This window comes from Streptomyces sp. NPDC050085, from assembly GCF_044460595.1.
Taxonomy (GTDB): domain Bacteria; phylum Actinomycetota; class Actinomycetes; order Streptomycetales; family Streptomycetaceae; genus Streptomyces.
In genome coordinates, this window is the sequence record NZ_JBITJZ010000025.1 from 1 (window position 1) to 57,671 (window position 57,671).

The window sequence follows — 57,671 nt, forward strand, 5'->3', positions numbered from 1 at the left end:
GACGGCCTTCGCGCTGTCGCGCCTCGCCGACCCCGACACCCTGCACCACACCCCCATCGGGGTCCTGCGCAGCGTCGAGCGGCCCATCTACGACAGCCTCATGTCCGACCAACTCGACACCGCCGTCGAGCGATACGGCAAGGGCGACCTCGCCGCGCTCCTCGCCGGCGGCGACACCTGGACCGTCGCAGGCTGACCCGTCCGAGCCCGGCGCGCACACCCTTGGCGCGCCGGGCTCGCACGCGCACTCCCACTCTCACAAGGAGGACCCACCATGCTCGCGAACCCCGTCGCCGAAGAGGAATGGGCTGTCCAGGCGGTACGCAAGGCCGTTCCGCGCCGCCTGTTGATGTGCCGCCCGCAGTACTTCGACGTCACGTACAGCATCAACCCGTGGATGGATCCGCAGAAGCCGACGGACACCGCGACCTCCCTGCGCCAGTGGGAGGAACTGCGCAAGCTGTACGAGTCGCTCGGGCACACCGTCGAAGTGATCGAGCCCCTCGAGGGGCTGCCGGACATGGTGTTCGCCGCCAACGGTGCCACCGTGGTCGACGGCAAGGTGTTCGGCGCGCGGTTCCGGCACCGTGAGCGTACGGCGGAAGGGCCCGCGTACCTCGACTGGTTCGAGGCCAACGGGTACCGCGACGTCCTGTGGCCGGAGCACATCAACGAGGGTGAGGGCGACTACCTGCGGGTGGGGCGGCGGCTCCTCGCGGGCACCGGATTCCGCACCGACCCGCGCTCGCACGCCGAGGCACAGGAGTTCTTCGGGCTGCCGGTGACCGGTCTGACGCTGATCAACCCGAACTTCTACCACCTGGACACCGCCCTCGCGGTGCTCTCGCCGACCGAGATCATGTACTACCCGGCCGCGTTCACGCCGGGCAGCCGCGCGGTGCTGCGGGAGCTGTTCCCGGACGCGATCCTGGCCTCGGACGAGGACGCGGCGGTGTTCGGCCTCAACGCGTTCTGCGACGGGCTCAACGTGCTGCTGCCGCAGGCGGCCACCGGGCTCATCGAGCAGCTGAAGGACCGCGGCTTCCATCCGATCGGCGTGGAGCTCGGCGAGCTGCTCAAGGCGGGCGGCAGCGTCAAGTGCTGCACCCTCGCCCTGTAGAGCGGCACGGGCGGCACGAGCGCCGTGGGCGGCACCTGCTGCCCACGACGAGGATCGGCCACCGTCGCCCCGTGATGTGAGCACGGGGTCGGCGGTGGCCGGCGGCCGGTCCGGACGGGGGTGTGCACGGCCCGGCGGTCAGGGCCCAGCGTGGCCCCGGCCGCTTGAGGAACATTTGAAAGAACCTCGAGCTGTGCCGCAAAGACTGTCCGTACCAGGTCGGGACTGCCTGGAGGCACGGACGGAGGCCGGGACATGACCGTAGAGCTGGTGAGCGCCGCCGAACGCTCCCTGCGCAGCCATGAGTTCGCCGCCCTGTACGCGCAGGTGCAGCAGTTCTACGCGCACCAGATGCGGATCCTGGACGCGCACGACACCGCGCTGTGGGCCGACACCTTCACCGAGGACGGCCTCCTCGAACTGCCCTCCCTGCCCGGGCCGTTGCCCGCGCGGGAGGCGCTCGCGCGCCATGTGCGGGCCGGCGCGGTACGGCAGCGGCAGGCAGGCGGCCGCCTCGACCACTGGGTCGGCCTGCTCGACGTGAAGCCCCGTACGGACGGTTCGCTGCTCACCCGCTGCTCGGCCCTGGCCTACTGCACGCCGGTCGGCGGCGGTGCCAAGGTCCTGTACGTGTACGTCATGGAGGACGTCCTGGTCCCCGACCGCGGCGCCTGGCGCACCGCGCACCGCCGGGTGACCCGCGACGACCTGGCTTGAGGATCACTGCAGACGAACTCGGAATTCCGTACGGCACACGGCACTTGGCCCGGGGCCCCTCCTACCGTGGGACGCGCTCAATTCCTCCCTGCGCGCGCCCGCCTGCCGTGACCCTGACGAGGGCGGGCGTGTCGCCAACTCCCCTCCTACGCGGCGGACTTCGCCGTACAGGGTGTCTCCTCGTCCGGCACGATCGCCGTGCCGACCCCGTCCTCGGTGAACATCTCGAGGAGCATCGAGTGCCGGACCCGCCCGTCGATCACGCGGGCCACGCCCACGCCGCCGCGCACGGCCTGCAGGCAGCCGGTCATCTTGGGGATCATGCCGTGGCTCAGCTCCGGCAGCAGCTTGTCCAACTCGGCTGCCGTGAGCCGCCGGATGACCTCGTCGCTGTGCGGCCAGCCCGCGTACAGGCCGGGCACGTCCGTCAGCATGACGAGCTCCTCGGCGCCCAGTGCGGTCGCGAGCGCTGCCGCCGCCGTGTCGGCGTTGATGTTGTAGACGTCGTGGTCCTCGGCGCTGCGGGCGACGGAGGACACCACCGGGATCCGGCCGGCGTCCAGCAGGGTCTTCAGGAGCGTGGTGTCCACCCGCGTGATCGTGCCGACCCGCCCGATGTCGACCGGTTCGCCGTCGAGCCACGGCGTCAGCCGGGTCGCGACGAGGGTGTCCGCGTCCTCGCCGGTCAGCCCGACGGCGAACGGCCCCTGACGGTTGATCAGGCCGACCAGCTCGCGCTGCACCTTCCCGGCCAGCACCATGCGTACGACGTCCATCGCGCGCGGCGAGGTGACGCGCAGCCCGGCCTTGAACTCCCTTTCCAGGCCGTGCCGTTCGAGCTCGCCGTCGATCTGCGGGCCGCCGCCGTGGACGACCACGGGCCGCAGCCCCGCGCGCCGCAGATGGGCGACGTCGGCGGCGAAGGCCGCGGTCAGCTCCTCGTCGACCATCGCGTGCCCGCCCAGCTTGATGACGACCGTGCGGCCCTCGTGGTGGGCGGGCCACGGCCGGGCCTCGCTGACGGGCGGCCGCTCCAGGGTCGGGGCCGAATGCGGACTGGGGGTCATCGGAAAACCTCGCAATCACCGGTGAAAATGCTCGAGTTCGGGTCGACCGCGCCTTGATGTCCGGTCGACGGGACAGGGCGCCGGACAGGTCGGCCGACGCCTGTTCTCCGATGGTGGTTCATCCCCGCTCGGAAGTGAATTGTGTACGGCTCGAACGGGGCTGGAACGGGAACTCCCGTGGCCGCACGAGGGTGTTCGGCATTGCCCCGGAGAACTCTTTGACGTCAGCATGAGAAGAGGGGAAGGATCGCAACAGGTTCACTCAAGACGGGTTCGCGGACGGCATTCGCTGTCCGGGCGACAGGACGGCTGTCTTGAGCCGTACCACGGAGAGGGTGTATTCCGGATGTTCGTCCCGAGCTTCTATCGCGAGCCGCACAGTTCCTGGAAAATGGATGTGATCCGGGGGAATCCACTGGCACTCGCCGTGTCCAACGGCGACCCTGACGGCGTTCCGTTCGCCACGCATCTGCCGGTGATCCTCGACCCGGCACAGGACGTCGCCGAACCGCCGGCCGACCTGTCGGGGCTCCGTCTGCTGGCGCACATGAACCGGGGCAACCCGCACTGGAAGGCCCTCGAGGACGGCGGCCCCGTCCTGCTGACCTTCACCGGCCCGCACTCCTATGTGTCACCGACCGTGTACCAGGTGACCCCGGCCGCCCCGACCTGGGACTTCACCGCCGTGCACATCAGGGGCGTGGTCGAGAAGTTCGACTCCATCGACGACACGCTGGACGTCGTGCAGGCCACGGTCCGGGCCTACGAGCGGGACTTCGGCACCGGCTGGGACATGACGGAGTCGCTCGGCTACTTCCACAAGATCGGCCCCGCGGTGGGTGCCTTCCGGGTGCGGGTGACCGGGTCCGACGGGATGTTCAAGCTCAGCCAGGAGCAGCCCGGCGAGGTCCGTGAGCGCGTACGGGAGTCGTTCGCCGCCAGCGTCTGCAGCCACGCGCGCGCGACGGCCGACCTGATCGGCAAGCTGCCGTGAGCGGCGCCCTCACGCGCTGATGGCGGCCGGCTGCCCGGGCCGGGGTTCGGGCAGGTCCGTGACGTTCTCCAGGGTGTGCGCGGCCGCCCGGTCCAGGCTCGCCGTCACCCACTGCTCGAAGTCGACGCCGAGCCGCTCGGCGGCCTGGTGCCACCACTGGAGCCGGCTGCCGGGCAGTTCGATGCGGCGGATCGGTTCGACGGACGCGCAGCTCTGGCCGGGGGTCTCGCGCGCGGCGCGGATGGCCCGGCGCAGCTGCTTGGTGGTCCACCCGAGCTGCTCCGCGCGGTCGAGCCACGACTCCTGCTGGTCCAGGGGCAGTGAGGCGAGCTCCGCGTGGTGCTGGAAGGTCAGCGCGGGGCGGCGCCGGTCGTACGTGAACCGGCGGGAGACCCAGGCGTAGTTGCGCAGCGTCTGGTACTGCAGGCCGACGGCCCTGATGCCGTGCTGATAGCGGTCCACGTAGTGACCCTTGCCGTAGACCAGCCAGTCGCCGAGCCACCAGCAGGACGAGTCGACGATGCCGGACAGCTGGCGCCCGGCCTGCTCCCACTCGTCGAAGGAAGTGCCGGGCGGCATCCGCAGGCCGACCTTCGTGGTCATCACCTGACCGGGCCGCGGCGGCTCCCCGGGAAGCCTGCGCTGCGGCACCACGGTCCGCTCCGGTCCGCTCTGTCCGTTTCCTGACCGTTCATAAATCGCCATCAGGCCTCCATGTACGCGTGCGGACAGGCGGGAGCGTGCCACGCCGACCTGGAGCGCTCATGAATTACGACTTGTGCCGTACTGCCTTGACTTTTGTGCGCGCGGGCGGACGAAATCCCTGCTGAGACCGAGAATTCATCCCTCTTGGAGCGTCTTCCGAGGGGAATTCGGGCAGTACCGCTCCAGTGGTTCCCGAGTGGTTCGCGACCCGTTCCGCATTCCTTCTTGAGTTCCGGTCCACCGCCTCCAGTGCCATGCATGCCGTGCTCCAGTTGACGTCCGCAACCTTTTCGGACCGAAACCCGCCACGGAGCGGGCCGCACTTCACTCGAGGGGGACCTCATGAAGCTCACGATCCGCGCCGCCGCCGGGCTGCTCGCCGCCGGCACGGTCATGGCGATGGCGGTGGCCGCACCCGCGGGCGCCGCCCCCGACAGGACGAGAGCCACCGACCAGAGCGCCCACGCCGGCGTCCAGGCCGTCCTGAACCGGGCGGTGAGCGAGGGCACGCTGCCCGGGGCCACCACGCAGATCGTCGACGGCAACGGCAGCTGGTTCGGCCGCGCCGGGGTGGCCGACCGGACCACGGGCGAGCGGCAGCGGCCGCAGAACCGGTTCCGGATAGGCGGCACCACCCAGAGCTTCGTGGCCACCGTGATGCTGCAGCTGGTCGCCGAGCGCAAGGTGGGCCTGAACGACTCGGTGGAGAAGTGGCTGCCGGGCCTCATCAAGGGCAACGGCTACGACGCGAGCAGGATCACCGTCCGCCAACTGCTCAACCAGACCAGCGGGATCTACAACTACGTCCTGTCCAGCACCGTCCTGGACGCCGTCATCGGCACCCCCTTCCTGGAGCACCGCTTCGACAGCATGACCCCCGAGCAGCTGGTCGGCCTCGCCGTCGCCTACCCGCCGGCCTTCGCGCCGGGCGCCGACTGGGGCTACTCCGACACCAACTACGTGATCGCCGGCCTGATCATCGAGAAGGCCACCGGGCAGAGCGTCGCCGACCAGATCGACGCCCGGATCGTCAAGCCGCTCCACCTGACCGGCACGTATCAGCCGGTCCTCGACGAGATGGGCATCGAGGGGCCGCACGGCCGCGCGTACTCCCGCCTCAACCTGGCCGGCGCGGGCCTGCCCTCGTACGACGTCACCGAGCTGAACCCGGGCTGGGTCTTCGCCACGGGCGACATGATCTCCACCACCGGTGACCTCGACACGTTCTTCAGCGCGCTGCTGCGCGGCCGTCTGCTGCCGCCCGCCCAGCAGAAGGAGATGTTCACCATGCGGCCGACCGCCAACTGGATCCCGGACATGAACTACGGCTCGGGCGTCACCTCGACCACCCTGTCCTGCGGCACCACCGTGTACGGCCAGTTCGGCGGCACCGAGGGCTCATGGACGTACACCTACGGAACCCGGGACGGCCGCCGGCTGCTGTCGACCAACGTCAACGGCGACTGGCTCGACGGTTCGGGGTGGTCGATGCAGTCGCCGATCGGTGCCTTCGACGCCGAACTCGAAGCGGAGTTCTGCGGGGCGTAGCTCTAATTCCGCTCGAATTCTGGTTAAGCCGCTGGGTGACCGGGGTTTGTCCACCCTTGTGATGATGGGCTTCCGGACCTAAGTTCGTGAACATTCACGGGGCGCGGCGAATGCCGGGTGTCCTGTCGACCGGATGACACCGTCCGGCACCCCGCACCGATCCATGAGAAATGCCCTGACGAATTCCAATCCCGACTGGCCTCGGGACGGCTAAGGACGGTGGCAGTTGAGCACGAACCCATTCGATGACCAGGACGGCCGCTTCTACGTCGTGGTCAACGACGAGGAGCAGCACTCTCTGTGGCCGGCGTTCGCCGACGTCCCCGCCGGCTGGCGGGTCGCCTTCGGCGAGGCGGCCAGGTCCGCGTGCCTGGAGTACGTCGAGCAGAACTGGACCGACATGCGGCCGAAGAGCCTGCAGGAGGCCATGGCCTCGGACTGACCGCCGGACCGGAGCGACCGGAGCGACCGGGGTGACCGGGGTGACGGGGGAGAGGATGGTTGTGGGGACATCGGTGAGAAGCGCCGGCGGCCACCGGCCGACGCCGGTGGCCACCAGGAGCGAGCCCACGCAGCGCGATGTGGTCCTCTCCCTGGTGGGCCGGCGGGCGACGGTGCAGAAGACGGCGATGATCTTCCCCAAGGACCTGCCTGAGCGGTCCTGGGAGCGGATCGGGTCCAATCTGCGCGAACTCACGAACTCCTCGGCGTGGTGGCTCGCCGACTGGCTGCTCTTCGGCGAGTCCGCCTACGGCTGGCGGCGCTACCGGGAGGCGATCGAGCGCACCGGTCTCGACTACCAGACCCTGCGCAACTACGCATGGGTGGCCCGCCGGTTCGAGCGGCACCGCAGGCGCGACAGCCTCAGCTTCGCCCACCACGCGGAAGTGACCCGCCTGTCCCCGCCGGAGCAGGACTACTGGCTGCGCAAGGCCGAGCAGCACAAGTGGTCGCGCAACGAACTGCGCAAGGCGGTCCGCAGCGGCCTGTCCGAGCAGAACGGCGCGGGCGACGACGCCCCGGGCGGCGCCGGCCGGCAGCAGGAGGTGGCCCGGCCCACCGAGCCGGCGCAGGCGGCCACGCTCACCCTCGAGCTGTCGGCCGACCAACTGGACTACTACTCGAAATCGGCCGCCGCGCACGGTCTGCCCGTCGAACAGTGGGTGACCCAGGTGCTCGACGCCACCGGTCCGCGCTCCGCCTAGGCCCAGGACCTGGCGGCGCACCGCGGACACGGCCACCTGCTCATATCGGAGTCAGTTGATGATCCTTCAGGGAAAGCGGGTCGCCCTGCCATCGGCGCCCGTCGTCCACAAGCAGTTCGAGACGCAGGTGCGCGCCGACCCCGACGCCGTCGCCGTCGTCTGCGCCGGAGCGCAGGTGACGTACGCACAACTGGACGCCAAGGCCAACCAGTTCGCACAGTTCCTCATCACGTGCGGGCACGGCCGCGGCGCGAAGGTCGGGGTCTGCCTCGACTACTCGATCGACATGCTCGTCGCGGTCCTCGGCACGCTGAAGGCGGGCGCGGCGTACGTGCCGTTCGACCCGGCCTATCCGCAGGCCAGGCTCGAACTGCTGCTGAGGCAGGTGCCGGGCCTCGCCCTGATCGTGGCCTCCCCGGCGACGGCCCCCCTGGTCGAGTCGGCGAGCGTCGAGGTCATCGACCTCCAGCAGCTCGCCCCCCACTTGTCGGGCTTCCCGGCCACCGCCCCCGCGACCGACGTCACCGGGGACGACATCTGCTACGCGGTCTTCACCTCCGGATCGACCGGCACCCCGAAGCTGACCGCGGTGCGCCACGAGGGCTGGTTCAACCTCATGAACTGGCTGCGGCTCGAGTACGGCCTGCACGCCGGGTCCAACAACCTGGTCGTCAGCGCCCTCGGCTTCGACCTGTCCCAACGGGCCCTGATGACACCGCTGTTCTGCGGCGCCACCCAGCACCTGCTGGCCAGCCGGAACTTCGACGCGATGCTGGCCTACCGGACGCTGACCGAGCACGACATCCGCGTCGTCCACTGCGCCTCCAGCACGCTGTACCTGCTGGTGGACTGGGAGACGGCCCGCGGCGGCGACGCCCTGACCCGGCTCGACTACATGCTCTTCGGCGGCGAGCCGCTGAAGTTCGAGCGGATCGAGCAGTGGTCGCGGCGCGAGGGCAACACGTGCACGCTGCTGCACCAGTACGGCGTCGCCGAGTGCACGGACGTCGCGACGTCCTACGACCTCGCCGCGCACCGGCCCGGCGAGCAGCAGGTCGCGCCCGTCGGCAGGCCGGCGTACAACACCGACATCCACCTCCTCGACCCCGACCTGCGCGACGTCGCACCGGGGGAGCAGGGGGAGATCTGCATCTCCGGGGCGGGCGTCGGCGCGGGCTACCTCAACTCGGGCCCCGAGAACGCCAAGTTCACGACGATCGAGGTCGACGGCGAGCCGCGCCGGGCGTACCGCACGGGCGACCGCGGCTATGTGACCGAGGCCGGCGAGCTCGTCATCCTCGGCCGGATCGACGCCCAGGTGAAGGTGCGCGGCATGCGCATCGATCCCACCGACATCGAGCGGGCGCTGGCCCGGCTCGACGTGGTCCGCGAGGCCGCCGTGGCGGTCACGTACGACGACGCGGGCGAGGCCGGTCTCACCGCGTTCCTCGTCCCGGCCGGTGCCGGGCTCGACGAGAACGACGTGCGCACGCACCTGCTCGCGGACCTGCCGCGGAACATGGTGCCGGCCCGGTTCATCACCGTCCCGCGGCTCCCGCTGAGCCCGCACGGAAAGGTGGACCGCGCGGCACTGGTCGAGGCGCACACGCACCGGATCGCCGACAGCGTCACTGCGGCGTAGACGACAAGGGAGACGAATGCCATGACCGCCGACGCGGTGCGCACCATCTGGTGCCGGGAACTCCAGCAGGACGACATCGGGGACGAGGACAACTTCTTCGCCCTCGGCGGCCAGTCAGTGATCATGGCCAGGATCCAGGGCGCCTACATCGAGGAGTTGGGCGCCGAGGTCCCGATGGACCAGATGTACCTCAACCCGACGGTGGCGTCGATTTCCGCGTACATCGAGACGCTGGGCGCCGTGACCCGATAACGACGAGATTTTGGTGCCGTGTTGTGTCCCGCCGGCGGGACACAACACGGCATCGGTCTGTCCTGGGTCGATCGGGTTCCAAATGTATTTCCCGGGCCGGTCCTGGTGGCTAGCATCGAATTGGTGCGCAGCGGCCTTTCGAATACGTGGCAGAAATACCGCACTTGAGCCTTACTAGATTCTCGGCCGAGTCCGCCAGGTCAGCATTGCCTTCAAAAACAATCCGGTTGGAGCGGCGATATGTACGACGTCATTGTCATAGGCGCCCGCTGTGCGGGCTCGCCCACGGCCATGCTGTTCGCCCGGGCGGGATACCGCGTCCTGCTCCTGGAGAAGGCGCGCTTCCCGCAGGACACGCTGTCCTCGCACTACATCCACCTGGAGGGCGTGGCGCTGCTCAACCGCTGGGGCCTGCTCGACAAGCTCCGCGACGCGGGCTGCCGGCCGATCACCCGGCAGAGCTACGAGGGGCCGGGCGTCCGCATCGACGGCTTCTCGCTGCCCATCGACGGCCTGCGGACCACGTACGCGCCGCGGCGGTTCGTCCTCGACCCGATCCTCGCGGCCGGTGCCGTGGAGGCCGGTGTCGAGTTCCGCGAGTCCTGCGCGGTCAACGGCCTGGAGTTCGAGGGCGACCGGGTCGTCGGCGTGCGGTACACCACCCCCGGCGGCGCCGAGGCGACGGACCGGGCCCGGCTCGTCGTCGGCGCCGACGGCATGCGCTCGCTGGTCGCCCGCAAGGCCGGCGCCGCGAACGTCATCGAGCACCCGCGCCAGACCTGCACCTACTACAGCTACTGGTCCGGGGTCCCCTCGCACTTCGAGCTGTACGAGCGCCCGGGACGCTGGGTCGGCGTCATCCCCACCAACGACGACCTGACCCTCCTGATGACGTACTTCCCGCAGGACGAGTACAACCACGTCCGCAAGGGAGTCGAGCCGTTCTACCTGGAGACCTTCCGCTCCACCGCGCCCGAGCTGTACGAGCGGATGCAGTCCGGCGAGCGCGTCGAGCAGCTGTACGGCACCGGGCACCAGGAGAACTTCTTCCGCAAGGCCTACGGACCCGGCTGGGTGCTGGTCGGCGACGCGGTCAACCACAAGGACTCCATCACCGCCCGCGGCATCACCGAGGCCTTCGTGCAGGCCCAGACGCTCACCGAGTACATCGGCGAGGACCTGCACGACGACGCCGCGCTCGAGTCCGCGCTGAGCGCGTACGAGGACGCTCTGGGCGAGGACGCCTTCAGCCACTACCAGGGCGCGCTCAACGTGGCCGAGCTCAAGCCCGAGGGACGCGTCGAGATGCTGCGGAAGCTGGTCGGACACCAGGAGTTGATCGACCGGTACTTCTCGACGCTGTCGGGTGCGTGCTCCATCGACGACTTCTACAACGACGAACTCATGACCCTGCTCGACCAGAGCTGAGTGACGACCCGCTCACTGGTACTGCCGATTTTGGAGACTCAATGATCCCGTTGTCGTTCGCGCAGCGTCGGCTGTGGTTCGTGGACCGGTTCGAAGGCCCTTCGCCGACGTACAACGGTGCGTTCGCCTTGCGGCTGACCGGTGAGCTGGACGCGGACGCGCTGCAGGCGGCGCTCCGCGACGTCATCGACCGGCACGAGGTGCTGCGCACGGTGATCGTCGAGGACGACGCCGGCGTACCGCACCAGCAGGTCCTCGCGTCCGGGGAGCAGCCGTTCGTGCTGCCGGTCGTCGAGGCCGGCCGCGAGGAGGAGCGGGCCGCGGCGGTCGACGAGGTCGCCACCCGCACCTTCGACCTGGCCGCCGACGCGCCGATCCGCGCCCGCCTGGTGCGCAGCGGGCCCGAGGACCACACGCTGGTCGTCGTCGCCCACCACATCGCGGTGGACGGCGAGTCCTTCGGGCCGCTGTTCCGCGACCTGACCACGGCGTACGCGGCCCGCCGCGAGGGCGGCGCCCCGACGTGGGAGCCGCTGCCGGTGCAGTACGCGGACTACACGCTGTGGCAGCGCGACATGCTCGGCGACGAGTCCGACCCGACCAGCCTGTCCGCCCGCCAACTGGCTTACTGGCGCGAGACGTTGGCCGATCTGCCGCAACCCATCGACCTGCCCACGGACCGCCCGCGGCCGCGGGTGATCAGCCCCGAGGGCGACCGCGTCGAGTTCGACATCGACCCCGTGCTCCTCGGCGCCGTGGAGAAGCTCGCCACGGAGGCCGACACCACGGTGTCGATGGTCATGCACGCGACGCTCGCGGTGCTCCTGCACCACCTCGGCAGCGGCAGCGACCTCTCCATCGGCGCACCGATCACGGACCGCACCGACGAGGAACTGCGCGACCTCGTCGGGTTCTTCGTCAACACCTGGGTGCTCCGCGTCGACCTCGAGGGCAACCCGAGCTTCCGCGGACTGCTCCAGCAGGTGCGGGACAGCTCCCTGGCCGCGTACGAGAACCAGGACATGCCCTTCGAGCGGCTCGTGGAGCTGCTCAACCCGGACCGGTCGACCGCCTTCAACCCGTTCTTCCAGGTCATGCTCTCCTGGCAGCCGCCCGTGCCGGACATGGCCCTGCCGGGACTCGGCGTGCGCACCGAGCGCCTGGAGACCTCGACCGCCAAGTTCGACCTGTTCTTCGACCTGCTGCCCGACAACTCGGGCGGTGCGCACTGCCGTCTGGAGTACGCCACCAGCCTGTTCGACCGGGGCACGGCCGAGTCCATCGCGCAGCGGTTCGTCCGGGTGCTCGGCCGGGTCGCCGCCGACCCGGAGCGCACCATCGGCACGCTCGACGTGCTGGACGCGGCCGAGCGGGAGCAGCTGCTCACCACGTTCAACGACACCTCGACCCCCCTGGACGCGCTGACGGTTCCCGAGCTGCTCGAGCGCCAGGTGGCCCGCACCCCGGACGCTCCGGCGCTGGTGTGCGAGGACCGGACCCTGACCTACCGCGAGCTCGACGACCGGGCGAACGCCGTCGCGTGGGAGCTGCTGCGCCGCGGCGCCGGACCCGAGGACCTGGTCGTCCTCGCCCTGCCGCGCACCGAGGACCTGGTCGCCGGCCTGCTCGGCATCCTCAAGTCCGGGGCCGGCTACCTGCCGGTGGACCCGACGTACCTCGCCGGGCGCGCCGAGAGCGTACTGGCCGAGGCGCGCCCCCGGTTCGCGGTCACCGACACCGCGACCTGGCAGGAGCTGCCCGCGAACGACATGTCGAGCGTCAACCTCGACGAGCGCGCGCACTGGGACACCCCCGCGGGCGCGCCGGGCGACGCGGACCGGACCGCGCCGCTTGGCCCCGACAACCTCGCGTACGTGATGTACACCTCCGGCTCCACGGGCAAGCCGAAGGGCGCGACGATCACCCACCGCGGCATCGTCAACGGCGTACAGGAGCTGGTGCGCGTCCTCGACGCCCCGCCCGCCTGGCGGATGCTGTCGGGCACCTCGGTCAACTTCGACGTCTCCGTCTTCGAGCTGCTGACCACGCTGTCCACCGGCGGCACCGCGGAGGTCGTACCGAACGCGCTGGTGCTCGCCGAGCGCGACGGCTGGGACGGCCACGTGCTCAGCGGCGTCCCGTCCGTGCTCGGCGAACTGGTCGGGCACCTGGACAGGGCGACCGACATCCGCACCGTCGTCTTCGCGGGCGACGTGCTCCCGGCCCGCCTGGTGCGCCAGGTGCGCGAGGCGCTGCCCGGCGTGCAGATCGTCAACTCCTATGGCCAGAGCGAGAGTTTCTACGCGACCACGTACTGTCTCGGGGGCTCCGAGGAGTGGCCCGAGGACAGCGACGTCGCCCCCATCGGCGTCCCGCTGGGCAACATGCGCGCCTACGTGCTCGGCCCCGGGCTCGCCCCGGCGCCGCAGGGCGTGATCGGCGAGCTGTACGTGGCGGGCACCTGCCTGGGCCGCGGCTACCACGACCGCCCCGGCCTGACCGCCGAACGCTACGTGGCCAGCCCGTTCGGTCCCGCGGGCGAGCGCATGTACCGCACCGGCGACCTGGCCCGCTGGAACGCGCGCGGCCAGCTCGAGTGCGTCGGCCGCGCCGACGGCCAGGTGAAGGTGCGCGGCTTCCGCATCGAGACCGCCGAGGTCGAAGCGGCCATCACGCAGCACCCCGGCATCAGCGAGGCCGTCGTCATCAGCCGCGAGGTGCCCGCGGGCGGCAAGCGGCTCGTCGCCTACGTCGTGCACACCGGCGAGGGCGCCGTCGGCGACGACGGCGCCGGCGGCATCGGCGACGTGGACGTGCAGTCCGGTGCGTCGGCCGCCGAACTGCGCAAGTTCGTCGCGGCCCGGCTGCCCGACTACATGGTGCCCGCGGCCTTCGTGGTCCTCGGCCGCCTGCCGCTCGGCCCGACCGGCAAGCTGGACCGCAAGGCCCTGCCCGAGCCGGAGTTCCTGGGCGAGACCTACCGGGAGCCGCGCACCGAGACCGAGAAGACCATCACCGCCGCGTACGCGGACGTGCTCGGCGTCGACCGCGTCGGCGTCGACGACGACTTCTTCGCCGTCGGCGGCGACAGCCTGCGCTCCATCCAGGTGGTGGCACGGGTGCGGGCCGCCGGCCTGACCGTCACCACCCGCGAGATCTTCGAGTGCCGCACCGCGGCCCGGCTCGCCGAGGCGGTCGCGGACCGCCGCGACCAGGCACCCGTCCTCGCGGAGGACGAGCGCGGCGGCGTCGGCCCGATGCCGCTGCAGCCGGTCGCCCGGCACATCTTCGAACAGGGCGTCGGGATCGACCGGTTCGCCATGTCGATGGTCCTCGAACTGCCCACGGGCATCGACGCGGACGGGCTCGCCGCCGTGCTGGACGCCGTGCTCGACCGGCACGACCTGCTGCGCGCCCGCCTGGTCCGCGACGGTGAACTCTCCCTCGACGTACGGGAGAAGGGCGCCGTGCGCGCCGCCGACCTGATCCACCGGGTCGACTGCGCCGGCACCTGGGACGACCCGGCGTCGCTCGACGCGGCGCGGGCCGAGCTCGAGGCCTCGGCCGGGCGGCTCGACCCGGAGGCCGGGACGATGGCCGACTTCGTCTGGTTCGCCGCGGACTCCGGCGAGGGCAGGCTCCTCGTCGTGCTGCACCACCTGGTGGTGGACGGCGTCTCCTGGCGGATCCTGATGTCGGACTTCGCCGAGGCCTGGCAGGACGTCCGCGCGGGCCGCACACCCGAGCTGCCCGCCGTCGGGACCTCCGCGCGGCGCTGGGCCTCGTCCCTGGAGGACGCGGCGCTCTCCCCGGAGCGGGAGGCCGAACTCACCTACTGGCGCGACCTGTTGGAGGCGCCCAACCCGCCGCTCGGCACGCGCGCCTTCGACCCGGCCGTGGACCTGTGGTCGACGGTCGACACCGTACGGATGGAGCTGCCCGCCGAGGTCACCGAGGCCGTACTGACCACGCTCCCCGCCGCGTTCAAGGCCACCGCGACCGACGTCCTGCTCGCCGCGCTCGGCCTCGCGCTGAACCGGTGGCGCGGCGCGGACCGCTCGACGCTGGTCCGCCTGGAGGGGCACGGCCGCGAGGAGGACGTCGTCCCCGGCGCCGACCTGTCCAGGACCGTCGGCTGGTTCACCGCCATGTACCCGGCCCGCATCGACGTCGACGGCGTCGACCTGGCCGACGTCCTCGCGGGCGGCCCCGCCGCGGGCCGGGCCGTCAAGCGGGTCAAGGAGCAGCTGCGCGGCATCCCGGACAAGGGCATGGGCTACGCGCTGCTGCGCTGGCTCAACGAGGAGACCGGCGAGCAGCTCGCCGAACTCCCGGTGCCCCAGATCGGGTTCAACTACCTCGGCCGGATCTCCGCCACCGACGTGCCCGAGCACCTGCGCGCCGACGGCTGGGGCCCGGCGTCCTGGTCCTCCGAACTGATCGCGCTGCCCGACCCGGACCTGCCCGCCCTGTCCGCGCTCGAAGTCAACTCGGTCGCCACGGACACCGCCGACGGCACCTGCCTGCAAGCGGCGTTCATGTTCGCGACGGGGGTGCTGTCCCGGGAGCGGGCCACCGAACTGGCCGGGCTGTGGGCCGAGGTGCTGCACGGCGTGGCCGCGCACGCCGCACGCCCGAACATCGGCGGGCTCACCCCGTCGGACGCGCCACTGGTCAAGGTCGGGCAGGCCGAGATCGAGGCCTGGGAGCAGCGCTACGGCCGGCTCGTCGAGGTGTGGCCGCAGGCCCCCGGGCAGTCCGGCATCCAGTTCCAGGCCGCGCTCGCCGACGGCGCCTTCGACGTCTACCACATGCAGTTCGTGCTCCACATATCCGGCCCGGTGGACCCTGCCCGGATGCGGGCGGCGGGACAGGCCCTGATCGAGCGGTACCCGAACCTGCGCTCCGCGTTCCTCGCCACCGCCGACGGGGACCCCGTCCAGATCGTCGCCGAGCACGTCGCCATCCCCTGGCGGCACCTGGACCTGACCGGCCGCGGCGAGGCCGAGCAGGACGCGGCGCTCGACCAGGCCCTCGCCGACGACCGCGCCGACCAGCTCGACCCGGCCCGGCCGCCGCTGATCCGCCTGGCCCTGCTGACCTGCGGGCCGCAGCAGGCCAAGCTCATCATCACGGCGCACCACACCCTGTTCGACGGCTGGTCGTCGCCGCTGGTCATCACCGACCTGATCCGCCTGTACGCCCAGGCACAGCAGCTGGCCCCGGTCCGCAGCTACGGCGACTACCTGGGCTGGCTCGCCGCGCAGGACCGGGACGCCTCGGCCGCCCGCTGGAGCGCCGAGCTCGAAGGGTTCGAGCAGCCGACCCTGGTGGCCCCGGACAAGCCGATCGGGGAGGAGGCCTCCTCCCTCGGCCGCGTCGAGGTGCCCTGGTCGATCGACCAGGGACGCGAACTCTCCCGCCGCGCCGCGGAACTCGGCGTCACCCTCAACACGCTGCTGCAGGGCGCCTGGGCGGTCCTCCTCGCGAAGCTGACCGGGCAGCAGGACGTGGTGTTCGGCGCCGCCGTCAACGGCCGCCCCGCCGAGCTGACCGGCTCCGACGAAATGGTCGGCCTGTTCGTCAACACCCTGCCGATCAGGGCGCTGGCCCGGCCGGGCGACAGCCTCGCCACCGTCATCACCGAACTGCAGAGGCGACAGACCGCCCTCCTGGACGACCACTACTACGGGCTGTCCGACATCCAGCGCAACGTCGGCCTGTCCGCCCTGTTCGACACGATCGTCGTCTTCGAGAACTACCCGATCGACCGCGAGGGCATCGTCGACGCGAACAGCGACGCGGGCTTCACGATCGACGCGATCCGCCCGTTCGCGGGCTCGCACTACCCGCTCACCCTCAACTCCTCCGACCCGTACCTGCGGCTGTCCCTCGACTACAAGAAGGACCTGTACGAGCGGGCCGACGCCGAAGCGGTCGGCGCCCGCCTGGTCCGCGTCCTGGAACAGGTCCTCGCCGACCCGCAGACCCCGGTCGCCGCCGTCGACGTACTGACGGAGCAGGAGCGGGACCGGCTGGTGCGGCAGGTCAACGACACCGCGCACCCGGTGACCGCGGACACCCTGCCCGACGCGTTCGAGGCGCAGGTGGCGCGCGACCCCGAGCGGATCGCCCTGATCGGCGAGCAGGAGACGCTGACCTACGACGCGTTCAACCGGCGGGCCAACCGGCTCGCGCACTGGCTGGTCGAACAGGGCGCGGGCCCCGAGCAGTTGGTCGCCGTCAAGATCCCGCGCTCCGTCGACCTGATGGTCGCGATCTACGCCGTCGTGAAGGCCGGTGCCGCCTACGTGCCGGTGGACCCGGAGCTGCCCGACGACCGCGTCCAGCACGTCCTCGACAGCGCACGGCCACTGCTGGTCCTCGACGAGACGCTGCCCGACGCGTCCGTCCTGGCGCGGTACCCGGACACGAACCCGCGGCGCACCCTGAGCCCGGACAACGCCGCGTACGCCATCTACACCTCCGGTTCCACCGGCGGCCCCAAGGGTGTCCTCGTCGCCCACCGGTCGATCAACAACCGGCTGAAGTGGGGGCTCGCGCACTTCGACGTCGGGGTCGAGGACCGGGTGCTGCTGTCCACGACGGCCAGCTTCGACGTGTCGGTGCCGGAGCTGTTCGCACCGCTGCAGGCCGGCGCCGCCGTCGTCATCGCCCGCCCGGACGGCCGCCGCGACCCCGCCTACCTCGCCGAACTGATCCGCAGCGAGCGGGTCACCGGCGCGGACTTCGTGCCCTCCCTGCTCGAGGCGTTCCTCGCCGAACCCGCGGCCGCGCAGTGCACGAGCCTGCGCTGGATCGAGGTCGCGGGCGAGGCCTTCCCGCCCGCACTCGCCAACAAGGCCGTCGAGGTGCTGCCCGGCTGCGGGGTGCACAACCTCTACGGACCCACCGAGGCGTCCGTCGAGGTCACCGCCTACCAGCACGTGCCCGGTGCGGACCGGGTGCCGATCGGCGCCCCCGTCTGGAACACCCAGGTGTACGTCCTGGACGCGGCGCTGCGCCCGGTCGCGCCCGGCGTCACCGGCGAGCTGTACCTCGCGGGCACCGGGCTCGCGCGCGGCTACCTCGGCGAGCCGGGCCTGACCTCGAACCGGTTCGTCGCCTGCCCCTACGGCGCCCCCGGCACCCTGATGTACCGCACCGGCGACGTCGTGCGCTGGAACCAGGACGACCAGGTCGAGTACATCGGCCGCGCCGACTTCCAGGTGAAGGTCCGCGGGTTCCGCATCGAACTCGGCGAGATCGAGGGGGCGTTGACCGCGCAGGACGACGTCGACAGCGCGGTGGCCGTCGTGCGCGAGGACCGCGAGGGCGACCAGCGCCTCGTCGCCTACGTCGTACCGGTCAGGGGCAAGGAGGCCGCGGCGCTCGACGTCACGGCCCTGACCGACGGGCTGCGCGAGCACCTGCCGGAGTACATGGTCCCGTCGGCGATCGTGCCGCTCGCCCAACTGCCCACGACACCCAGCGGAAAGCTCGACCGCAAGGCACTGCCCGCACCGGACTACACCGAGGAGACGACGGGCCGCGGGCCGACCAACCCGACGGAGGAAGTCCTCTGCCGCCTGTTCTCCGAGCTGCTCGACCTGCCGGAGGTCGGCATCGACCTCGACTTCTTCAGCCACGGCGGGCACTCCCTGCTGGCCACCAAGCTGGTCGGCCGGATCCGCAACGAGCTGAACGCCGAAGTGAAGGTCACGACCGTGTTCCGCAATCGGACCGTCGCCCAACTGGCGGTCCAGATCGCGCAGCCGGCCGCGTCGAACCGCCCCCGGCTGCGTCCCAAGCTGGGCCAGATGACCGTTGAGGAGACGCGTCGATGATCCCTCTGTCCTTCGCCCAGCGCCGGTTGTGGTTCCTCCACCGCCTGGAGGGCGCGACCGCGACCTACAACATCCCGTTCGTGATGCGCCTGGACGGGCGGCTCGACACGGCGGCGCTCGCCGCGGCCGTGATGGACGTCGCCACCCGGCACGAGACGCTGCGCACCCTGATCGTCGAGAGCGCGGACGGCACGCCGGAACAGCGCATCCTGCCCCCGCAGGAGGCCGCCATCCCGTTCCGGGTGGTCGACGTGGCCCCCGACGACGTGGACGCCGCGCTGCACGAGGCCCTCAGCCAGGGCTTCGACCTGGACACCGAACTGCCGCTGCGCACCACGGTGTTCCGCGTCGCCCCGCAGGAGCACGTCCTCGTCTTCGTGTTCCACCACATCGCGGCGGACGGCTCCTCGATGGGCCCGTTCGTCCGGGACCTGGTGACGGCGTACGGGGCCCGCCACGGCGGCGGCGCCCCGCAGTGGGAGCCGCTGCCGGTCCAGTACAAGGACTACACGCTGTGGCAGCGCCAGCTGCTCGGCGAGGAGGGCGACCCGGACAGCGTCGCCGCCTCCCAACTCGCCTACTGGCGCGATGAGCTGGAAGGAGTGCCGCAGCCGGTGCAGCTGCCGCTGGACCGGCCGCGGCCGACCGTGGCGGGCCACGAGGGCGGCCACGTCGAGTTCCTCCTCAAGCCCGAACTGGTCGCGGGCCTCGGCAAGTTGGCCGGGGACCGCGGTGCGACGACCCCGATGGTGGCCCAGGCCGCGCTCGCGGTGCTCCTCAACAAGGTGGGCGGCGGCGAGGACCTCACGGTCGGCAGCCCGATCGAGGGACGCACCGACGACGCCCTCGACGACCTCGTCGGGTTCTTCGTCAACACCTGGGTGCTGCGCGCCGACCTGGCGCACGACCCGACGTTCGGGCAGCTGGTGGAGCAGGCGCGGGACAAGGCCCTCGCCGCGTACGACAACCAGGACGTGCCCTTCGAGTGGCTGGTCGAGCTGCTCAACCCGGACCGCTCCACCTCGTACCAGCCGCTGTTCCAGACCATGCTGGCCTGGCAGTTCGTCTGGTCGGAGCTGACGATGCCGGGCCTGCGGGTGACGCCGGTCCCGGTGGGCACCGACACCGCGAAGTTCGACCTGTTCTTCAACGTCGTCCCGGACGCGACCGGACGCGCGCACGGCCGGCTCGAGTACGCGGCGGAACTCTTCGACCACGAGACGGCCGTCAGCATCGTCGACCGGTTCGTGCGCATCCTGGAGCAGGTCGTCGCCGACCCCGGGATCCGCCTCGCCGACATCGACGTGCTCGCCGCCGACGAGCAGCGGTGGCTGCTCGGCACGGCCAACGACACGGCCGAGCCGACCCTCGAGCCCGGCCTGATCGAGACGGTGGCCCGGCAGGCGCAGGCCACCCCCGACGCCGCCGCGGTCATCGGCGAGGAAGAGGCGCTGACGTATGGCGAGTTGGACGCGCGGGCCAACCGCCTCGCGCACTGGCTCATCGGCCGTGGCGTCCGCCCGGAGTCGCTGGTCGCGGTCGCCCTGCCCCGCTCGGTGGACCTGGTGGTCGCGCTGCTCGCGGTGCAGAAGGCGGGCGCGGCCTACATACCCATCGACCCGGACCACCCGCAGTCCCGCATCGACTACATCCTCGAAGACGCGGCGCCGGTCCTCGTCCTCGACGCCGAGACGCTGTCGGGCGCGGACCTCTCCGCCCAGCCGGACACGGCCCCGGACGTCGTCATACGCCCGGACAGCACGGCGTACGTCATCTACACGTCGGGCTCCACCGGCAAGCCGAAGGGCGTCGCCGTTCCGCACGGCGCACTCGACAACTTCCTTGCCACGATGGGCCGTCGGGTCCCGCTGACCGCGGCCGACCGCTGGCTCGCCGTGACCACGGTCTCCTTCGACATCGCCGGTCTCGAGCTGTACCTGCCGCTCATCTCCGGCGCGGCCGTCGTGCTCGCGGGCAAGGACACCGTCACCGACCCGACGGCCCTGGTCGCGACGGTGCGCCGCCACGAGGTCTCGGTCGTGCAGGCCACGCCCGCCTTCTGGCAGATGCTCCTCATGCACGAGCCCAAGGCCGGCAGCGGCCTGCGCATCCTGGTCGGCGGCGAGGCCCTCCCGGCGCAGCTGGCGGAGACGCTGGCGGACCAGGCGGCCGACGTACTCAACGTGTACGGCCCGACCGAGACGACGATCTGGTCGACGAGCGCGCCGGTCGAGCCCGGAGTGAGCGTCGCGATCGGTGCGCCGATCGGCAACACCCAGGTGTACGTGCTGGATTCGCGCCTGCGGCCGGTGCCGCGCGGCGTGCAGGGCGAGCTCTACATCGCCGGTGACGGTCTCGCGCGCGGCTACCAGGGCCGGCCGGAGCTGACGTCGGAGCGGTTCGTCGCCTGCCCGTTCGGCCCGGCCGGTGCGCGGATGTACCGCACGGGTGACCTGGTGCGCTGGGGCAGGGACGGGCGCCTGGAGTACATCGGGCGCACCGACTTCCAGGTCAAGGTCCGCGGATTCCGCATCGAGCTGGGCGAGATCGAGAACGTACTCGCCACGCACGAAGGCGTCGCCCAGGCCGTGGTCGTGGTCCGCGAGGACGCGCAGGACGACAAGCGCATCGTCGGCTACGTCGTCCCCGAGCCGAACGCCGCCGTCACCGACGCCGAGGCGCAGGTCGACGAGTGGCGCCAGGTCTACGACGACAGCTACATCGAGTCCGAGGACGAGGCGCTCGGCGAGGACTTCGACCTGTGGAAGTCCTCCTACGACGGTGAGCCGATCCCGCTGGAGCAGATGCAGGAGTGGCAGGACGCCGCGGTGGCGCAGGTCCTCGAGGCCGCGCCGCGCAAGGTTCTTGAACTCGGCGTCGGATCCGGCCTGTTGCTGGCGAAGATCGTCGATCACGTCGACGAGTTCTGGGGCACCGACCTGTCCGCGCCGGTCGTGGACCGCGTCCGCGCGCAGGCCGACGCGGCGGGTTACGGCGACCGGGTGCACCTCAGCGCCCAGCCCGCCGACGACGTGACGGGGCTGCCGAAGGGCGCGTTCGACGCGGTCCTCCTGAACTCCGTCGTCCAGTACTTCCCGAGCGTCGAGTACCTCGACCAGGTGCTGCGCCAGGCGCTCGAACTCGTCGCCCCCGGCGGCCGGTTGATCGTCGGTGACGTCCGCAACGCCGCCACCGTACGGCTGCTGCTCACCGCGATGCAGCGCGCCGCCCACCCCCATGCCTCGTACGACGAGCTGCGGACCCTGGTGGAGAAGGCGGTGCTCGCCGAGCGCGAACTCGTCGTCGCCCCCGAGTGGTTCACCGACTGGGCGGCGGGCCGCCCCCTCGGCGTCGACATCCGGATCAAGTCCGCCGAGGCGCACAACGAGCTGAGCCGGCACCGCTACGAGGTCATCCTGCACAAGGACCCCGCCGACGTCCTCGACGTGGCCGACGTGCCCACGGTGCCGTGGAGCGGGCAGGTCGCCGACCTCGTGGCCCTCGGCGAGCACGTCGAGCAGGCGGGCCCGACCCGCGTGCCCGGCATCCCGAACGCGCGGCTCACCGAAGAGGCCAACCTCGCCGTCACGGCCGGTGTCCTCGACCCGGTGACGCTGCCCGCCAAGCCCGCCGACCCGGAGGAACTGCGGGCCCTGGCACGCGAACACGGCTGGGAAGCGGTCATCACCTGGTCCGGCGAGGACGCCCGCACCTTCGACCTGGTGCTGCTGCCCCGGCGCGACGCCGGGCGGCGCACCGTCACCGGCGCGTTCGTCGCCGGTACGCACGGCGGGCGGATCCGGGCGAACGACCCCGGGCTCGCCAAGGCCATCGGCCCGCTGCTCGCCGCGCTGCCCGAGTACCTGCGCGGGAAGCTGCCGGACTACATGGTGCCCACCGCCGTCGTCCCGCTCTCGCAGATCCCGCTCACCCCGAACGGCAAGCTCAACCGGCGGATGCTGCCGCCGCCCGACTACGCCCAGGTCGCGACCGGCCGGGCACCCCGCAACGAGCGCGAGCGGCTGTTCTGCGAACTGTTCGCCGAGGTCCTCGGCCTGGGCAGCGTCGGCATCGACGACGACTACTTCGCCCTCGGCGGCGACAGCATCCGCTCCATCCAGGTCGTCGCCCGTGCCAAGACCCGCGGCGAAGAGGTCAGCGTCCGCGAGATCTTCGAGCACCGCACGGTCGCCAGGATCGCCGAACTGCTCGACGAGCGCGACGAGGAGAGCTCGGCCCTGGTCGAGCTGCCCGGCGGCGGCACCGGCTGGGCCCCGCTGACCCCCGCGGCACACGCCGTCGCGCTCGACGCGGGCGGCGACCCGTCCTGCACCGCCCGGGTGCTCACCCTGCCCGCGGGCATCGACCGCGCCGAGCTCGTCGCCGCGGTGCGGGCCGTCCTCGACCAGCACGACGTGCTCCGCGCCCGCTTCGACCGCCTGGACCGGGCCGAGCCCGGCCTGCACATCGAGCCGCCCGAGGCCGTGGACGCCGAGGCGCTGCTGACCGAGGTCCCCTGGGACGACGCCGCCGCCGACGGCGACGCCGTTCGGACCCAACTCGACGCAGCGGCACGCCGGTTGGACCCCGACGCGGGGATCATGACGCAGTTCGTGCGGCTCACCGGGGGACCGGACGCCGACCGGCTGCTGATCGTCGCGCACCGGCTGGTCGTCGACCGCGCCTCCTGGCGGATCCTCGTCCCCGACCTGGTCAGCGCCTGGCGGCAGGTGCACGACGGACAGACCCCGGTGCTGCCCCGCGTGGGCACGTCGCTGCGCCGCTGGGCGCACGCCCTCGCCGAGGAGGCGGCCGACCCGGAGCGCAGGGCCGAACTGCCCGAGTGGCAGCGGGTGTTGCGCACCGACGAGCCGCTGCTCGGCGCCCGGGAGCCGGACCCCGCGCGCGACACCGCCGCCACCGTGGACACGCTCCGCGTCGAGCTGCCGGCCGAGGTCACGGACACCCTCCTCGACCGGCTGCCCGAGAGGTTCCGCGCCGGTGCCGACGACGCCCTGCTCACCGGCCTCGCCCTGGCGCTCGCCCGCTGGCACGAGCTGCGCGGCCGCACGGCGCCGGCCGCCGTGGTCCGGCTCGAGGGGCCCGACCGCGACGGGCTCGTGGTGCCGGGCGCCGACCTGTCCCACACCGTCGGGCAGCTCGCCACGGTCTTCCCCGCCCGCCTGGACGTCGCGGGCATCGACGTGGCGGACGCGTTCGCCGGCGGCGCGGCCGCGGGCCGGGCGCTCAAGACCGTCAAGGAGCAGCTGCGCGCGGTGCCGGACCACGGCATCGGCTACGGCCTGCTGCGCCACCTCGACGCGGAGACCGCCGCCGGTTTCGCCGACGACCGCACCCCGCGGATCGGCTTCACCTACCACGGCGCGACCACGGCCGAGCGGCTTCCCGACGAGCTGCACGACCTGGGCTGGGAGCTGGACACCACGCACCAGGAGCAGGCCGCGGGCCCCGAACGGCACAGGCCGGTGCGGGCCGCGCTGGAGATCGACGCCCACGCCATCGCAACGCCCGAGGGCGACCGGCTCACCGCCACCTTCGGCTTCCCGGCCGGTGTCCTCACCCGCGACGAGGTCAGTGAACTCGCCGGGCACTGGGTCGAGGCACTGACCGGCCTGGCCCGGCACGCCGCGCGCCCCGACGCCGGCGGGCTCACCCCGTCCGACGCGCCGCTGGTCGCGGTGGGCCAGGGCGAGATCGACACCTGGCAGGAGCGGTTCGGCCGGCTCGGCGAGGTGTGGCCGGTGACCCCGGCCCAGTCCGGGCTGCTGTTCCACGCGATGCTCGCCGGGGCCGAGTTCGACGTCTACCACATGCAGCTCGTCTTCCACATGACGGGCGAGGTCGACCCGGAGCGGATGCACCGGGCCGGTCAGGCCCTGCTCGGCCGCTACACCAACCTCCGCGCGGCCTTCGTCAACTCGGCGGACGGCGACGTGGTGTCCGTGGTCCCCGAGTCGGTCGAACTGCCGTGGCAGCACCAGGACCTGACCTCTCTCGCCGAGGACGAGCGGGTCGAGACGTTCGAGCGGTTCCTCGTCGAGGACCGGGCCACCCACTTCGACGTGGGCACCCCGCCGCTGATCCGCCTCGCCCTCGTCGTGCTCGAACAGGACCGGGCCGAGCTGGTGCTCACCGCCCACCACGTCCTGTTCGACGGCTGGTCGACGCCGCTGCTGATGCGCGACCTGCTGCTGCTGTACGCGGCCGACGGCGACGCGTCCGGCATGCCCCCGGCCCGCGACTTCGGCGAGTTCCTGACCTGGCGCTCCCGGCACGACCACCGGGAGTCCGCCCGCGCCTGGGCGGCCGAGCTGGAGGGCGTGGAGGAGCCCACCCTGCTCGTCCCGCAGGCCGTCGCCCAGCACGACTCGGGCGGTGTCGGGAACCTCGACGTGGAGCTCGAGGACATGAGCGGCCTGCTGCACCGGGCCGCGGAGCTCGGCGTCACGGTCAACACCCTGGTGCAGGGCGCCTGGGGCGTGATGCTCGCCAACCTCACCGGGCGCTCCGACATCGTGTTCGGCGCCACCGTGGCGGGCCGTCCCGCCGCCTTCATCGACGCCGACGACATGGTCGGCCTGTTCATCAACACCATCCCGGTCCGGGTGCGCTGCGAGTGGGGGAGCACCTTCGCGGAACTCCTCGCCGAACTGCAGAACCGGCAGGTCGCGCTCCTCGACCACCACCACCACAGCCTGGTGGAGATCCAGCGGGCCACGGGCCTGAGCACCCTGTTCGACACCCTGGTGCTCTTCGAGTCCTTCCCGGTCGACCGGGAGGCCATCGTCGAGGCCAACTCCGAGGCCGGTGTGGCCATCACGGGGCTGCGGCCGTTCGCCGGTTCGCACTACCCGGTCACCCTGGCCGCGGCCTCCGAACCGGAGATCATGTTCGCCTTGCAGTACCAGCAGGACCTGCTCGACGAGAACGCGGCCGCCGACATCGTCGACCGGTTCGTGCGCATCCTGGAGCAGGTCGTCGCCGACCCCGGTGTACGGGTCGGAGACCTCGACGTGCTCGGTGCGCAGGAGCAGCGGTGGCTGCTCGGCACGGCCAACGACACGGCCGAGCCGACGCTCGAGCCGGGCCTGGTCGAGACGGTGGCCCGGCAGGCGCAGGCCACCCCCGACGCCGCCGCGGTCATCGGCGAGGAGAAGTCGCTCACGTACGGCGAGTTGGACGCGCGGGCCAACCGCCTCGCGCACTGGCTCATCGGCCGCGGCGTCCGCCCGGAGTCGCTGGTCGCGGTCTCGCTGCCCCGCTCGGTGGACCTGGTGGTCGCGCTGCTGGCGGTGCAGAAGGCGGGCGCGGCCTACATACCCATCGACCCGGACCACCCGCAGTCCCGCATCGACTACATCCTCGAAGACGCGGCGCCGGTCCTCGTCCTCGACGCCGGGACGCTGGCCGGTGCGGAGCTGTCCGCCCAGCCGGACACGGCCCCGGACGTCGTCATACGCCCGGACAGCACGGCGTACGTCATCTACACGTCGGGTTCGACGGGCAGGCCGAAGGGCGTCGCCGTCCCGCACGGGGCGTTGGCCAACTTCCTTGCCACGATGGGCCGTCGGGTCCCGCTGACCGCGGCCGACCGCTGGCTCGCCGTGACCACGGTCTCCTTCGACATCGCCGGTCTCGAGCTGTACCTGCCGCTCATCTCCGGCGCGGCCGTCGTGCTCGCGGGCAAGGACACCATCGCGCAGCCCTCGTCCGTCATGGCGGCACTGCGCCGCCACGAGGTCACGGTCGTGCAGGCCACGCCCGCCTTCTGGCAGATGCTCCTCATGGACGAGCCGAACGGCGCGCAGAACCTGCGCATCCTCGTCGGCGGCGAGGCCCTCCCGGCGCAGCTGGCGGAGACGCTGGCCGACCAGGCCGCCGAGGTGCTCAACATGTACGGGCCGACGGAGACCACCATCTGGTCGACGAGCGCGCCCGTCGAGCCGGGGACGAGCGTCGCGATCGGTGCGCCGATCGGCAACACCCAGGTGTACGTGCTGGATTCGCGCCTGCGGCCGGTGCCGCGCGGCGTGCAGGGCGAGCTCTACATCGCCGGTGACGGTCTCGCGCGCGGCTACCAGGGCCGGCCGGAGCTGACGTCGGAGCGGTTCGTCGCCTGCCCGTTCGGCCCGGCCGGTGCGCGGATGTACCGCACGGGTGACCTGGTGCGCTGGGGCCGGGACGGCCGACTCGAGTACATCGGGCGGACCGACTTCCAGGTCAAGGTCCGTGGTTTCCGCATCGAGCTGGGCGAGATCGAGAACGTCCTGTCCGCACACGAAGGCGTCGCCCAGGCCGTCGTCGTGGTCCGCGAGGACCAGCAGGACGACAAGCGCATCGTCGGCTACGTCGTCCCCGAACCGGACGCCGCGCTCGCCGAGGCCGACGCCCAGGTCGACGAGTGGCAGCAGGTCTACGACGACAGCTACGACAAGTCCAAGGACCAGGCCTGGGGCGAGGACTTCCAGCTGTGGAGGTCGACGTACGACGGCGTCCCGATCCCGCTCGAGCAGATGCAGGAGTGGCGGGACACCGCCGTGGCACTGGCCCTGGAGTCGGCCCCGCGCAAGGTCCTCGAAATCGGTGTCGGTTCCGGCCTGCTGATGGCGAAGATCGTCGGCGAGGTCGAGGAGTTCTGGGGCACCGACCTGTCCGCCCCGGTCGTGGACCGCGTCCGTGCGCAGGCCGAGCAGAACGGCTTCGGCGACCGGGTGCACCTCAGCGCCCAGCCCGCCGACGACATCACCGGACTGCCCAAGGGCGCGTTCGACGTCGTACTGATCAACTCGGTCATCCAGTACTTCCCGGGGGTCGAGTACCTGGACCAGGTGCTGCGCCAGTCACTCGAACTCGTCGCCCCCGGTGGGCGGTTGATCGTCGGTGACGTTCGCAACGCGACGACGCTGCGGCTGCTGCTCACCGCCGTCCAGCGCACCGCCCAGCCGCACGCCTCGCCCGAGGAGCTGCGGACCCTGGTCGAGAAGGCGCTGCTCGCCGAGCGCGAACTGGTCGTCGCCCCCGAGTGGTTCACCGCCTGGGCACAGGACCGGCCGCTCGGCGTCGACATCCGGCTCAAGACCGGGACCGCCCACAACGAGCTGACCCGGCACCGCTACGAGGTCGTCCTGCACAAGGAGCCGGCCGACCTCCTCGATCTGGCCGACGTTCCCGGGGTCACCTGGGGACACGAGGTGTCCGACCTCGCCGAGCTCGGCCACCGCCTCGACCGCACCGGCGAAGGACCGCTGCGGGTGACCGGGATACCCAACGCCCGGCTCACCGAGGAGGCCGCGGCCGCCACCACGGCGGGCGTGCTCAGCTCGGCCGCACCCGCCGGCCGGCCCGTCGAACCGGAGGACCTGCTGGTCTGGGCGCGACGGCACGGCCGCGAGGCCGTCCTCACCCTGTCCGGCGAGATCGCCCACGCCTTCGACGCGGTGCTGCTGCCCGAACGGCAGGCGGTCTCCGGCGCGTTCGTGCCCAGCGGCGTCGCCGGACGCATCCGGGCCAACAACCCGGGCCTGTCCCGCACCATCGGCCCGCTGCTCGCCGCGCTCCCCGAGTACCTGCGCGGGAAGCTGCCCGAGTACATGGTGCCGTCCACGGTCGTCCCGCTCTCCGAGATCCCGCTCACCCCCAACGGAAAGCTGAACCGGCGGGTCCTGCCACCGCCGGACTACGCACAGGTGTCGACCGGACGGGCGCCGCGCAACCAGCGCGAGGAGACCTTCTGCGCGCTGTTCGCCGAGGTGCTCGGGCTCGGCCGGGTCGGCATCGACGACGACTTCTTCGCCTTCGGCGGGCACTCCCTGCTGGCCACCCGGCTGATCAGCCGGGCCCGCGCCGAGATGGGCATCGAAATACCTGTCCGAAAGATCTTCGACTTGCCGACACCGGCCGCGCTCGCCGCGTGGTCGGAGGAACCACCCGCGGCCGCACGTCGCCGCCCCGGTTTGCGCAAGATGACCGTAGAGGAGTAACGATCATGATCCCGCTGTCATTTGCGCAGCGCCGTATGTGGCTCCTGCAGCAACTGGAGGAGGCCGCCGAGACCTACAACATGTCCGCGGCGTTCCGGCTGACCGGTTCCCTGGACATCAAGGCCCTGGAGGCAGCGCTCGGCGACGTGATCGAGCGGCACGAGATCCTGCGCACCGTCTACCTGACGGACGCCGACAGCGAGCCCTACCAGAAGATCCTCCCGGCGGCCGAGGCGGCGCCCGAGCTGCCGGTGGTCGACGCGGCGCCCGAGGACGTCACCGCGAAGATCGACGAAGTGATCTCGCACGAGTTCGACCTGGCGGGCGAGATCCCGCTGCGGGCGACCGTCTTCCGCTGCTCCCCCGAGGAGCACGTGCTGGCCCTGGTCCTGCACCACATCGCCATGGACGGCAGCTCGGGCGCACCGCTGGCCCGGGACATCGCCGAGGCCTACACCGCGCGCCTCGGCGGCTCTGCCCCGCAGTGGGAGCCGCTGCCGGTGCAGTACAAGGACTACACGCTGTGGCAGCGCGAGGTCCTCGGCGAGCCGTCGGACCCGGGCAGCCTCGCCGCGGCGCAGGTCGAGTACTGGCGTTCCGAACTGGACGGAGTGCCGCAGCCGTTGAGCCTGCCGCTCGACCGGCCGCGGCCCGCCGAGGTCGACCCGCACGGCGACACCGTGGACCTCGTCGTCGAACCGCAGGTGGCGGCCAGGCTGGAGAAGCTGGCCACCTCGCGCGGGATGACCATGTCGATGGTCCTGCAGACCGCGCTCGCGGTGCTGCTGCGCAAGCTCGGCGGCGGCGACGACATCACGATCGGCAGCCCGATCGCAGGCCGCACCGACGAGGGGCTCAACGACCTGGTCGGATTCTTCGTCAACACCCTCGTGCTCCGCGTCGACCTGGCCGGCGACCCGTCGTTCACCGACCTGCTCGCCCAGGTGCGGAACAAGGCACTCGCGGCCTACGAGCACCAGGACGTGCCGTTCGAGCTGCTGGTGGAGGCGCTCAACCCCGAGCGCTCCACCGCCTACCAGCCGCTGTTCCAGGTGATGTTCGCCTGGCAGAACTACGAGAAGCGGGACCTCGAACTCCCCGGCCTCGAGGTGCAGTTCGAGCAGGCCATCACCGAGACCGTCAAGTTCGACCTGTTCTTCAGCATCGCCACCGACGCCACGGGCGCGCTGCGCGGCGACATCCAGTACTCGACCCACCTGTTCGACCGGGACACGGCCGAGGCCATCGCCGCCCGGTTCGTCCAGGTCCTCGAGCAGCTCGTCGCCGACCCGGCCGCGTGCGTCGGTGACGTCGACGTGGTGGACGCGGAGGAGCGCGACTGGCTCCTCGGCGAGCTGAACGACACGGCCGAGCCGGTCCTGGAGGCGGACGTCGTCACCGAGGTCGCCCGGCACGCCGCGGCGTCCCCGGCGGCGCTCGCCGTGGTGTGCGGCGACGAGTCGCTGACGTACGGGGAGCTCGACGCGCGGGCCAACCGCCTCGCGCACTGGCTGACCGGCCGCGGCGTCCGCACCGAATCGCTGGTCGCGGTCGCCCTGCCGCGCTCCGTCGACCTGCTGGTCGCGCTGCTCGCGGTGCAGAAGACGGGCGGCGCCTACGTCCCGATCGACCCGGACCACCCGCAGTCCCGCATCGACTACATCCTCGACCACTCGAAGCCGGTGCTCGTCCTCGACACCGAGACGCTGGCCGGTGCGGAGCTCTCCGGCCTGCCGGACTCGGCCCCGGACGTCGTCGCACACGCCGACAGCACGGCGTACGTCATCTACACGTCGGGCTCCACCGGCAAGCCCAAGGGCGTCGCCGTCCCGCGCGGGGCGCTCGCCAACTTCCTTGCCACGATGGGCCGTCGGTTCCCGCTCGGCCCCTCGGACCGGCTGCTCGCGGTGACCACGGTCTCCTTCGACATCGCCGGTCTCGAGCTGTACCTGCCGCTCATCTCGGGTGCGGCCGTCGTGCTCGCGGGCAAGGACGTCGTCGCCGAGCCGTCGGCCGTGCTCGACGTGGTCCGGCGCCACGAGGTCACCGCGGTCCAGGCCACGCCCGCCTTCTGGCAGATGCTGGTGATGCACGACCCGAGCGCGGGCAAGGGCCTGCGCATCCTGGTCGGCGGCGAGGCGCTCCCGGCCCGCCTGGCGGAGACGCTGGCGGACCAGGCCGTCGAGGTCACCAACATGTACGGCCCGACCGAGACGACGATCTGGTCGACGAGCGCGGTCATCAAGCCTGGCGGCGGCAACCCGCCGATCGGTGCGCCGATCGGCAACACCCAGGTGTACGTGCTGGATTCGCGCCTGCGGCCGGTGCCGCGCGGCGTGCAGGGCGAGCTCTACATCGCCGGTGACGGTCTCGCGCGCGGCTACCAGGGCCGGCCGGAGCTGACGTCGGAGCGGTTCGTCGCCAGCCCGTTCGGCCCGGCCGGTGCGCGGATGTACCGCACCGGCGACCTGGTGCGCTGGAGCCGCGACGGGCGCCTGGAGTACATCGGGCGCACGGACTTCCAGGTCAAGGTCCGTGGTTTCCGCATCGAGCTGGGCGAGATCGAGAACGTACTCGCCGCACACGAAGGCGTCGCCCAAGCCGTCGTCGTGGTCCGTGACGCACAGGACGACAAGCGCATCGTCGGCTACGTCGTCCCCGAACCGCAGGCCGCGGCGGCCGACTCCGAGGCGCAGGTCGACGAGTGGCGCCAGGTCTACGACGACAGCTACATCGAGTCCGAGGACGAGGCGCTCGGCGAGGACTTCGACCTGTGGAAGTCGACGTACGACGGCGAGCCGATCCCGCTGGAGCAGATGCAGGAGTGGCAGGACACGGCCGTCGCCCAGGTCCTCGAATCCTCGCCGCGCAAGGTCCTCGAACTCGGCGTCGGATCCGGCCTGTTGCTGGCGAAGATCGTCGATCACGTCGACGAGTTCTGGGGCACGGACCTGTCCGCGCCGGTCGTGGACCGCGTCCGCGCGCAGGCCGACGCGGCGGGTTACGGCGACCGGGTGCACCTCAGCGCCCAGCCCGCCGACGACATCACCGGACTGCCCAAGGGCGCGTTCGACGCGGTCCTCCTGAACTCCGTCGTCCAGTACTTCCCGAGCGCCGAGTACCTCGACCAGGTGCTGCGCCAGGCGCTCGAACTCGTCGCCCCCGGCGGCCGGTTGATCGTCGGTGACGTCCGCAACGCGACGACGCTGCGGCTGCTTCTCACCGCCGTCCAGCGCACCGCCCAGCCGCACGCCTCGCCCGAGGAGCTGCGGACCCTGGTCGAGAAGGCGCTGCTGGCCGAGCGCGAACTGGTCGTCGCCCCCGAGTGGTTCACCGCCTGGGCACAGGACCGGCCGCTCGGCGTCGACATCCGCGTCAAGCCGGGCCAGGCGCACAACGAACTGACCCGGCACCGCTACGAGGTCATCCTGCACAAGGACCCCGCCGGCCTCCTCGACGTGGCCGACGTGCCCGCCGTCGTCTGGGGACGCGAGGTGTACGACCTCGACGACCTCCAGCGCCACCTCGACCGGGCGGCAGGACCGCTGCGGATCACCGGGATACCCAACGCCCGGCTCACCGATGAGGCCGCCGCGGCCGTCGCCGCCGACCTGCTGCCCCAGGCGTCCCTGGCCGGCCGGCCCGTCGACCCGCAGGAGTGGCCCCAGTGGGCGGGCGAGCACGGCAGGGAGGCCGTCCTCACCCCGTCCGGCGAGGTCGTCCACGCCTACGACGTGGTGCTGCTGCCCCAACGGCAGGCGGTCTCCGGCGCGTTCGTGCCCAGTACGGTCGCAGGCCGGACCCGGGTCAACAACCCGGGCCTGTCCCGCACCATCGGCCCGCTGCTCGCCGCGCTGCCCGAGTACCTGCGCGGGAAGCTGCCCGAGTACATGGTCCCCGCCTCCGTGGTGCCGCTCTCCGAGATCCCGCTGACCCCCAACGGGAAGCTCAACCGGCGGGCCCTGCCCTCGGACCACACGAACACCGAGGGCAGCCGGGGGCCGCGCAACGCGCACGAGGAGACGCTGTGCGCCATCTTCGGTGAGCTGCTCGGCCTGTCCGGCGTCGGCATCGACGACGACTTCTTCGACCTGGGCGGGCACTCCCTGCTCGCCACCCGGCTCAGCGCCCGCATCCGCAGCAGCTTCGACATCGACGTGCCGCTGCGGACGATCATGCAGTACCCGACCGTCGGCCAGCTCGCCGCGCTGATGCTCGCCAACAACATCCCCGCCGAGCACGCCGACCCGTTCTCCGTCGTCCTGCCGCTGAACAGCGCGGACGACAAGCCGCCGCTGTGGTTCTTCCACACGGGCGGCGGGCTCAGCTGGGCGTACTTCAGCTTCCTGCCGTTCCTCGAGGACTGGTCGGTGTACGCCCTGCAGGCCCGCGGCTGCGGCGGCACGGGCGAACTGCCCGGGACGATGGAGGAGATGGTCGACGACTACGCCGACCAGATGCTCAAGACCCAGCCGGAGGGCCCCTTCTACCTGATCGGCTGGTCCTACGGCGGCACGCTCGGGCACGCCGTCGCGGCGCGGCTCGAGGAGCGCGGACGCAAGGTCGAATTCCTGGCCATCCTCGACTCCGAACCGGCCAACGAATTCAAGATCCTGGCCGGCCGCAGCCGCGCGGACTATCGAGTCGAGCTCGAGGAGTTCTTTAGCCAGTACATGAACACTGGCAACCAGGAGCAGTTCCTTGACGCCATGTCGCGGGTGCTGGCCAACAACATGACCCTCATGTCGCAGTACGAGTCACCTGTCTTCCACGGAGATGTCCTGTATTTCAACGCGGAGTTGAAGCCCGAGGGGTCGTGGTCGCACCTGTGGCGGCCGTACGTCCGCGGTGCCATCGAGGTGCACGACATCCACGCCACGCACTACGACATGTATATGCCGGGGCCTGCCACCGAAGTCTTCGAGGTCATCAACCGCAAGCTGGCGAAGTACTTGAAGGAGGTGTAGGCATGGCTAGTCCCGAACCATCCGGCTACGACGTGGTGGGGATAGGTTTCGGCCCGTCGAATCTTTCTCTCGCCATCGCCCTGCAGGAGTTCGGCGGCACCGGGACCGCGCCGCTGACCGCGCGGTTCTTCGAGGCCCAGACGTCGTTCGGCTGGCACCAGAACATGCTGCTGCCGACGGCGAAGATGCAGGTCTCGTTCCTGAAGGACCTGGTGACGTTCCGCAACCCCACCTCGCCCTACAGCTTCGTGTCGTTCCTGCACGCCGTCGAGCGCCTGCCGCAGTTCGTCAACAACTCCGACTTCTTCCCGACGCGCGCCGAGTTCCACCAGTACCTGGAATGGGTCGCGGCGAACTTCGCCGACCAGGTGACCTACGGCTCCCGGGTCACCGCCGTCACCCCGGTGCGCGGCACCGGCCCGGCGGGCCCCGTCGACCGCTTCCGCATCCACGTGTCCTCGCCGGCCGAGGGCGAGACCGTCGTGGAAGCACGCAACGTCGTCCTGGCGACCGGCCTCGCGCCGCGCATGCCCAAGGACTTCGCCCGCGACGAACACGTCTGGCACAGCTCGGAGTTCCTCGAGAAGTTCCGGCGCTGCGACGCCGCGAAGCTGAGCAACGTGGTGGTGGTCGGGGCCGGGCAGAGCGCCGCGGAGATCGCCCGCTACTGCTACGACTACGCGCCGAACGCGACGGTCACCGCGGTGATCCCCTCGTACGGCTACAGCATCGCCGACAGCACCCCCTTCGCGAACCGCGTCTTCGACCCCAATGCGGTCGACGACTACTACTTCGCCGAGGAGAACGCGAAGGACAACTTCTGGAAGTACCACAAGAACACCAACTACGCCGTCGTCGACGACGAAGTGATCCGCAGCCTCTACCAGCGTCAGTACGACGACGAGGTGCGCGGCGCCGAGCGGCTCCACTTCGCCGAGCTGTCCCGGGTCACCGACGTCAAGCGCAGCGGTGAGGACACCCGCGTCACCATCCACTCGCTGGCCACCGACAGGTCGTACGACATGGACGTCGACGTCGTCGTGTGCGCCACCGGGTACGAGGCGATGGACGTCGCCGGGGTGCTCGGCGACCTCGACGCGCACTGCGCCCGCGACGACCAGGGCCGGCTGCGCCTGGAGCGCGACTACCGGCTGGTCACGGGCGAGGACATGAGCGCCGGGATCTATCTGCAGGGCGGCACCGAGCACACGCACGGCCTGTCGTCCTCGCTGCTGTCCAACATGGCGACCCGCAGCGGGGAGATCGTGCGCTCGCTGTCCCGCAACCGGCTGTACGAGACGGTGAGCGGCTGATGGCGGGCGAAGCGTCCACGCTGTTGTGCGTGCCGTTCGCGGGAGCGGGTCCCTCGTTCTTCCACCCGTGGCGGGAGCTGTCCGCGGGCCGGTGGCGGGTCACCTCCGTCGAACTGCCCGGCAGGGAGCGGCGGATCCTGGAGACGCCGTACCGCAACGTCGTGGAGGCCGCGCGGAACTCCGTCGACGACGTCGTCGCCGACCTCGGCGCGGGAACGCGGACCGTGCTGTTCGGGCACAGCCTGGGCGCCGTGCTCGCGTACGAGCTCGTGCACCTGCTGAGCGCCCGCGACATACACGTCGAGCGGCTCGTCGTCAGCGGCTCGCCGGGTCCCTGGACCCAGCGCGAGCGGCGCGCGGCGGGACTTCCGGACGACGAATTCCTCGCGCGCGTCGAGGAGTTCGCGGGCTTCCGGCACGAGGCGCTCGACCACCCGGAGATGCGCGAGCTGATCCTCCCCACGCTGCAGGCCGACTGCGAGATGCACGAGGCCTACGTGCCGAGCACCGACGACCCGGTCTCGGTCCCGATCCTCTCGCTGCGCGGTGACCGGGACGGCCTGGTCACGGCGGAAGAGGCACAGCAGTGGCAGAAGGCGACCACGGCCGACTTCTCCTATGCGGAGTTCCCTGGCGATCACATGTACCTCGTGGACAGCGGCCGCGAGGTGCTCGACGTGATCGACAAGGCAGTCACACCCCTGTGAACAGGCAGTTGTCCGGTCCGGTAGAAAATGGTGGAGGCATGAACAGTTCGGTGATCACAGTCTCGGGGCTGCGCAAGACATACGGGGACAAGACCGTGCTCGACGGCATCGACTTCGAGGTCGCCGCCGGCTCGATCTTCTCGCTGCTCGGCCCGAACGGGGCGGGCAAGACGACGACGGTCAACATCCTGACGACGCTGCAGAAGCCCGACGCCGGGGCCGTGCACGTCGCCGGGCACGACGTCCTGACCGCGACCAAGAAGGTCCGCCCGCTCATCGGCGTGACCGGCCAGTTCGCCGCGGTCGACGAGCTGCTGACGGGCCGCGAGAACCTGCAGATGATGGCGGACATCAAGCGGGTCAAGGGCGGTGAGCGCCTCGTCGCGCACCTCCTGGAGCGCTTCGACCTCGTCGAGTCCGCCGACAAGCACGCGTCGAACTACTCCGGTGGCATGCGCCGCAAGCTGGACCTGGCGATGACGCTGGTCGGCAACCCGCAGATCGTCTTCCTCGACGAGCCGACGACCGGCCTCGACCCGCGCAGCCGCCGCACCATGTGGAGCATCGTCCGCGAACTCGTGGCCGACGGCACCACCATCTTCCTCACCACCCAGTACCTCGAGGAGGCCGACCAGCTCGCCGACCAGATCGCGGTCGTCGACCAGGGCCGCATCGCCGCCCACGGCACCCCCGACGAGCTCAAGCGCCGCATCCCCGGCACCCACGTCCGGCTGCGCTTCGCCGACCAGTACGAACTCGGCCAGGCGGAGCGGGTCCTCACCGAGTCCACCCGGGACGAGCAGGACCTGGTCCTGCGCGTGCCCAGCGACGGCGGTTCGCGGTCGCTGCGGGCCGTCCTCGACCGGCTCGACGAGCACATGATCAACGCGGAGGAGTTCTCCGTGCACACGCCGGACCTCGACGACGTGTTCTTCGCCCTCACCGGCCACGCCGGCACCCTCACGGAGGCGGTCGCGAAATGAGCGCGCTGTCCATGTCCTTCGGCGACTCGGCGATCATGCTGCGTCGCAACTTCAAGCACCAGACGCGCAACCCCATGCCGGTGTTCCAGGCGGTCCTGCTGCCCATCATCGTCATGTGCATGTTCGTGTTCGTGTTCGGCGGCGCCTTCGACGTCCCCGGCAAGTACATCAACTACGCGGTGCCCGGCCTGGTCGTCATGGCCATCTGTTACGGGCTCGGCCCGACGGCGATGTCGGTGAGCACCGACATGACCCAGGGCATCATCAACCGCTTCAAGGTCATGGACGTCTCCCGCGGCGCCGTCCTGATCGGGCACGTCATCGCCACGACGGTGCGCTGCCTGCTCGCCTGCGCGGCCATCATCGCCGTCGGCCTGGCGATGGGCTTCCGCACCAGCGCCAACCCCGTCGAATGGCTCGGCGCCATCGCCGTCATGGCGCTGATCGCGTTCGCGGCCAGCTGGCTGACGGTCGCCATGGGCCTGGCCGCCTCCAGCCCGGAATCGGCGGGCATGGCCACCACGCCGCTGAACGTCCTGCCCTTCCTGAGCAGTGCGTTCGTGCCCGCCGACACGATGGGCGCGGGCATCAGGCAGTTCGCCGAGTACCAGCCGTTCACGCCGATGATCGAGACGCTGCGCGGCCTGATGCTCGGCACCTCGGTGTCGACCGGTCATCTGGTCGGCGCCCTCGCCTGGAGCCTCGGCATCGCCCTCGCCGGATACGCCTGGGCGCTGTCCTCCTTCAAGAAGCGGGCGTAGCGCCACCGACCCCGCAGGGCCCCTCCCGCGCTGCCTCGTCGGACTTTCGAGCCGCCGAGGCAGCGCTGCGCCATGTCTTCATGGGGCCCGCTCGGGAAAATTTTGAATTCCACTTAAGTGCCGATGGAGCCGTCCGTCGGACCCGACCGCCGCGCCTGTGAAGGCATTAGCCTTCCGACTCGTTGGTCCATTCTCAATTTCGGCCGTTCAAGGAATGCGTCTCGCCGGCGGGACAGCGACGAGTTCGGCGGAGGAAGGAAGACTGGCACATGGAATTGTCTCCGCAGGTTCACCAGCAGGGTGGACAGGATGAGGGATCAGAAGGACTCGACGCGTCCTCGAGCGCGCCGGAGTCACTCGTTCAGGAGATCTCGGCGATGTGGGGAGAATTCCTCGGCGGTCGCGAGGTCGGCCCTGACCACGACTTCTTCGAGCTCGGCGGTAATTCACTGATCGGGATCAAGATCCTCGGTCAGGTGTCGGAGATCTACGGTGTCGACCTTTCCGTGCGCGACTTCTATCTGGCGCAGACCCCGACCCGGGTCGCCGAGCTGATAGCGAAGGGCAGGGCCGGGACGTGAGGCTGACCCCGGGGCCCGCGCGCGAGATCGACCTCGCCGACGTCGACCTGTTCGACCTGGACCTGTACAGCCGGGGCGATCCGCACCCGATCTGGGACGTCATGCGGGAGAAGGCCCCCGTGCACCACCAAGTCCTCCCGGACGGCCGGGAGTTCTGGTCGGTGACCCGCCACGAGGACGTCTGCCGCGTCCTCGGCGACCACCGCGAGTTCACCTCGGAGCGCGGCACCACACCCACCCACGTCGGGATCGACGACCCCGCCGCGGGCACACTGCTGACGTCCACCGACCCGCCCCGGCACACCGAGGTCCGCCGGCCGCTCGGCGCGCCGCTCACGATGCGGGAGGTGAAGGTCTGGGAGGACTCGATCCGGGCCACGGTCGTCCGCTTCCTCGAACCGGCGCTCGACGGCGAGACCTTCGACCTGGCCGAGCGGGCGCTGCTCCTGCCGGCGATGGTGACGGGACCGCTGCTCGGCATCCCGGAGCAGGACTGGGCCGAACTCGTCCAGCTGACCGCGATGGTGACGGCCCCCTCCGACCCGCACTTCATGGTGGGCCACGAGGCGGCGACGCTGGCCATCTCCCACCACGAGCTGGTCACGTACGTCACCGAGTGGGTCAAGCGGCAGCGCACCACCGGCGGCGCGGAAGGCACCCTGCTCGCGCACCTCATGAGCGTCCGCCCGCACGACACACCGCTGTCCGACGAGGAGATCGCCCTCGACGGCTACAGCATCCTGCTCGGCGCCAACGTGACGACGCCGCACACCGTCTCGGGCACCGTGCACGCGCTCATCGAGCGGCCCGAGCAGTTCGAGAAGGCGCAGGCGGACCCGTCGCTCATCCCGAACCTCGTCGAGGAAGGGCTGCGCTGGACCTCGCCCGCCTGCAACTTCATGCGGTACGCGGTGGACGACGTGGAGATCGGCGGCGGCACCATCCCGGCCCGCGCGGCCGTCGTCGCCTGGATCGGCTCGGCCAACCGGGACGCCGCCCAGTTCACGGACCCGCACACCTTCGACATCACCCGCGCCAACGCCAAGCGCCACGTCGCGTTCGGGTTCGGGCCGCACTTCTGCATCGGCGCACCGCTGGCCCGGCTCACGCAGCGCATCTTCTTCGAGGAGTTGCTCGGGCGCTTCAGCTCGATCGAACTCGCCGGTGAACCCGAGCACTTGCGGTCGTACTTCATCGCCGGGATGACCGGCCTCCCCATCGTCGCGCAGAAACGACACAGGTCATGACTTCGGGCTCCGCCACCACCACATCGCCGTGGTTCGTCCGGGCGCCGTCCACCGACCACGCCGCCCGGCTCTTCTGCTTCCCCTTCTCCGGGTCGGGCGCGTCGGCCTTCAGCGCCTGGCCCGCCGTGCTCGACGGCATCGAGGTCTGCCCGGTGCAGTTCCCCGGCCGCGAGAACCGCCTCGGCCACCCCCACTACGGCACCTACGAGGACCTCGCCGACAGCCTGATCGAGCCGCTCGCGCCGCTGCTCGACCGGCCGTTCGCGTTCTTCGCGCACTGTGCCGGTGCGCTGCCCGCGTACGAGACCGTGCTCAGGCTCGCCGCACGCGGCCTGCCCACACCGGAGCGCCTGTTCGTGTCGGGTCAGCCGGCCCCGCACGACGCCGCACGCGACCGGATGCTCGACATGACCGAGTCCGAACTGCGCGGCGAGGTCGAGGAGTTCATCCGCAGCCGGGGCATGGAGCCGCGCCCCGACATGGTCGCCATGGGCGTCATGGTGCTGGTCGCCGACCACGCCGCCGCGCGCGCGTACCAGCGGCAGCAGGCGGACCGGGTGGACTGCCCCGTCGTCGTCCTGCACTGGCGCGAGGACGGCGACGTGACCCTCGACGACCTCCAGGGCTGGCGCCGGTACGCGGACCCGGTCGAATTCCGGGTGGTCGACGGCGGCCACTACGACTTCATGGACGCGCCCGACGAGCTGCAGAAGCTGCTGACCGGCTGGCGGTGAGCCAGGTGCAGCCGTCCGCACGAGCCGTACACCCAGGGACACCGGAAGGAACGCGAATGAGTGGCGCAGCCACCGATATTGCCGTCATCGGGATGTCGTGCCGCTTTCCCGGGGTGCACGGCCCGGCCGACTTCTGGCGGCTGTTGCACGAGGGGAAGTCCACGCTCGGCACGTTCCCGCAGGCACGCGCCGACGACGCGCACACGAACCACCTGGCCCACCCGGACGCCGCCACGCTGAACGCGGGCTCGTTCTTCGACGCCGTCGACGGGTTCGACGCCGCGTTCTTCGGGGTGAGCGCGGCGGAGGCCGCCGCGATGGATCCCGTACAGCGGCTGGGACTTGAGCTCGCCTGGGAGGCCGTCGAGGACGCCCGTGTCCCCGCGGGCGCGCTCGCCGGACGCGAGGTCGACGTCGTCGTCGGCGCCGCGCCCTCCGGATACCAGCAACTGCGCGCCCTGTCCGGCAGCGACCAGGACGACCACTACGCCGCGCTCGGCTCCAGCGGCGCGCTGATCGCGAACCGGATCTCCAGCCTGTTCGACGTGCGCGGCATGAGCTTCTGCGCCGACTCGGGCCAGTCCTCCTCCCTCGTGTCGCTGGCGCTGACCTGCGAACGCATCCGGGCCGGGGCCGTCGACCTGGCGCTCGCCGGGGGCGTGCACCTGATCGCCGACCCGGAGGCGGGAGCGGCGCTGGCCAACCTGGGCGCCCTGTCGCCCGACGGCCGTTGCTTCCCCTTCGACGCGCGGGCCAACGGGTTCGTCCGCGGCGAGGGCGGCGCGTTCGTCCTGCTCAAGCGCCTCGACCACGCCGTCCGCGACGGCGACCACGTCTACGCCGTGGTGCGCGGCTGGGGTGTCGGCAGCGGCGGCGCGACGTCCCGCATGCCGGACCCCAGCCCCACCGCGCAGGCCGCGGCCGTGCGGTCCGCGCTGCGGCGCGCGGACGTGCCGTTCGACGGCGTCGACTACGTCGAGGCCCACGGCACGGGCACCCGGCTCGGTGACCCCGCCGAACTGGCAGGGCTGCGCGAGGTGTTCGGCGAGAGCGGCCGCAGCCGCCCCCTGACGGTCGGCTCGGCCAAGGCCAACGTCGGGCATCTGGAGCCTGCCGCGGGCATCGTCGGCTTCGTCAAGACCGCGCTCTGCCTGGACCACGCCGAGCTCGTCCCCCACCCGGGCTTCTCCGCTCCGAACCCCGAAGTCCCCGACTTCCAGGCGCACTTCGACGTGGCACGCACCGCTCGGCCCTGGCCGAACGAGCCGGGGCAGCCGCGCCGGGCCGGGGTGACGTCGATCGGCATGGGCGGCACCAACGCGCACCTGATCCTGGAGCAGGCACCCGAACTGCCTTCTGTGGAGCGGGAGTCGGCGCCGCCGGTGACGGTGCCGTGGGTGCTGTCCGCGCGCTCGGAGCCCGCCCTGCGGGACCAGGCGGCCCGGCTGCGGGATCTGCTGGCCGCCGACGCCTCGCTGACCGCGTCCGACGTCGGGCACTCGCTGGTGTCCACGCGCTCGTCCTTCGAGCACCGGGCGGTGCTCCTGGCCGACGACCGCGAGGAGGCCGTCGCCGGACTCGGCCTGGTGGCCTCGGGCGGCGACGCGCCGCGCACGGTCCGCGGGACGGCCACGGGCCCGGTCGGCCCGGTCGTCTTCGTCTTTCCCGGCCAGGGCTCGCAGTGGGCGGCCATGGGGCGGCAACTGTACGCGGAGTCACCGGAGTTCGCGCGCGCGATCGACGCGTGCGAGCAGGCCCTCGCACCGTGGGTGGACTGGTCGCTGGTCGACGTGGTGACCGGGGCGCCGGACGCCGCGTCGCTGGAGCGCGTGGACGTCGTACAGCCGACGCTGTTCGCGATGATGGTGTCGCTGGCCCGCGTCTGGCGGTCGTGGGGCGTCGTCCCCGACGCCGTCGTCGGCCACTCGCAGGGCGAGATCGCGGCGGCCTGCGCGTCCGGCGCCCTCACCCTGGAGGACGCGGCCCGCATCGTCGCGCTGCGCAGCCGGGCCCTGATCGACCTGGCGGGACTCGGCGGCGGGATGAGCGCGGTGGCCGCCCCCTGCGACTGGGTGCAGGGCCGCATAGAACAGTGGTCGGGCAGGCTCTCCGTGGCCGCCGTCAACGGACCGGCCTCGGTGGTGATCTCGGGGGACGACGAGGCTCTTGACGAGTTCGCCGCGCTGGCGGCGGAGGACGAGGTGCGGGTCCGCCGGGTCAAGGTCGACTACGCCTCGCACTCCCACCACGTCGAACGCATCCGTGAGCGCCTGCTGGCAGACACAGCGGCGATCACCCCGGGGGAAGCGGCGGTGACGTTCCACTCCACGGTCACCGGCGCACCGCTCGACACGCGCGCGCTCGACGCCTCGTACTGGTACGACAACCTGCGCTCGATGGTGCGGTTCGGCGAGGTCGTCGACGGCCTGATGCGCACGGGCGGCGGCGTGTTCGTGGAGGTCAGCCCGCACCCGGTGCTCCAGGTGGCGATGTCGGAGGCGGCCGACGCCCAGGCGGACCCGCCGACGGTCGTGGGCACCCTGGACCGCAACGACGGCAGCACCGGCCGGATCCTCGCCTCGCTCGCCGAACTGCACGTACGGGGCGTGCCGGTGGACTGGTCGGCCGCGTTCGCCGCGGCCCGGCCGCGCCGGGTCGGCCTGCCGACCTACCCGTTCCAGCGGCAGCGGTACTGGCTGACGGCGCCCGACGACACGGACACCGACGCCGCGTCCGCGAGCGGTGCGGACACCGCGGCGGTCACGGACCTGGACTCGCAGGCAGCCGTCCTCGACCTCGTGTGCACCGAGACGGCGGCGCTGCTCAGCACCAAGGACCCGGCGCCGACCGCGGCCGATCTCCTGCTGCGGACGGGCGAGACGTTCAAGACCCTGGGGTTCGACTCCTCGACGGCGGTGGCCCTGCGCAACCGGCTCACCTCGGTGAGCGGCGTGCGGCTGCCGGCCACCGTCGCGTTCACCTACCCCACGCCGCACAAGCTCGCTTCCCGCATCTTCGCCCTGCTGGAACCGCCGGCCCCCGCCGTGCCGGAACCGGTGGCGGACCCGATCCCCGAAGACCGCAGCGACGACGATCTCTTCGCCCTGATCGACCGCGGTTACGCGTGACCGCACCCGTACTTCTGAGCAACTGTTGAGGGAGGCTCCTGGTGGAGGAAGTCGACAAGCTCCGGTCCTACTTGCGACGCGCGGTCGACGACGCGCAGCAACTGCGCGAGCGCGTGCGCGAGTTGGAGGAGTCCGCGCGCGAGCCCATCGCGGTCGTGGGCGTGGGGTGTCGCTTCCCGGGTGGAGTGACGTCCCCCGACGAGCTGTGGGGCGTCGTGGCCGACGGTGTGGACGCGGTCAGCGGCTTCCCCGCGGACCGCGGCTGGGACCTGGACGCGCTGTACTCCCCGGACCCGGAGACGCCGGGTACGACGTACACGCGCTCGGGCGGGTTCCTGCACGAACTCCCGGACTTCGACGCGGAGTTCTTCGGCATCAGCCCGCGCGAGGCCCTGGCGATGGACCCGCAGCAGCGGCTGCTCCTGGAGACGTCGTGGGAGGCGCTGGAGCGGGCGGGCATCGACCCGGCCGCGCTGCACGGTTCGCCGACCGGCGTGTTCACCGGGCTCTACGGTGTGGACTACGGCCCCCGGATGGGCGGCCGCGCGGCCGGTGAGGTGGAGGGCTACGCGAGCACCGGGTCCTACACCAGCGTGGCCTCGGGCCGGGTGGCGTACACGCTCGGTCTCGAGGGTCCCGCGGTCTCGCTCGACACCGCGTGCTCGTCGTCGCTCGTCGCCGTCCACCAGGCGGTACGTTCCCTGCGCGCGGGGGAGTGCACGCTGGCCCTGGCCGGCGGCGCCTCGACGCTGTCGACCCCGGGCCTGCTGGTCGAACTCGCCCGCCAGCGGGGCCTGTCGGCCGACGGCCGGTGCAAGGCGTTCGCGGAGGCGGCCGACGGGACGGGGTTCTCCGAGGGTGCGGGTGTGCTGGTCCTGGAGCGGCTGTCGGACGCGCGGCGCAACGGGCGCCGGATATGGGCCGTGATCCGTGGCTCCGCGGTCAACCAGGACGGCGCGTCCAACGGCCTGACCGCACCGAACGAACTGGCCCAGCAGAAGGTGATCCTGGCGGCGCTCGCGAACGCCGGGGTGGCGGCCGCTGAGGTCGATGCCGTGGAGGCGCACGGCACCGGCACCAGGCTCGGCGACCCGATGGAGGCGCAGGCGCTCCTGGCGACGTACGGGCAGGACCGCAGCGGTGAACAGCCTTTGTGGCTGGGGTCGTTGAAGTCCAACATCGGGCACACGCAGGCGGCGGCTGGGGTCGGCGGCATGATCAAGATGATCATGGCGATGCGGCACGGGGTGCTGCCCAGGACCCTGCACGTGGACGCCCCGTCCTCGCACGTCGACTGGGAGGCGGGCGAGGTCCGGCTGCTGACCGAGGCGCGGCCGTGGCAGCCCGACGGGCGCCCGCGCCGCGCGGGCATCTCGGCCTTCGGCATCAGCGGCACCAACGCCCACCTCATCCTTGAACAGGCACCGCAGGAGCAGGCACCGCAGGAGCAGGATCGATCCGCCGGTCCAGCCCGGGAGTCGGACTCCCCGGCAGACCCCGCCGTGATCCCGTGGGTGCTGTCCGCGCGCTCCGCACCGGCCCTGCGGGCCCAGGCGGAGAAGCTGCGCGACACCCTCGCCGCGGACGCGGACCTGCCGCTCGCCGGGGTGGGCCGGTCGCTGCTGACGACCCGCTCGCTGTTCGAGCACCGCCAGGTGGTGATCGGCGGAGACCGGGACGAGCTGCTCGCCGCCCTGACCGCCGCGGCCACCGGGGACGACAGCGGTCACCCCGGACTCGTCTCCGGAGCCGCGCAGCCCGTCGGCAAGACGGTGTTCGTCTTCCCCGGCCAGGGCTCGCAGTGGGCCGGGATGGGGCAGGAACTGTGCGCCGCGTCCCCGGCGTTCGCGGCCCGGATGCGCCAGTGCGCCGACGCGCTCGCGCCCTACGTGGACTGGTCCCTCTTCGACGTGCTCGGGGACGCCGGGCAGCTGGAGCGGGTCGACGTCGTGCAGCCCGTGCTGTGGGCCGTGATGGTGTCGCTGGCCGAGGCGTGGCGCTCGTACGGGGTGGAGCCCGCGGCCGTCGTGGGCCACTCGCAGGGCGAGATCGCCGCCGCGTGCGTCGCGGGCGCCCTGTCCGTCGAGGACGCGGCGAAGGTGGTCGCCCTGCGGTCGAAGGCGGTCCTCGCGCTGTCCGGGCGCGGCGGCATGGTCTCGGTCGCGCTGCCCGCCGACGACGTCCGCGCGCGGCTGACGGACGGCCTGTCCGTCGCCGTCGTCAACGGGCCCTCCTCCGTGGTCGTCTCGGGCGACGTCGCCGAACTGGACGCGCTGCTGGCCGCCTGCGAGGCGGACGGCGTACGGGCGCGCCGCATCCCCGTGGACTACGCCTCGCACTGTGCGCACGTGGAGGACATCCACGACGAACTGGCCCGTGTTCTCAAGGGACTTCAGCCCAAGGCGGCCGAGGTCCCGTTCTTCTCGACGGTCACGGCCGACTGGCTGGACACGACGGGTCTCGACGCCGAGTACTGGTACACGAACCTGCGCCGCACGGTCCGCTTCGAGGAGGCGACCCGCGCCCTGGCCGAGCAGGGCTTCCGGTGCTTCGTCGAGGCCTCGCCCCACCCCGTCCTCACGGTCGGCACGGAACAGACCCTGGACAGCGCGGGCGTCGAGGCCACCGTCGTGGGCACGCTGCGCCGCGGAGAAGGCGGCCTCGCGCAGCTGTACCGGTCGGCGGCCGAGGCCTTCGTGGCGGGCGCCGCCGTGTCGTGGCGGACCGCGTTCCCGGAAGCGGACGGGGACGGGGACGGTGCCGCGGTCGAGCTGCCCACCTACGCCTTCCAGCGACAGCGCTACTGGCTGACCGCCCCCGACGAGACGACCGGCGGGGGCACATCCGACCACCCGCTGCTCGACGCCGCGATCGACCTGCCCGCGTCCGACGGACACGGCGGCGTCGTGGGCAGCGGACGCCTCTCCCTCGAACGCCACCCCTGGCTCGCCGACCACGTGGTCCACGGCGCCGTCCTCGTACCGGCATCGGTCCTCGCGGAACTCGCGGCGTGGGCGGCGGACAAGGCGGGACACGACACCGTCGCCGAACTCGCCCTGGAGACACCGCTGGTGCTCTCCCGCACGGCCGACCGCGAGATCCGCGTGGTGGCCGACGGCCGGGGCGAGATCACCGTCCACTCGCGGGGCGAGGGCGAAGCCGCATGGACGCGCAACGCCGTCGGAACCGCCGCAACCGCCGCAACCGAAGCCGACCGGGCCCGGGCGGAGGAAGGTCTCGCCGCGTGGCCTCCCGCGGGCGCGGCCGGTGTGCCCTTCGAGGACGAGTACGCCAGGCTGGCCGCCCTCGGGTTCGCGCACGGGCCCCGGCTGCGCGGACTGCGGCAGGTGTGGCGCCAGGGCGACGTCCTGTTCGCCGAGGTGGAACTGCCCGCGTCCGACAGTGCGGGCCAGAGCGGGTTCCGGATCCAACCGGCCCTGCTGCACGCCGCGTTGCTCCCGGTCGGCCTCGGCGGTTTCGTCGACGGCGACCGGCCCGAGGGCTGGCTGCCGCTGCGCGCCACCGGCATCCGCCTGCACGGCGCCGACCGGGCGTCCGTGCTGCGCGTGCGGCTCGCGCCCGCGGGCGAGAACACGCTGTCCGTGACCCTCGCGGACCAGAACGGCGCACCCGTCGGCGGCATCGACGCGCTGACCCTGGCGCCCGTGGACGTCGCGCGGCTGACCGAGCTGAGCTTCGACCACCAGGACTCGCTGTACCTGACCGAGTGGCTGCCCGTCGCGACCGGTCAACCCGCCGTCGATTACGCGGTGTTGGGCGAGGGCGATACGGCCGAGGGTGCGGTGGCCGAGGGGCGGCCGGTCTTCGCCGACCTCGGTGAACTCGCCGCCTCTGACGGGGAGACACCCCCGCTCGTCCTCGCCGCCGTCGACCCGCCGGGCACGGACGGTGCTGTGGGCGCCGTGGGTGACGACACGCCTGCCGCCGTGGAGCGCGGCCTGCACCGCGTGCTGCGGTGGACGCAGGCCTGGCTCGCCGAGGACCGGTTCGCCGACTCGACGCTGGTCGTCGTGACCCGGCACGCCTTCCCCGGCGAGCAGGACGCGCACATCGATCCCGTGGCCGCCGCGATCTGGGGGTTCGTCCGCACCGCGCAGACCGAGAACCCCGGCCGGTTCACGCTCGTGGACACCGACGGCGCGGCCGCCTCCCTGGCCCGCGTCCCGGCGGCCGCCGCGACCGGAGAGGCCCAGCTCAGGATCGGCTCCGGCGCCGTGACCACCCCCCGACTCACCCACGTACCAAGGACATCCGCGGCCCCGGACGTACCCGACGCGCCCGCTCTGGGCTCCGGCACCGTCCTGATCACCGGCGGCACCAGCGGCCTCGGCGCCAGGCTCGCCCGGCACCTCGTGGCACGGCACGGAGTACGCCACCTCGTACTGACCAGCAGGCGGGGCCAGGCGGCCCCCGAGGCGGCGGCACTGCGGGCCGAACTGACCGAGGCGGGGGCCGGGGTCGAGATCCCGGCCTGCGACGTCACGGACCGCGACGCCGTCGCCGGACTCATCGCCGCCGTCCCCGCGGAGCACCCGCTGACCGCGGTGATCCACTGCGCAGGCCTGCTCGACGACGGCGTCGTCGAGGCGCTGACCGAGGACCGCCTGGACACGGTCCTCGCCCCGAAGGTGCGCGGCGCCTGGCACCTGCACGAGCTGACCCGGCACCTCGACCTGTCCGCGTTCGTCCTGTTCTCCTCGATCGCGAGCGTCCTCGGCACCGCGGGACAGGCCAACTACGCGGCGGCCAACGGGTTCCTGAACGCCCTGGCCGGGATCCGTGCGGCCGCGGGCCTGCCCGCCACGTCGCTGTGCTGGGGCTTCTGGGCCGACCGCAGCGAGATGGTCGCCGACCTCGCCGACCGGGACATCGCCCGCCTGCAGGGGCAGGGCGTCCAGCCGATGGCGTCGCACGAGGGCCTCGCCCTCTTCGACGCGGCGCTCTCCTTTGCCGAGCCGGTCCTGGTGCCCGCCCGCCTCAACCTCGCGGCGCCGCAGGCGGCTTCACCCCTGCTGCGCACCCTGCTCGGCGCACCCGGCGGCGGGCAGGCGGGCGGCGACTTCGGCGACACCGCCCTCGCGCAGAAGCTGGCCGCGCTGTCGCCGGACGAGGCGGAGGGGGCCCTCCTCGACGCCGTCCGGGCGCAGACCGCGCTCGTCCTCGGCCACGCCGACCCCCAACGGGTCGGCTCCGCCGCGGCGTTCAAGGACCTGGGGATCGACTCGCTCACCGCGCTGCAGCTGCGCAACAAGCTGTCGGCGGTGACCGGACTGAAGCTCCCCGCCACCCTCGTGTTCGACCACCCGAACCCGGCCGCCCTCGCACGGTTCCTCCACCAGAGCCTCGCCCCCGACGCGGGAGCGCAGTCTCCGGCCGACCACCTGGTCCAGGAGATCGAGGGGCTCGGCGCCCGCCTCGAGGACGCGTTCACCGAGCTCGCGCAGGCGGACCAGGCCACCATTTCCACGCTGCTCGGCGAACTCCAGGGCCGGGTCCGTTCGCTGGCGGGCGCCGGGTCGCCGGCCGGCATCGTCGATCAGATCAGTTCGGCATCAGCGGACGAGCTGCTCTCGCTGCTGGACAAAGAGCTCGGCTAGGGGAGACCGATGACGAACGACAACAACGCCGAGGTCCTCGAGTACCTCAGGCGGACCTCGATCGAGCTGATCGAGACCCGCAAGCGCCTCAAGGAGCTGACGGACGCCGCCGCCGAGCCGGTCGCGGTGGTCGGCGTCGCCTGCCGCTTCCCGGGCGGCGTCGCCTCTCCCGAGGACCTGTGGGACGTGGTGCGCACGGGCACGGACGCCGTCGCGGGCTTCCCCGAGGACCGCGACTGGGACCTGGAGGGCCTGTACGACCCGGACCCGGACCGGCCCAACACCTGCTACACGCGCTCGGGCGGATTCCTGTACGACGCGGGCGACTTCGACGCCGAGTTCTTCGGGATCAACCCCCGCGAGGCGCTCGCCGCCGACCCGCAGCAGCGGCTGCTCCTGGAGACGTCGTGGGAGTCGCTCGAGCGGGCCGGGATCGACCCGGGGACGCTGCGCGGCAGCGACACCGGCGTCTTCACCGGCATCGCCTACTTCGGCTACGGCAACCACTTCGCGACCCCCGAGGCCGTCTCGGGCTACGGGCAGACCGGCTCCCTGCTGAGCGTGGCCTCGGGCCGGGTCTCGTACACGCTGGGTCTCGAAGGTCCTGCCGTGTCGGTCGACACCGCGTGCTCGGCATCGCTCGTCGCCGTCCACCAGGCGGTGCAGTCGCTGCGGCAGGGCGAGTGCGGTCTCGCCCTGGCCGGTGGCGTCACGGTGATGGGAACGACGCAGGTGTTCCGGGAGTTCGCGCGGCAGCGGGGCCTGTCGGCCGACGGCCGGTGCAAGGCGTTCGCGGAGGCCGCCGACGGCACCGGGTTCGCCGAGGGCGCGGGTGTGCTGGTCCTGGAGCGCCTGTCGGACGCGCTGCGCAACGGGCGCCGGATATGGGCCGTGATCCGTGGCTCCGCGGTCAACCAGGACGGCGCGTCCAACGGCCTGACGGCGCCCAGCGGCCCGGCGCAGCAGAAGGTGATCCGGGCGGCCCTCGCGAACGCCGGTCTGTCGGCCGGTGACGTGGACGCGGTGGAGGCGCACGGCACGGGCACGACGCTGGGTGACCCGATCGAGGCGCAGGCGCTCCTGGCGACGTACGGGCAGGACCGCCCGGCCGAACAGCCTTTGTGGCTGGGCTCGTTGAAGTCCAACATCGGGCACACGCAGGCCGCCGCCGGGGTCGGCGGCATCATCAAGATGATCATGGCGATGCGGCACGGCGTGCTGCCCAGGACCCTGCACGTGGACGCCCCGTCCTCGCACGTCGACTGGTCGGCGGGGGCCGTGGAGCTGCTGACCGAGGCGCGGCCGTGGCAGCCCGACGGGCGCCCGCGCCGCGCGGGCGTCTCCAGCTTCGGGGCCAGCGGCACCAACGCCCACCTCATCCTCGAAGAGGCCCCGCAGGGCGAGCCGGCCCCCGAGCCCGCGCCCGAGTGCCAGACCGCGTCCGAGGCCGGGCCCGCACCCGCGCAGGAGCCGGCGCCCGACCCCGTGAACCTCCCCGACGGGCTCGTGCCCTGGGTCCTGTCGGCACGCTCGGAACAGGCGCTGCGGGCACAGGCGCAGAAGCTGCGCGCGTACGTCACCGATCGCGACGGGCTCGATGGGCTGGATGGGCTCGACGGGCTTGTTGACATCGGCCGGTCCCTGGTGGCGACCCGGGCGCGGTTCGACCACCGCGCGGTGGTCATCGGCCGCGACCGCGACGAACTGTTGAGCGCACTCACCGCGCTGGGCGAGGGCACCGAGGCCGCAGGGGAAGTGCACGGCGTCGCCAGGGAACTGGACGGCTGCGTCTTCATGTTCCCCGGCCAGGGCTCTCCCTGGGCCGGGGCGGCCAAGCCGTTGTACGAGGCCTTCCCCGTCTTCGCGCGCAGCCTCGACGAGATCTGCGCCCGTTTCGACGCCCATCTGCCGTTCGCCCTCAAGCCGTTGCTCCTGTCCGACGAGCCCGCCGACCCCGAGCGCACGGACATCGCGCAGCCCGCGCTGTTCACCCTCCAGGTCAGCCTGTACCGGCTCGTCGCGCAGTACGGTCCGCGGCCCGACCGCCTGATCGGGCACTCCGTCGGCGAGATCGCCGCCGCCCACGTCTCCGGGGTCCTCGACCTCGACACCGCGACGAAGCTCGTCGCCGCCCGCGGCCGGGTCATGCAGACCGTCACCGAACGCGGCGCCATGCTCGCCGTGCGCGCCTGCGAAGCCCGGATCCAGCCGCTGCTCGACGCGTACGACCGCGTCGGCATCGCCGCCGTCAACGGCCCGGAGTCCGTCGTCGTCTCGGGCCTGCGCGAGCACGTCCACGCGCTGCGGGACCGGCTCGTCGCCGAGGGCACGTCCGCGAAGCTGCTCCCCGTCGACCACGCCTTCCACTCCCCGCTGATGGACCCGGTCCTGGACGAGTTCGCCGCGGCGCTCGACGGGCTGCCGGGCGACGGCGGGCTGACGATCCCGATCGTCTCGACCCGGCTCGGCCGCGAGGCCACGCTCGGGGAACTGACGTCCGTCGCCCACTGGGTGGACCACGTCCGCGAACCCGTCCGCTTCTACGACGCCGTGGAGCAGGCCCGCGCGGCCGGGGCGCAGATCTTCCTCGAGGTGGGCCCGGGCGCCACGCTCGCGAGCATGACCGCGGAGGCCTTCGCCGCCGAGGGCGTCGACGACGTACTGGTCCTGTCGGCGTCGCGCCGCGACCGTCCTGCGGCGCGGGCGCTGCTCGGCGCGCTCGCCGGGCTGCACGTCCACGGCGGGCCGGTCGACTGGCACGCCGTGTTCGGGACGGGCCCGGTCGTGGACGTACCGACGTACGCGTTCCAGCGGCAGCACTACTGGCTCGACCTGCTGTCCGGGATGGGGTCGGCGGACGTCGCCTCCGCCGGTCTGGCCGCCCCGGGACACCCGCTGCTCGGCGCGGTGGTGGAGCACCCCGGCACCGACGAGGTGGTGTTCACCGGCCTGTGGTCGCTGCGCACCCACGACTGGCTGGCCGACCACGCGGTGTTCGGCGCCGTCGTCGTACCGGCGACGGCCCATCTGGACCTCGCCCTGTCGGTCGGCGACCACGTCGGCTGCGCGGCGGTCGAGGAACTCACCCTGGAAGTCCCGCTGATCCTGCCGGACGCGGGCGACGTACAGGTACGGATCGTCGTCGGCGCCCAGGACGAGACGGGACGCCGCGGCATCGACGTGTACTCGCGCTCCGGCGCGGACGGCGACGACGGCGACGGCGGCGCGGACGGTGCGCAGACGGCCGACTGGGTCCGGCACGCGCGCGGCACCCTGGCGGCGCGGACGGAAGCCGGGCCGGAGGCCGCGGGCGCCCGGGCCGACGACGCGCGTGCGCTCGCCGCGTGGCCGCCGGCCGGTGCCGAGCGGATCGGCATCGACGCCCTCTACGACACCTTCGCGGACGCGGGCTTCGACTACGGCCCGGCGTTCCGCGGGCTGCGCGAGGTCTGGCGCAGCGGCGACGACCTCTTCGCCCTCGCGAGCCTGCCGCAGGACGAGGGTGGCCCGGCCGACGGCGGATTCGTCGTGCATCCCGCGCTGCTCGACACCGTGCTGCACGCGGCCGTCGCCGGCGGGTTCATCGAAGTGACGGGCGAGCAGGGCTGGATGCCGTTCTCGTGGTCGGGCGTCGACCTGGCCGCGGCGTGCGGCCCCGACGTCCGGGTCCGGCTGCGCCCGTCGGGCGAGGGCGTCGTGTCCCTCACGATCGCCGACGCACACGGCCGCGCCCTCGCGCACATCGGGGCCCTGACCTTCCGCCCCGCGAGCGCCGAACAGGTGCGCGCGGCGCGCGGCGGACAGCAGCAGTCGCTGTACGAGGTGCGGTGGCGGCCGGTGCAGTCCGGTGGTTCCGAGTCCCGGGCCGGGCGGTTCGGCGTGCTCGGCACGCGGGACGGCCTGGCCGGGCGGCTGGCCGCGGCGGGCGACGACGGCGTGGCGCTGTACACGTCCTTCGACGACGCCCTCGCGGGGGAGGTGCCCGGTCAACTCGCCCTGTTCCTGGACGACTTCGTGACCGCCGACGCCGATCCGCTCACCGCGGTCGGCGACGCCGGCAAGCGCGTCCTCGACTGGGCGCAGCGCTTCCTCGCCGACGACCGGGCCGCCGGATCGAAGCTCGTCGTCCTCACCCGCCTCGCCTTCGACACCGGGGCAGGGGAACGCGTCGAGAGCCTTCCCGGCGCCTCGGTGTGGGGTCTGGTCCGCTCGGCGCAGACCGAGCACCCGGGCAGGTTCCGGCTCGTCGACCTCGACGACGATGCGGCCTCCTGGGCACGGCTCGCGGACGCGCTCGCCCTGGGCGAGGACCAACTGGCCCTGCGCCGCGGCGAGTTGCTCGTGCCGCGGCTGGCGCCCGCCGCGCCCGCCGACCACCGGCTGCCGGCCCCGGCCGACGACACCCACCGCCTCGGCATCCCGGACAAGGGCACGCTGGAGAACCTCGTCTGGGTGCCGAGCCCCGAGGTCGCCGAGCCGCTGACGAGCGGCCAGGTCCGCATCGCGGTCCGGGCCGCGGGCCTCAACTTCCGTGACGTCACGATCGCGTTGGGGCTCGTGGACCGTACGGCCATCGACGCCGGACTCGGCAGCGAGGGCGCCGGAGTCGTCCTCGAAGTCGCCGACGACGTGCCGGGCCTGGCGCCGGGAGACCGGGTGACGGGCATCTTCTCCGGTTCGTTCGGCCGCGTCGCCGTCGCCGACCACCGCATGCTCACCCCCGTCCCCGACGGCTGGAGCTTCGCCGACGCGGCGTCCATGCCGTGCACCTTCCTCACCGCGTACTACGCGCTCTTCGAGGTGATGAAGCTCAAGAAGGGCCAGCGGATCCTCATCCACGCCGCCGCCGGCGGCGTCGGGATGGCCGCCGTCCAACTCGCCCGGCACGTCGGCGCCGAGATCTACGCCACCGCGAGCCCGGCCAAGTGGCCCGCGCTGCGCGCTCAGGGCATCGACGACGAGCACCTCTCCTCCTCGCGCGACCTGGAGTTCGCCGAGAAGTTCCTGCGCACCTCGGGCGGGCGCGGGGTCGACGTCGTCCTGAACTCCCTCGCGCACTCCTTCGTCGACGCCTCCCTCACGCTGCTTCCCGAGGGCGGGGACTTCATCGAGATGGGCAAGACGGACATCCGTGACCCCGAGCGGGTGGCGGCGGACCACCCCGGGGTCGACTACCGGGCGTTCGACCTGTACGCGTCGGGCCCCGAGACGATCGAGGGCATGTTCCGCGCCGTCATGCGGCTGTTCGCCGACGGTGCGGTCCGGCTGAGCCCGGTCTCCGTGCGCGACATCCGCGACGCGCGCCGGACGTTCCGCGAGATGAGCCAGGGCCGCCACGTCGGAAAGCTGGTCTTCGACCTGGGCGACGACCTCGGCGGCGGCACCGTCCTGGTCACCGGCGGCACCGGGGGAGTGGGCTCGGTGGTGGCGCGGCACCTGGTCGCCGAACGCGGCGTCCGCAGCCTGCTGTTGACCAGCCGCCGCGGCCCGGCCGCCGACGGCGCCGCCGAACTGGTCGCCGACCTGGAGGGCGCGGGCGCCACCGTCCGCGTCGTGGCCTGCGACGTCGCCGACCGGGCGGCCGTGGCGGAGCTGCTCACGGACCTGCCCGGACGGTATCCGCTGACCGCGGTCGTGCACGCGGCGGGCGTCCTCGCGGACGGCACCGTCGAGTCCCTGACCGGCGACAGCGTCGACCGGGTGCTGCACGCCAAGGCGGGCGGCGCGCTCACCCTGCACGAGCTGACCCGGGAGCACACCCTGTCGGCGTTCATCGAGTTCTCCGCCCTGGCCGGCCAGCTCGGCAACGCGGGACAGGCCAACTACGCGGCGGCCAACGGGTTCCTGGACGGTCTCGCCGCCCAGCGCAGGGCCGCCGGCCTGCCCGGCACCTCGCTGTGCTGGGGCTGGTGGGAGCAGAGCGACGGCATGGCGGGCACCCTCGACCAGGCCGACCTGTCCCGGCTGCGGCGGATGGGCATCGCCGCGATGCCGACCACCGAGGCACTGGCCCTGTTCGACGCGGCGACCGCCCTCGACCAGGCGGTCCTCGTCCCGGCCCGCGTCGACCTCACCGCGCTGCGGGGCCGCGGCGGCGACGAACTGCCGCCGCTGCTGCGCGACCTCGTCGACAGCGGCCGCCCGCGCCGGGGCAGGACCGCCGCGGCCAAGAGCAGCGGCGGGCCCGGCCTGGCCGCGCGCCTGGCCGCCCTGTCCGCCGACGAGGCGGCCGCGGCCACCCTCGACTGGGTCCGCGAGCAGGTCGCGCTCGTCCTCGGGCACACCTCAGGCGCGGTCGTCGACGTCGACCAGGCGTTCACCACGCTCGGCTTCGACTCGCTGACCGCGGTCGAGGTCTGCAACCGCCTGTCGTCCGCGACCGGACTGCGCCTCGCGTCCACCCTCGTCTTCAGCTACCCGACACCCCGCGAACTCGCCGACCACCTGCTCGGACTGCTGCGCCCGCAGCAGGATGCGGGCCCGGCCGACGAGGACGCAGCTCTCCGCGAAGCACTGCGGAACGTCTCGGTCGAGAGCCTGCGCGCCGCGGGCCTCCTGGAGCAGGTCCTGGCCTGCGCGGGCCCGCCCGCGCCGGACGCGGACACCGCTGCGGACGGCGCTGCGGACAGCGGCGCGGACGGACTCTCGGACGGCCTGTCGGAGATGGACCTGGAAGCACTGGTCGACCTGGCTCTGGAGGAGAAGCGGTGAGCGACATGACCAACTCCGGCGATCGCCCGGCGGACGGCGGCGACCGGGTCCAGCGGGCGCTGCGCACGCTGCTCGAGGAGCGCGACCGCCTGCGGCAGGAGAACGACGCCCTCAAGGCGGGCCGCGGCGAACCGATCGCCGTGGTGTCCATGGCCTGCCGCTACCCGGGAGGCGTGGCCTCGCCCGAGGACCTGTGGGACGTGGTCCGCGAGGGCCGGGACGTCGTCGGCGCGTTCCCCGACGACCGCGGCTGGCGGGACGTGTACGACACGGACCGCGACGCGATCGGCCGTACGTACACGAACCAGGGCGGGTTCCTGGCCGACGTGGCGGGGTTCGACGCGGAGTTCTTCGGCATCAGCCCGCGCGAGGCGCTCGCCGTCGACCCCCACCACCGGCTGCTCCTGGAGACGTCGTGGGAGGCCTTCGAGCGCGCGGGCATCGTGCCCGCCCGGGTGCGCGGGGCCGAGGTCGGCGTCTTCTCCGGGGTCAGCTCGACCGAGTACGGCTGGCGTTTCCTGGAGTCGGGCAACAGCGACCTCGAGGGCTATCTGCTGTACGGCAGTTCGCTGAGCGTGGCGACCGGCCGGGTCTCGTACCAGCTGGGTCTGACCGGCCCCTCGGTGTCCCTGGACACGGCCTGCTCGTCGTCGCTCGTGGCCCTGCACATGGCGGTGCAGTCGCTGCGGTCGGGGGAGTGCTCGCTGGCCCTCGCGGGCGGGGCCCTGGTGATGTCGACGCCCGCGGCGTTCGTCGAGTTCGCCCGGCAGGAGGCACTGTCGCCCGACGGCCGCTGCAAGGCCTTCGCGGACGCGGCCGACGGCACGGGCTGGGCCGAGGGCGTCGGCGTCCTGCTCCTGGAGCGGCTCTCCGACGCCCGCCGCAACAACCACCCGGTGCTCGCGCTGGTCCGCGGCTCCGCGGTCAACCAGGACGGGGCCAGCAACGGGCTGACCGCCCCCAACGGCCGCGCCCAGGAGAAGGTGATCCGGCGGGCCCTGGCCAACGCCGGGGTCGCCGCCCGCGACGTCGACCTCGTCGAGGCGCACGGCACCGGGACCACCCTGGGCGACCCCATCGAGGCGGGCGCGCTCCTCGCGACGTACGGGCAGGACCGGGCCGAGGGCAGGCCGCTGTGGCTGGGCTCCCTGAAGTCGAACATGGGGCACGCGCAGGCCGCCGCCGGAGTCGGCGGGGTCATCAAGACCGTGCAGGCCCTGCGCCACGGCCACCTCCCCAAGAGCCTGCACGTGGACGCCCCTTCGCGGCACGTGGACTGGTCGTCCGGCGGGGTCGAGCTGCTCGCGGAGGGCCGTGAGTGGCCCCGCGGGGACGGCCCGCGGCGGGCCGGAGTGTCGTCGTTCGGCGTCAGCGGCACCAACGCGCACGTGATCCTCGAAGAGGCCCCGGCACAGGACCAGGACCAGGACCAGAAACAAGAAGCCGGGGGCGTCGTCGGCGGTCTCGTGCCGTGGCTGGTGTCCGGCAGGACCGCCAAGGCGCTGGAGCAACAGGCGCGCAAGCTGGGCGAGTTCGCCTCCGCCGGGGCGGGTCCCGACCTCGCGGGCGCCGCCTGGTCCCTGGTGGCGCAGCGGTCGCGGTTCGAGCACCGCGCGGTGGTCCTCGGGCATGACCGGGCCGAACTCGCCGACGCCCTCACGGCGTTGAGCACCGGCACGGAGTCCCCCGCGGTGGTCCGCGGGAGCACCGGGAGCCTCGGTCAGGTCGCCTTCGTGTTCCCGGGCCAGGGCTCGCAGTGGGTCGGCATGGGCCGCGAACTGTACGACGCCTTCCCGGTGTTCGCGCAGAGCCTCGACGCGTGCGCGGCCGCACTCGCCGAGTGGGTCGACTGGTCGCTGCTCGACGTGGTGCGCGGCGCGGAGGGCGCCGCCGACCTGGAGCGCGTGGACGTCGTCCAGCCCGCCCTGTTCTCGATCATGGTGTCGATGGCCGCCCTGTGGCGGTCCTGGGGCGTGGAACCGGCCGCGGTGGTCGGCCACAGCCAGGGCGAGATAGCCGCCGCCCACGTGTGCGGTGCGCTGTCCCTGCGGGACGCCGCCAAGATCGTGGCGCTGCGCAGCAAGGCCCTGGTCGATCTGATCGGGCACGGCACGATGGCGTCCGTCGCGGAGTCCGAGGCCGTGGTGGAGGAGCGGCTCGGGCCGTGGCGCGAGAAGGTCGGCGTCGCCGTCGTCAACGGGCCGCGTTCCACGGTGGTGTCCGGGGAGCCCGACGCCATCGACGAGTTCGTCGCCAAGATGCAGGCCGAGGGCGCGCAGGCCCGCAGGATCCCCGTCGCCTACGCCTCGCACTCCCACCACGTGACCCGGGTCCGTGACCAGGTGATCGGTGCGCTGGGCGACGTACACCCGAAGACGTCGGCGCTGCCCTTCTA

General features: G+C 72.2%; 25 protein-coding genes and 1 pseudogene (1 of these 26 running past the window's edge). 24 read left to right on the forward strand and 2 right to left on the reverse strand.

Annotation, left to right across the window (positions count from 1 at the left end):
• From ACIBUY_RS41215 to ACIBUY_RS41225, 3 genes and pseudogenes are all read left to right on the forward strand, one after another.
• Window positions 1-196: pseudogene (locus ACIBUY_RS41215) on the forward strand (2-oxoacid:ferredoxin oxidoreductase subunit beta); the annotation flags it as partial.
• A 78-nt stretch (window positions 197-274) separates the two neighbouring features.
• Window positions 275-1,120, forward strand: a complete 846-nt coding sequence (gene ddaH / locus ACIBUY_RS41220; RefSeq protein ID WP_365580737.1) for a dimethylargininase — start codon at window positions 275-277, stop codon at window positions 1,118-1,120.
• A gap of 255 nt (window positions 1,121-1,375) precedes the next feature.
• Window positions 1,376-1,837: a nuclear transport factor 2 family protein gene (locus ACIBUY_RS41225; RefSeq protein WP_399155423.1), complete on the forward strand. Its 462-nt coding sequence runs from the start codon at window positions 1,376-1,378 to the stop codon at window positions 1,835-1,837.
• 146 nt (window positions 1,838-1,983) lie between these two features.
• On the opposite strand, the gene argB is transcribed toward ACIBUY_RS41225, so the two are convergent.
• Complete coding sequence (argB, locus tag ACIBUY_RS41230; RefSeq protein WP_365580733.1) at window positions 1,984-2,904, reverse strand: acetylglutamate kinase; 921 nt, start codon at window positions 2,902-2,904, stop codon at window positions 1,984-1,986.
• A 346-nt stretch (window positions 2,905-3,250) separates the two neighbouring features.
• On the opposite strand from argB, the gene ACIBUY_RS41235 reads away from it, so the two are divergent.
• On the forward strand, window positions 3,251-3,898 hold the full coding sequence (locus ACIBUY_RS41235; protein WP_365580731.1) for an FMN-binding negative transcriptional regulator: 648 nt from the start codon (window positions 3,251-3,253) through the stop codon (window positions 3,896-3,898).
• A gap of 9 nt (window positions 3,899-3,907) precedes the next feature.
• Here the strand turns inward: ACIBUY_RS41235 and ACIBUY_RS41240 are convergent, their stop codons facing one another.
• Window positions 3,908-4,603 carry an LmbU family transcriptional regulator gene (locus ACIBUY_RS41240; RefSeq protein ID WP_365580728.1) on the reverse strand — a complete coding sequence of 232 codons (696 nt, stop codon included), beginning with the start codon at window positions 4,601-4,603 and terminating at the stop codon, window positions 3,908-3,910.
• Between the two features lie 342 nt (window positions 4,604-4,945).
• Here ACIBUY_RS41240 and ACIBUY_RS41245 point away from each other — a divergent pair, with 342 nt between their 5' ends.
• The 20 genes from ACIBUY_RS41245 to ACIBUY_RS41340 form a co-directional block, all read left to right on the forward strand.
• On the forward strand, window positions 4,946-6,151 hold the full coding sequence (locus ACIBUY_RS41245) for a serine hydrolase domain-containing protein (RefSeq protein WP_399155424.1): 1,206 nt from the start codon (window positions 4,946-4,948) through the stop codon (window positions 6,149-6,151).
• A gap of 226 nt (window positions 6,152-6,377) precedes the next feature.
• The gene (locus ACIBUY_RS41250; protein WP_365580724.1) at window positions 6,378-6,593 is read left to right on the forward strand and encodes an MbtH family protein; all 216 of its coding nucleotides are present in this window, start codon (window positions 6,378-6,380) and stop codon (window positions 6,591-6,593) included.
• A gap of 73 nt (window positions 6,594-6,666) precedes the next feature.
• Window positions 6,667-7,356, forward strand: coding sequence for an LmbU family transcriptional regulator (locus tag ACIBUY_RS41255; protein WP_399155425.1), 690 nt, complete (start codon window positions 6,667-6,669; stop codon window positions 7,354-7,356).
• A gap of 58 nt (window positions 7,357-7,414) precedes the next feature.
• Window positions 7,415-8,998, forward strand: a complete 1,584-nt coding sequence (locus ACIBUY_RS41260) for an amino acid adenylation domain-containing protein (protein ID WP_399155426.1) — start codon at window positions 7,415-7,417, stop codon at window positions 8,996-8,998.
• A gap of 21 nt (window positions 8,999-9,019) precedes the next feature.
• Window positions 9,020-9,250 carry an acyl carrier protein gene (locus ACIBUY_RS41265; RefSeq protein WP_365580715.1) on the forward strand — a complete coding sequence of 77 codons (231 nt, stop codon included), beginning with the start codon at window positions 9,020-9,022 and terminating at the stop codon, window positions 9,248-9,250.
• 240 nt (window positions 9,251-9,490) lie between these two features.
• Window positions 9,491-10,678 carry an NAD(P)/FAD-dependent oxidoreductase gene (locus tag ACIBUY_RS41270; RefSeq protein ID WP_365578356.1) on the forward strand — a complete coding sequence of 396 codons (1,188 nt, stop codon included), beginning with the start codon at window positions 9,491-9,493 and terminating at the stop codon, window positions 10,676-10,678.
• A gap of 41 nt (window positions 10,679-10,719) precedes the next feature.
• The gene (locus ACIBUY_RS41275; RefSeq protein WP_399155427.1) at window positions 10,720-18,525 is read left to right on the forward strand and encodes an amino acid adenylation domain-containing protein; all 7,806 of its coding nucleotides are present in this window, start codon (window positions 10,720-10,722) and stop codon (window positions 18,523-18,525) included.
• On the forward strand, window positions 18,522-28,526 hold the full coding sequence (locus ACIBUY_RS41280; protein WP_399155428.1) for an amino acid adenylation domain-containing protein: 10,005 nt from the start codon (window positions 18,522-18,524) through the stop codon (window positions 28,524-28,526). The genes ACIBUY_RS41275 and ACIBUY_RS41280 overlap by 4 nt, the downstream gene beginning before the upstream one ends.
• Window positions 28,527-28,531: 5 nt before the next feature.
• Window positions 28,532-33,493: an amino acid adenylation domain-containing protein gene (locus ACIBUY_RS41285; protein WP_399155429.1), complete on the forward strand. Its 4,962-nt coding sequence runs from the start codon at window positions 28,532-28,534 to the stop codon at window positions 33,491-33,493.
• A 2-nt stretch (window positions 33,494-33,495) separates the two neighbouring features.
• Window positions 33,496-34,806, forward strand: a complete 1,311-nt coding sequence (locus ACIBUY_RS41290) for a SidA/IucD/PvdA family monooxygenase (protein WP_365578364.1) — start codon at window positions 33,496-33,498, stop codon at window positions 34,804-34,806.
• Window positions 34,806-35,513 (forward strand): alpha/beta fold hydrolase, encoded by a 708-nt coding sequence (locus tag ACIBUY_RS41295; RefSeq protein ID WP_365578366.1) that lies wholly within the window; start codon window positions 34,806-34,808, stop codon window positions 35,511-35,513. Before ACIBUY_RS41290 ends, ACIBUY_RS41295 begins: the two co-directional genes overlap by 1 nt.
• Window positions 35,514-35,551: 38 nt before the next feature.
• Window positions 35,552-36,496 (forward strand): ATP-binding cassette domain-containing protein, encoded by a 945-nt coding sequence (locus tag ACIBUY_RS41300; RefSeq protein WP_365578368.1) that lies wholly within the window; start codon window positions 35,552-35,554, stop codon window positions 36,494-36,496.
• Window positions 36,493-37,257 carry an ABC transporter permease gene (locus tag ACIBUY_RS41305; RefSeq protein ID WP_365578370.1) on the forward strand — a complete coding sequence of 255 codons (765 nt, stop codon included), beginning with the start codon at window positions 36,493-36,495 and terminating at the stop codon, window positions 37,255-37,257. The genes ACIBUY_RS41300 and ACIBUY_RS41305 overlap by 4 nt, the downstream gene beginning before the upstream one ends.
• 269 nt (window positions 37,258-37,526) lie before the next feature.
• Complete coding sequence (locus ACIBUY_RS41310; protein WP_399155430.1) at window positions 37,527-37,838, forward strand: acyl carrier protein; 312 nt, start codon at window positions 37,527-37,529, stop codon at window positions 37,836-37,838.
• Window positions 37,835-39,085 (forward strand): cytochrome P450, encoded by a 1,251-nt coding sequence (locus ACIBUY_RS41315; RefSeq protein WP_399155431.1) that lies wholly within the window; start codon window positions 37,835-37,837, stop codon window positions 39,083-39,085. The genes ACIBUY_RS41310 and ACIBUY_RS41315 overlap by 4 nt, the downstream gene beginning before the upstream one ends.
• Window positions 39,082-39,819, forward strand: a complete 738-nt coding sequence (locus ACIBUY_RS41320) for a thioesterase domain-containing protein (RefSeq protein WP_365578376.1) — start codon at window positions 39,082-39,084, stop codon at window positions 39,817-39,819. Before ACIBUY_RS41315 ends, ACIBUY_RS41320 begins: the two co-directional genes overlap by 4 nt.
• 56 nt (window positions 39,820-39,875) lie before the next feature.
• Window positions 39,876-42,947, forward strand: coding sequence for a type I polyketide synthase (locus ACIBUY_RS41325; protein ID WP_399155432.1), 3,072 nt, complete (start codon window positions 39,876-39,878; stop codon window positions 42,945-42,947).
• A 41-nt stretch (window positions 42,948-42,988) separates the two neighbouring features.
• Complete coding sequence (locus ACIBUY_RS41330; RefSeq protein WP_399155433.1) at window positions 42,989-48,565, forward strand: type I polyketide synthase; 5,577 nt, start codon at window positions 42,989-42,991, stop codon at window positions 48,563-48,565.
• A 69-nt stretch (window positions 48,566-48,634) separates the two neighbouring features.
• Window positions 48,635-55,276 carry a type I polyketide synthase gene (locus ACIBUY_RS41335; RefSeq protein WP_399155439.1) on the forward strand — a complete coding sequence of 2,214 codons (6,642 nt, stop codon included), beginning with the start codon at window positions 48,635-48,637 and terminating at the stop codon, window positions 55,274-55,276.
• On the forward strand, window positions 55,273-57,671 hold the 5' portion of the coding sequence (locus ACIBUY_RS41340; RefSeq protein ID WP_399155434.1) for a type I polyketide synthase. The gene runs 745 nt beyond the window's last position; the window shows 2,399 of its 3,144 coding nt (coding positions 1-2,399); the start codon lies at window positions 55,273-55,275; its stop codon lies beyond the right edge, outside the window. Before ACIBUY_RS41335 ends, ACIBUY_RS41340 begins: the two co-directional genes overlap by 4 nt.

Bases quoted from the DNA above. Each gene is read 5' to 3' on its own strand.
- ACIBUY_RS41300 (WP_365578368.1), top strand. From the start codon at position 35,552: ATGAACAGTTCGGTGATCACAGTCTCGGGGCTGCGCAAGACATACGGG.
- ACIBUY_RS41325 (WP_399155432.1), top strand. From the start codon at position 39,876: ATGAGTGGCGCAGCCACCGATATTGCCGTCATCGGGATGTCGTGCCGC.
- ACIBUY_RS41295 (WP_365578366.1), top strand. From the start codon at position 34,806: ATGGCGGGCGAAGCGTCCACGCTGTTGTGCGTGCCGTTCGCGGGAGCG.
- ACIBUY_RS41265 (WP_365580715.1), top strand. From the start codon at position 9,020: ATGACCGCCGACGCGGTGCGCACCATCTGGTGCCGGGAACTCCAGCAG.
- ACIBUY_RS41320 (WP_365578376.1), top strand. From the start codon at position 39,082: ATGACTTCGGGCTCCGCCACCACCACATCGCCGTGGTTCGTCCGGGCG.
- ACIBUY_RS41280 (WP_399155428.1), top strand. From the start codon at position 18,522: ATGATCCCTCTGTCCTTCGCCCAGCGCCGGTTGTGGTTCCTCCACCGC.
- ACIBUY_RS41310 (WP_399155430.1), top strand. From the start codon at position 37,527: ATGGAATTGTCTCCGCAGGTTCACCAGCAGGGTGGACAGGATGAGGGA.
- argB (WP_365580733.1), bottom strand. From the start codon at position 2,904: ATGACCCCCAGTCCGCATTCGGCCCCGACCCTGGAGCGGCCGCCCGTC.
- ACIBUY_RS41245 (WP_399155424.1), top strand. From the start codon at position 4,946: ATGAAGCTCACGATCCGCGCCGCCGCCGGGCTGCTCGCCGCCGGCACG.
- ACIBUY_RS41235 (WP_365580731.1), top strand. From the start codon at position 3,251: ATGTTCGTCCCGAGCTTCTATCGCGAGCCGCACAGTTCCTGGAAAATG.
- ACIBUY_RS41225 (WP_399155423.1), top strand. From the start codon at position 1,376: ATGACCGTAGAGCTGGTGAGCGCCGCCGAACGCTCCCTGCGCAGCCAT.
- ACIBUY_RS41285 (WP_399155429.1), top strand. From the start codon at position 28,532: ATGATCCCGCTGTCATTTGCGCAGCGCCGTATGTGGCTCCTGCAGCAA.
- ACIBUY_RS41290 (WP_365578364.1), top strand. From the start codon at position 33,496: ATGGCTAGTCCCGAACCATCCGGCTACGACGTGGTGGGGATAGGTTTC.
- ACIBUY_RS41270 (WP_365578356.1), top strand. From the start codon at position 9,491: ATGTACGACGTCATTGTCATAGGCGCCCGCTGTGCGGGCTCGCCCACG.
- ACIBUY_RS41240 (WP_365580728.1), bottom strand. From the start codon at position 4,603: ATGGCGATTTATGAACGGTCAGGAAACGGACAGAGCGGACCGGAGCGG.
- ddaH (WP_365580737.1), top strand. From the start codon at position 275: ATGCTCGCGAACCCCGTCGCCGAAGAGGAATGGGCTGTCCAGGCGGTA.
- ACIBUY_RS41305 (WP_365578370.1), top strand. From the start codon at position 36,493: ATGAGCGCGCTGTCCATGTCCTTCGGCGACTCGGCGATCATGCTGCGT.
- ACIBUY_RS41275 (WP_399155427.1), top strand. From the start codon at position 10,720: ATGATCCCGTTGTCGTTCGCGCAGCGTCGGCTGTGGTTCGTGGACCGG.
- ACIBUY_RS41260 (WP_399155426.1), top strand. From the start codon at position 7,415: ATGATCCTTCAGGGAAAGCGGGTCGCCCTGCCATCGGCGCCCGTCGTC.